Source organism: Bacillus sp. CCB-MMP212, from assembly GCF_022748145.1.
GTDB lineage: Bacteria > Bacillota > Bacilli > Bacillales > Bacillaceae_G > Bacillus_A > Bacillus_A cereus.
Map to the genome: position 1 here is coordinate 57,672 of NZ_JALDQE010000007.1, position 57,671 is coordinate 115,342.

Consider the following 57,671-nt stretch of genomic DNA (forward strand, 5'->3'; position numbering starts at 1 on the left):
TGTTTTATTAGAAGACTAGTAAAATTATTAAAACGCAGTTTGAAATAATTGTTTAATAGCTTCTAAATATCGGTAAACACGACTAATCATTATAGAAAATTAGTTATTTGATAAGCTTAGAATTTATGTAATTATTTGAGGAGCTGTTTTTATGAGTGAAATTATTTCGGCCTTAGATCTCTTACATCCCAAGCAAATTCGCTTTCATGAATCATATGAACACAAAAGATTGGAACAAATTTGTCGTGTAATGGAAAGCGAAGGTGTTTTACGAAATCCGCCCTTAGTATCTGAGCTTAGTGATGGTAATTATCTGTTACTTGATGGTGCCCATCGTATGAAGGCTATGATGGCATTAGGTTGTAAACGCGTTGCTGTACAGGTAGTACCTGATGAAAAAATAAAAATTCGTGCTTGGAATCATTTATTACCAATGGGGGAATGGGTAAATAATTTAAAGAAAGAACCTACAATAATTTGGTCAGGTAAGAGTATTGCTAATAAACGTTTGCTTGCAAAAATTACAGAAGCAAATAAACAAGAACATTTTTTATATGCAAGGGATTTACATAGCGATTTATTTACCCATTTAGAGATATGGCATCGTATTGTCGGCTTATATCAACATGAGTATACGGTACGCCGTCATTCAAATGATACTGAGGTCTGGCCTCATTCAAATGAAATATTGATGAGTTATCCAGAATACTCGTTGATGGAACTGAAAAAGGTAATTGAAGCAAAGTTTTTAATGCCAGCGGGAGTTACTCGTACGACGCTTAGTGGTCGGTTATTGAATTTACGTATACCACTTCATATATTGCGTACGGAAGTATATCCTGCTGGTGAATGGGAAACGTTATGTGGAAATTGGTCAAAATGTTTACGCCTTTATGACGAGCCAATATATGTTTATGATGCATAATATATTGTTTAGTGATTATGATGTATATTTTTTATTTATTTTTAAAAATTTCATTATATGATTTATGTTAATTCCAAAATATTTTTATTATGCTATAAAAACTGTTTGAATTAGTATTTAAGACTAATCTAAGAGAGGTTTGTTATCGGATGGGGTAAATATTACCAAAAAAGATAAAGTGGAGATCTCTAAAAAATTAAAAACTTTCTTGGGTGATCAATATTCACTTGAATTAGGAGATTACATAAGCTTTGAGATACTTGAATTTATAATAAAAGAATTAAATCCACATTTTAATCTAGCTACAAAAAATAGGTTGGAAATTCTCTTGAAAAATATAGAGAAAGAGATATATAGTGAATTAGTTTCACATGAAAATAACAAAGTATAGGCAATATTATATGTATTTAAATGTAGAATAGTATAAACCTATATCTACATAATGTATTGCTATTAATTTGGTAGAATAGCGAGGAACAAGAGAATTGATGATATACAATTTTTAAAAGAGATGGAATTGAGAAGTGAACATACTTACAATTTCATCTTTTTATTTTTGACAAGCTTTTTGCAATTCAAGCTTGATACTAGATCCTGACAAAGCCTTTTAGGCAGGGGGGATTTTGTAAGAGAAATTAAACATATTAAAGTTATTTTATAATTGAAATTTTTTGGTGAGATCTTATACAATTAAAGTAAAGGAGTTCATTATCTCCTTTTATGGTAAAATATTCTTTATAATTATATTCTATAAATCTAATTTTTTTCATAAGTGTAATTACAATTCTTAATCGTTATTTAGGTCTTAGAAGAATTATTTAAATTAATAATCAGCATCGATTATAACAAATTTATAAAATAAAAAAATATCAGTTAAGAAAATAGGGTTAAAATTTTAACGCTATAATAAGCACGTTTCTTTTTATTATATCAATATAGTTAGATATCCTATTATTTTATTTTTTTGTAAATATGTCTTTTTTTTATTAACATTTAATGGTATATTATTTTCAGACAATGTTGTGGTAGATTATTGAATTTATAACAACATTTTCAAAAAATAAGAAGGTAGGTATTGGAATGGAGAATGAAAAATATTTACAAGTTGTAGAAGATGAAGAGCTTGAACAATTAGTTGGTGGTATAGGACCTGGTTATATTGAAACTTTAACTAAAGATTGTCCAAGAGTGACACCTCAAATATGCGTACCAATTAATGGAATCTGGACTTGTAAAAGATGCTACTAATAGTTAAAGAGAGTAAGGCAAAAGGCCTTACTCTCTTTAATGATAATGAATTTCTAACTATTTCTCCTACCTATAAAAAGAAGAGGTTATTATGAAAAATAATTCACGTGGAATTTTAAATACAATAGATAATGTGTCCTCTTTAGTAACAAAAGAAGACCTAGAAAAAAATTTTATTATCTTTTTAGAGGATTTTTCATGTAACGATGTTATTAAGAATGATGAAAACTATAACTTTCAAAAAATTATACAAACATATGTAGCATTCTTTAAAAATATGATAATAAATAAAATTGATTTTTTGGGTAATGTTGAGAGGATTTCTGAATCGATAATGTTAGATTTAGAAAAAAGATTATATCAAGTATTAAGACCATCCTTAATTGTATACATAAATAAACTTAGAGTAGAAAAAGCTTTAATAGGAATGGATATCAATGAAGAATATAAGTATTTTACGAGGAATTTCTTTCATTTTAAAAAAATTCATGTGAATTTCTTTAAAATGTTACCTTTACTAAATGAAAAAATTTTTACAATAATTGAAAATGAAATAAATTATTTGATGTGGTTACAAGGAGCTCTTAAAAAAGATCAAAAAGAAATTCATAAAATGTCGGGTTTTAATATTATGCATCTGGAAAAAGTTATTAACCTAGGTGACTATCATAATAATGGAAAGCGAACAATCCTTTTAGAAGATAAATTTAATCATAAGGTAATTTTAAAACCAGTTGATTTGAAAAATTCTATTTTATATCACAGTTTAATTAATCAACTGAATAAGGACTTAAATACAGATATCTTTATTCCACAAGTAGTTAATAAAAAAAATTATGGATATATGGAATTTATTAATCATGAATCATGTGAATCTAATGAGCAAATTAAAGACTATTATTATAATTTAGGTGTCGTGCTTTCTGTAATATATCTGATTAATGGAAGTGACATACATAATGAAAATATTATAGCTCAAGGATCCTCACCAGTCATAATTGATTTTGAGACATTAGGAAGTACATTAAATCCAAGTATCGCTGAAGAAAACAGTAGTTTTATATTATCTAATTCAGTATTAAATTCTAGAATGCTACCTATAAGGTTTAGTGGAGGTAGAGAGGTAATAAGGGATTACAGTGCAATTGGGAGAGTAATGAAGACTTTGGTAAAAACAATTAAAATAAAAAATGAATTTACATCCAATCCAATTGAAATAAGAGAAGAGACAATAGTAGAAGATACGGTTCAGAATTTACCGTTTTTTAACAATGATATATACGAGTATGATAATTATATTAATGATATTATTAAAGGTTTTGAAGATGCATATAATTCAGTTTTAAAAAATAAAGAGGAATATATGTATATTTTAAAAAACAGTATTTCTAAATGGAATTATCGAAAAGTATATCGAAATACAAAAGTCTATACTCTTTTATTAGATAGACTAAATGTTCCGGATTTATTAGAGAATAAATTAAAGACTATAAAATATTTACGGAATATTCTCGAAAAAAACACATACTTGGCTACTAGGAAAGATATTATTCAAAAAGAGATAGAGGCACTATTATCCTATGATGTTCCATATTTCTTTAATAAGTATGAATGGGGGGCTTGCGAGAGTTTATCAAGTAATGAAATAGATTTAGAAATGAAATTCGAAAAAATTTCATATGCTGACTTTTTATTACAAAGAAAAATTATAGAAATATCCCTTTCCAATCAAAATGATAATCTAAATAAGCTGAATACAGTAAAGGAAACAATTAATTTTCAGACTAAATTACCTACAAATAAAATAAAGGAAGCAATTACAGGGAAAATTCTGGATGGTAGCTATATATCAAAAGGCGGTGATCTAGATTTTATTGGACTAAAAACAAATTGGCAAGGGGAGCTCGAGATAAACCATTTGAATAATGGAATATATGATGGATTATTGGGAATAAGTTCATTATTGAGAAATAATGCTGATCCTAATTACATTGAATTTATAAATAAACTCGAACAAAAAGCCTTGTTAGAAATTCTAACCAAAAATAAAAATAATTATGGTTTTGTAAATGGTGTTAATGCTATTGTTTCTTACTATTTAACAAATTTACCGCATATAACCTCTCTCAATGAAAAGGTGATATTGCAAATATTTATGAATATCAACTCTGATATCGAAAAAGGTGAATATAACGATAAGCATTTTGATATATTAGGTGGTTCAGCTGGTCTAGTTTTAACTGCAGTTAAGTTCTATCAAGTTAATCCTAAGTATAAAATATTGCTTGAAGTGGCTGAAAATCTCGGCGACTACATTGTCAATAATATGCAAACACATAATGAATTTGTATATTGGAAAGCTCACGATACTCTAAATTTAGAAGATTCATTAAAGGGATTTGTTCATGGATTATCAGGTCAACTTCTCGCATTTTATAAGTTAAAGGACATATTAAAAACCAATAAGTACGATAGAGTAATACATGGTATACATAAAAGTGAGAAAATGAGTACGAGTAAATATGAGTATACAGATAGCTGGTGTAAAGGGTTTAGTGGAATGGGAATATCAAGAATTAAAATTTTAGAATCATATCAAAATGAAGATATACAATCAGATTTAATCTTTTTTAAAAATCAAATTTTAAGTACATTACATGAAAACAGTGATTATTGTTTATGTCATGGTTTAATGGGGAAATTAGACTTTTTATTGGAGTTAGAAAATAGAGGTATGCTAGAGCGAAATGAAAAACAAATTGTTATGAAAATAACAAATAACTTTTTGAATAATTTTGATATAGAAGATTTTAATCCTCATAAAATTTCATTATTTACAGGTTTAGGAAGTATTTTGTATTTTTTACAAAGGTTAGAGAATAATAAACTAAATAGCATTTTATACTTTAATGCCTAGAATAGGTGATAAATATGTTAAGAAAGAAAATTAAGTTTATACCGCAAATGACATCTTTTGATTGTGGGCCCAGTTGTCTAGCAATGATTATGCATTATTACGGTTTAGCAGTACAAGCTTCGGAAATTAGAAACAGTAAAATTATTAATAAAAAATCGTCATGGAGTTTGTTGGACATAAAAAAAGTTAGTGAATCGTATGGACTCTGTGCAACTGCATATAGGATAGAAAATATAACTGATTTACAAAGGATACAAAAGCCGATGATAGCATTTTGGGGCTTTAATCATTTTGTAATTATTGAAAGGGTTAAAGAAAAGAAATTTTATATTGTAGATCCTAAGGCAGGGCCAATGGTAATCGATATAAGAAGTTTTGAAGAGATGTTTTGTAACTATATTTTAGTAATAGAAAACAAAGAAGATATACAGCCAAATATTAAAAAGCGTGAAAAACATATACTACTTAGATATATAGATCATTTTGTATCCCCTAGTCAGATTATTTTACTAGCACTATTAGCATTGTTAGCACAAATCTCAATTTTTGCTTTCCCTTTTATTTTGAAAAAGTTTATGGATATTTTGAATGCTTCAAAGGAAGTGGATGTAAAATACCTTTTAATTATTTTGGGGAGTTTAATAGTTGTTATAGGGATAAAATCTATAACTTCAATTATAAAAGTAAAATTTCAAAAAGAAATTGATAGAAAAAGTACAACAAAAGTTTTTGAGCATATGTTTAATATCCCCATAGAAAAGATTACTACACGTCACGCAGGGGATTTAAATGGAAGAATCATGAGTCTAGAGTCAATACGAGGATATATTTTAGAAGATCTAATTGAAATGATTATATCAATAGTAGTTATCATTCCATTATTGATCTATCTATTATATACTGAGACTTTTTATACTTTAATATTGATGTTTTTTATTGCTAGTTCCCTATTCATCAATATTTCCTTAGGAAAATTTATATATAATGCTAATTTAGTCGAAACGTATTATCTAGGAGAACATAGAGGGAAAATTAATGAATCATTAAAAGCGATGTATTATGTAAAGGCCACGGGGATTTTTTCTAGAATTAAATCTGTATGGAAAAAAGATTATAATAAATATCTAGATACGGTACAGAAAAGAGTGCTAAAACAAAATGCTTTAGAATCATTTAATAGCTCCCTATCAACAATATTTATTATCATAATGCTTGCTGTAGGATTTTATAATTTTAGTAAGGGGGAAGGGGATTTAAGTAATATTTTCTTCTTTATTGCCATATCTAGTATTATATTTTCTCCGGTTTCAACGATTATAGGATCAATTTTAAATTGGAATTCAGTTAAACCTCTTTTATTAAGAACTTTAGACATCTTGGAAGAAGAGTTGGAAAAAAATAGATCGGATACCGAAGTAGACATTCTTAGAGGATCAATTCAATTCGATAATATTTCGTTTAGTTTTGATGATAAAAAAATAATAGAAAACTTAAGTTTAAACATTAAAAATAATGAAAGTATTGCTATTGTTGGAGAAAGTGGCAGCGGTAAATCCACTTTGGCTAACTTATTATTAAAATTACATACTCCCGATAAGGGTAATATATTAATAGACGATAGAGATATTAAAGATTGGAACAGTGAGGAACTAAGAAAAAAGGTAGGACTAATGACCCAGGATGGAGTTCTATTTAGAGGAAGTCTATTTGAGAATTTATCTTACTTTGATTTAAATTATGATCCTTTAAAAATCCAGAATGCTATAGATAAATTGAATTTAAGTAATTATATTCAATTTCAAAGTGTAACTGATATTTTTATATCTGAGGGAGGAACAAATTTCTCCGGTGGTCAAAGACAAAGGTTAGCAATGTTACGCCTGTTCATGAAAGAATATCCGATTCTTATTTTAGATGAACCAACTAACCATTTAGATAGAGAAACGGCAAATACTGTTATTGAAAATATATTTTCCCTATCATCCACTAAGATTATTATCACTCATGACGAAAGTATTTTAGAGCGTGTAGATAGAGTTTATGAGCTTACTGATAAAAAATTAAAACAACGAGAAATATTTTCGAAATCCAAGTTACAAACATTAGGTAAAGGATAAATAGAGTATCTAATACGTCGAGGATTTATTAAATACCTACTTTTATTTTGGAATGAGGAAGTGAGGAACAAAATGAAATTAGCAATTCAAACTAAAAATTTAACAAAGTCTTTTGACAATCAATCTATTGTAAGAGATTTAAGCTTATCTGTTCCTGAAGGAAGTTTATATGCTTTTATTGGACCCAATGGTGCAGGGAAAACTACAACAATGCGAATGTTATTAGGATTAATTCCATTAGATAAAGGAACGATATTATTTAATAACAAAGATATCAAAGAATGGAAAGAAAAATTATTTGAAAATGTGGGTTGTTTTATTGATTCACCTACCTATTATCCTAATTTAACAGCATATGAAAATTTAGCTTATGTACAAAAAATGATTAATAAACCTTTAGAAGAAATAGATAGAGTATTAAAAACTACAGGAATATATAAAGCAAAGGATAAAAAAGTGAAAGATTTTTCTTTAGGAATGAAACAAAGGCTAGGTATTTCCTTTGCTATTCTTAATAATCCTAAAATACTAATTCTGGACGAGCCGACAAATGGATTAGACCCAGAGGGAGTACATGAGATTAGACGCTTGTTACTTCATTTAGTAAAAAATGAGGGGAAGACTATATTTATCTCTAGTCATAATTTAGCTGAAATTGAAATGATAGCAGATCACATAGCATTATTACATAAGGGGAGCTTACTCTATGAAGGGAAGTTAAACAGTATTATTACTTCTGGAGAATATATTGTTCATGTTAATGATACTGCTACCACCGAAAGAGTTTTAAATACAGAGGGTATACCTTATAGCATAGAAAAAGAAGGGGTATTCAAAATAAAAATAAATCAATATAGTGTTCCTAGTTTAACAAGAATATTAATTAAAAATGATATAGATATTTTTGAAGTTAGCCCTAAAAAGCCGACATTAGAGGAAGTATTTTTATCTTTAACTAAACAAAAGGAGTTACTATAATAATGCAATTTATCTTTAAAAGTGTAAATAGTGAGATGAGGAAAATTGGTGGGAGAAAATTATTATTATTTTCTTTGTTTTTTTCATTGTTATCAAGCTTTTTGTGTATAAGTTATTTTATTTTTAACAAGAATAATCCTGATATGTTTCAAGCTACAAATCTTATAGCAATTACAGTAAACTTTAATACACTAACGTTAAGCATTTTTTCTGCTTGTATGTGGTATTTTATTATTTCTTCTGAAAATAAATATGGTACTTGGGCTATTATTTATACAAATCCAATTTCAAAATTTAAGTTATTGGTAGCTAAAAATCTATTGTTTATACTGTTCTATTTGATCTTTAATATTTTAAATTTTTCAGTTGTAGGTATCTATATTTTTATAAATGGATATGAAATACCCATTTATTATTTTTTAAGAATGTTTATACTTTGTACCATTCTATCTTTAGTAATACCATATTCTCAATTACTTTTTCATTTAATTATAAAAAAGGGAATTTTTGCAGCATCCTTGTCAGTTATTTGGATTTTTTTCATCGTAACATATGGATTATTCCCTTTAATATTTACAAAGACATTTCCAATATTTTATGCATTGAATATAGTAAGTGATGTAATGATTAAAGAAACGACTATTTTATTATATCTTGCAAGTTCTTCAATATATATTTTGGGAATTATGTTATTGACTGTGAATTTTAAATATTATACATATGAATAATAAAGGGTGAAATAATTGGGTATTTTAGGTGAATATAAAAAAAGTCTTCATAATGGATTGTATATCCTGTTACTAGTATTTTTGTTGATACCAATAAGTTTTCAAGTTTTTTTAACTGTATTGTCTCAAGTAAAAGATGGCGTTGACATGCATATAGCGATTCTAAGTCTTTTTTGTAGATTATTTTTACCAATTGCGATAGGTCTATTAGTGTCATTTTCTTTTGTAAACGAATTCAGAAGAAAAGGATATATGTCTGCTATTTATCATGGAATCACTTTAAAAACTATATTAAGTAATAAGTTTTTGTTTTGCTTAATAATTACTTTTGGTTATTTAATATGTGCTTTAGTTATAACTAGTATACCTATTGTATTAACGGTTGATAATCTTGGGACTGTTTATCAAAGATTAATTTTTTCTATACTTTTTATGGTGATTAGCTCTTTAACTATTGTGAATCTACATTTTTTAATAAATATAATATTTTATAAAATCCCGTTACTTTCATTATTAGTAGGGGTTATAGGCGGGTTGGGTAGCTTTTTTATCTCTCATACAAACTATTGGATACTATTTCCTTGGTCATATCCAATTATGAGTCTATATATCGATAGCATTGAACCAAAACAGTTGTATATTATTCTTATTGTATATCTATTATCATTACTAAGTTGTATATTTATTATTAAAAAATCAATGCAATGGAATTAAAGTTAAAATAAGAAGAGTAGTATTATTAATAATAAAGCGTGTTGTAGTTGCTATAAGCTGAATCTCGATACGTTAAGTAGAGGAATAAGACATGTCGATCAAGTACTATTGAATCAAAAGAAGCTAAAATATGAAGAACGTAACTTATGGCTGATAGAATATCTATTAAAAAATTCACCATATGAAAAAAGGTAGCTGTACAAAAGTGCAGCTACCTTTTTTTACAAAAACATCCGAATACAAGAACAATCTTAGTGTAAACTTGTGCTTAATGGTACTTGAGAATAAATTGTGAAACTGTTACCATAAGTACCGTGTTTAGAAAATGAGAAAGAAATTGAACCGTTCCTACTTTTGTGGTAGCCTCAGATGTATCTGCTCTTAGAAGTACGTTTGAAAAGCTAGCTTGGCTAAAAGAATTACGTCCAGTATCATCAACGCCCTGAACCATTTTTACTGGTTCGTATTGAGAAAATGAGCCATATACAGGCTGATTTGCAAATCTAGGGATTCCATTTATATACATAGTAACCGTACCATTGACGTTATTAATTATTTTAAGGTTTATTCGATCACCATCTTTAATTGATGTATCATATTGTGTGTTCCAATACTTATTGTTTTGATCTGATTCATTATATCCTGAATTAAGAAATACTTTATATCCACTTGGTGTTTTTGAAATACCACCTTCAACTTTAGATGCTCCAATACCTAAATACCAATTCACATATCCATTCTTAACAACAAATTATTTTGGTAGATTTATATCAGCTGCAATTCCAGTATAACTACTATTTGTAACACTTTTTACAGCACCTTCTGTAGCTGCAAAACTTGTAGTTGAAAACATTGATAGAGAAATTAGAAGTAAACCGACTAGATACATCATTTTTTTCTTATTTTTCCTTAATACTTGATTCATTTTTAAATCCCCCTTATTCTTAATTATTAAATTGTATTGAAAGTTGGCCAACTAACTACGACTTACAAACCAAAGATACATTAGGTTTAATTTAATGTATATATTTTCCTGTCATAATTCATTGGAATGTCAAATAAATTAGATGATTCGTATTTATAAATATAGGGGGAGTTGACAGTATGAAGTGCTATGTCTATTTAAAATTAAGAATGCTTTGTTAAAAATAAGATTAAAGCTTACAAATTTGTTGGGTATAATATGTATTACGATTTATTTAGGAGAGATAAATATAGAAGGAATACAGGGGATTTTTCAAAAGATATATCTCAAATTCTGAGAAATAAAATACAAACAAATGAAATAAATGGATTTTTTGTGTTAAAGAATTTATTGCAATAGTTCGTAGGTGAAGGGAAATATATGATTTAAAAGGCGTGGAATTCCTATATAAAAAGAAGAAAGGGGATCCAGCTATGGAAAAGATAAGATCAAAGTTAAATAATGCAACTATTGAAGGGGTTATAGAGACATTAAAAGATGAAAATGAATGTTTACGTATGGAAATTGATTATTTAAAAAAGTTAAAGGCCTTCCTTCAAAAAGAGAAGAAATTACAGAACAAGACTAAGTGGAAGTTCTAGTCTATCATTCTACGTACAATTATAGTAACGAGAATAGTCCGAAACAAATCTGTTTCGGTAGTCAATTTGTTTTAAAACAGACCGTCTGTAATAGGCGGTCTGTTGTTTGTTATGGTCGGCGACTGCTATTCTTTTACTCATCTCATATTATATTTAGTTTAAGAATTGAGAATAGAAGAATAGGATTAGAAAAATTAATGTTTTGCCAAATAATTTATTGAATAGACTTAAAGGGATAAACAGCTCTCCTATGGTAAGGCTTTTGAGTTTATTCCTGTTTGGTTTTTTTAACAACTCTTTAAATGTTTGAAAGTTTATTTTATTAACGAAAGACCAATTTGGCACAGCTTTTGTATCTGAATCTATTTTGAAAATGATATGAATACTATGTGGGTGAAAGCCGCCTATACTTAAAATAAGCATAAATCCTAAAATAATGAACCAAGTCATTTTCTAGCGCCTCCTTGCAGTATTTAATATTAAGATATTATTAACGTTGAGGAAGTGTGCTATTGTCCTTGAAAAATATTGAGAAATTGTTGAGGAAACGTTGAGAATGTTTCAATACAATTAATCGTAGCGTAGTTAACTGTGCTTGTCCTGTTTTTTTGTAAAAAAGGTAAAGAGAACAGTTGCGTAGACTGTTCTCTTAAGGAGCGGAAGTGCTGAACATTTTTTAATGACAATGATTCAAGCTTTCCAATTATAGTGTGTGCAAATAGTTACAATTCATACAATAAGGCAGCTGTAAATTATTCATACATTAAAATTACTTTATTATAGATTGAGTGTATTACAAAGTACAAAGAGCACTTGTCAAAAGTGCTCTTTGTAAGGCGTACATTGGGACTTGAAAGAGGCATCATTGACAATCCAAAAGGAGATATCTATATACAACATATGAAGATGATTTGAAAGGGTGACAATAAAAACAAAAAGAGCAGTACGGAGGTACTAATTGCTCAGCTTCAGGGGAATTGGAGAGGGGGAATTTATATATAAATAAAGAATTTTAATATTAAGATTTTTAACAATTTCATAACAACTATTCCATAAATGTTAATATTATCTATTAATGGGAGTGTTTTTGTGTTATAATTCACTAGGTGAACTATTGTTGTTCCTTTCATCTTTTGATGGATGTATGCCCTTCCTTAATTGTAAATATGTTCGATTTTATTGGTGAAGAGGGAAGAAATCCCTCTTCTTTTTTTGTCTCTTGTAAAGTTCAAAGGTGTCTTTTATCCATAAAAAGGGGAGTAATATGAAATTGACATCAATCTATGTTGTAACTATAATAGTTACAGTTGGTTTCGTAAACTAACTCAAATTTCTATGTTATTGATAGTATATTTTCATTCCTTTTTAAGTGTGACAGTTAGCAACTAACTACTATAATCCAATAGAGGATTATATTCTATCTCGTATTTAAAGAGTAGATAAGTTGAACCATCCAAATTCAAGGTACCCAAATACTAAAAAAACTCCATTTCTCAACTTATCCTTTTTGGAATCCTCAGTATTAAAAATTGTAAACATCTATGAAAAGTTAATAAGATTGCTGTATGTAGAAAGAAATCTTTTAAAAAGGTCATAATATGGATAATAGGTAGCACATATTTTAATTAGTAGGACTTGTGCCACTATCAAGCCATTTTTTAATAAAAGTATAGAAAAAATCAAGAAGGTGAGTCCATTGCGTAAACATGTATATGTGCAATTTTATGTATTGATATTGGCTTTAATAACTTATATAAGCTTTTGCTTTATATTTTTATTTGTTTTTCCGAATCATTATTTCATATCAGATTTTAATATCCGGCTATCATCTTTAGTCGTTGAAACTACTGTATTTATCTCATTGCTGTATTCTATATTATCCCAAAAAATTAAGTTAGGAGTATTCTGGGTTTGCATTACTATTGCAATAGGGTGTTTTTTGGTAGGGAATTTCATATCCGCTTTTCAAGTACTTAATGTAGAATTACCAATACAAAATTTTAATATTTCTGATGTGTTTCTACTGTTTTTCTTATTTTTCTTTCTCTTTGCTTTCTTTTATAAAATCATGATGGAATGTAACAAATGGGAGAAAGCATATTTACTTTGTGATTTATGTATTGTTGTTACTGCTATTTTTACATTAGAGTGGTATTTATTTAATAAACCTTCTGCAAATATCTTATTCTTATCAATTGGAGATGTTTTTCTTTCATTTATTTTTCCAATTATAGATTTATTGCTTCTATTGCTAGGAGTTACCCTAATCTTTCGACCCGCTATTTTCAATGCAAAAAGTAAATTGTTTATTTTTATCCTAGTATTAACTGGATTGGCTATTACGGACTACTTGTATTTTTACTTACAAGAAGATTTGTCAGACCGTTCAGTTATATTATTAAGGTGCTTGTATAGAGTTTTCCTATTATTTATCGCTATTGCTGCTACAATTCCAAAGAATACTTCTTCTAAAAGAAATTATTTTATTGTCAATCCAACATTTGGAGAGAAACTTCTTGTCATATTTCCTTATCTTGCAGTTGCAGTCTTAATTGGCTTTACTTTGAAAGAGCAAACTTCTTCAGCTACATTGATTACGGGGAATTGTATTGCTTTTGTATTTGTACTGATTCGTCATACAATTGTACGAATGCAAAACAAAGATTTAAACGAGACCTTAAAAGTGTTTAATAATCAATTAGAGCAAACAGTATCTCAAAGAACAAAGGATTTAATAAACAAATCTAATGATTTGGTAAAAAATCAAGAGAGATTTAAGTCTTTATATGAGTATCATCCAGATCCTATATTAACAATTGATTCAAATGGTATCGTATTAAATATAAACCAGTCTGGAAGTATGTTATTAGGCGAAGACAGTGCTGCATTAATAGGACAAGAGTGCTTCTCTATTTTTTTAGATGAAGATAAATCTGAATTGGAGGCGGCTATAAAGAAGGGGAAACGATGTAGTTCGTCTTCGTTACAGTTACGTGTAAAAAATAACAATGTGAAGGACATACATTTTTGGTATGTCACAATTGTTCCTATTATGATAGAAGGACAAACTTTTGGAAGTTATGTAATGGTAAAAGACATAACGAGGATGAAGCAGCAACAGGATGAGATAAATTATCTAGCATTCCATGATACGGTGACGGAGATTGGAAATCGAACATTCTTCCAACAAGAATTAGATAGATCCATTAAGCATGCACAAAAATCACAGGATAAGTTTGGACTCCTATATATTGATTTAAACCGCTTTAAGACTATTAATGATACACTGGGGCATTCGATTGGTGACAGGGTTTTAAAAGAAGTTGCCAAACGTTTTAGGACATGTCTGTCACCGACTATTCCTCTAGCAAGAATAGGTGGAGATGAGTTTGCAATCATTGTCCATAACCAAACAGAGCAACAGCTATTGGAGTTATGTGAAACTCTATTTCGTATAACTGAAGAACCATTTTTAGTTAATCAACATAGTTTTTACTTAACTCTTAGTATAGGAATAGCAGTGTATCCGTTTGGAGGAATAAATACTACTACACTTTTACAACATGCTGATATTGCTATGTATAGTGCAAAAGAAAAAGGTAACAATGCTGTTTGCATATATGACGAGACATTATCAAAAAAAATAACAAGACGATTGCGATTAGAACAGGATTTACCGAATGCATTAGAAAATAATGAGTTATTTTTATTATATCAACCACAAATTGATAGTAAGACGGGTATCGTTATTGGTGCAGAGGCTTTAATACGTTGGCAACATCCAGAGCTAGGGCTAATTTCACCTTTTGAGTTTATACCTATCGCGGAAGAAACTTCGCAGATTATTTCAATTGGGAAATGGACGTTACAGGAAGCGTGTCGACAACTGAAAGAATGGCATTCAGCGGGCTGTGTAAATCTAAAGATGGGGATAAACTTATCAGCTATAGAGTTTGAACAGAAAGGTTTTGTTCAAACAATCATATCTACCATAGAAGAGGTAGGAGTACCCGCCAATTCGATTGATTTGGAATTAACAGAGCGAATAGCAATGGTAGATGAAAAAGAAACCTTATCGAAGTTAAAAGCATTGAAATCATATGGTGTACATTTATCAATTGACGATTTTGGTACAGGATATTCCTCATTAGCGTATCTTCCTTTGTATCCAATTGATACCTTGAAAATTCCAAGAGAATTTGTTAACAGGATCGGAACTTCTACGGATGGAAATGAAATTATACAAACCATTATTTCACTAGCACATACTTTAAACATGAAAGTGATCGCAGAAGGGGTAGAAACGAAGGAACAATTAACAGTGTTACAGCGTAATGCATGTTATCTAATTCAGGGGTATTACTACAGTAAACCTGTAAATGAAGATGAATTTATCGATTTTTTAAGTACAATGCGATTTAAGTAAAAAATCTTTATATGTTATGAGATAAAGTGAAAAGACGTTCTACCTATATGGAGTAGAACGTCTTTCTTATGTTTGTTTTCAATTGAAGAATTATTTCTTTTGTTGAATGAATTCTTTGAGTTAGAAGGTTAGCTAGAACTTGTTCAAGAAACTGTACTGTGGAAGCATTAAACCGTTGATTAAGTCCTTCAGGACTGATAGGAATACCTGTAGATAATTCAAGGGAGCTACATACTTGTGTGAGCGATGTACTTGCTATCAGTATGTACAAGATTAGGAGATTACTTGTAAGAGTCCTTGGATGACTGCAACCGTGCTGTGTTATACTTCTAAAGTGCTGACGTTTCATGTAGGATTTATAGATGTCGGTTTGACATATGAAATGTAAAATCAATCCGTTATTTTGAAGGTTCAGACTACCATTATTTAAACTAACATTCACACTAAAAGAAGTACAAGGAGGAAGGTATATCTATTAAAACAGTGAGGTATACCAAATTAGAAATGAACATTAAATTTAATAAAAAAGTAGTAGCATTCACGGCAGGATTAACGGTATTATCTTCACCATTGGTATCGTTTGCAGAGGAACAACAATTAGTAAACAATAAGCAACCTACAAACGTTCAGGAACAAAGTAAAACAACATCAGATGAACAAGCTTTAAAAAGTATTGAAGCTAGTTTTGAAGGGGTAGATGGACGTGGTGGAGGTACTGTCGACAATAAGAAAGTAGATAGTCTTCAACGTTCAGAAGGTATTCATGAAGAAACGGGTACACTAACTGTTCCTAACAATTCAAACAGAACAAAACGTAGTCTGTCTCCCATATCACCTAGCACCTCTAGTACAATAAATGGTGTTCCATTCACTGAATGGATTGTTCCAGCAGGTAACGATAATATTCGTCCTCAAAACTATATGAATCCAAAGTACATTACAATTCATGAGACTGATAATACAAGTGTAGGAGCAGGTGCTAGAAACCACGCCCAATACCTATATAACCAAGCAGTAGGCAACACAGACCGAGCTGCATCGTGGCATTTTACAGTAGACGATAAAGAGATTTATCAACATCTACCATTAAACGAGAACGGATGGCACGCAGGAGACGGTGATGGTCCAGGTAATAGAGAATCTATTGCAATTGAAATCGCAGTTAACAGTGACGGTAACTATAGTAAAGCGGTAGATAATGCTAAGAAACTTGTAGCTTATTTAATGAAAGAAACTGGTGTACCGTTAAATAACATTGTAAAACACCAAAAATGGAGTGGTAAAATCTGTCCTGCTAATATGATTAATAATGGACAATGGGATGCATTCGTAAATGGTGTTGGTGGGTATTATAATAATCTTTATCAACCAAAAGATGACATTACTGGAGGTTGGTATGAAGAAGCTATACGAGAGTTAAATAGAAGGGGTATTATGATAGGGGAAGGAAACGGAGTTTTCGCACCTAATAGAGCGATAACAAGAGCCGAATTTGCTCAACTAATCTCTAAATCTCTAAACCTGCCAGCTGGAGATACTTCATTTAAAGACCTAAACGATGCAAACTCAACTTTACGAGATGGTATTAAACGTGCTGCAAGTGCAGGTATCATTCAAGGTAGAGGAGATGGTTATTTTGACCCAAACACACCTATTACAAGAGAAGAATCAGCAATTATTGTAAACAAGGCTTTACAGTATAAAGGTATATGGGGACCAGTTGTAAACCTACCATTCTCAGACAAAGACCAAATTATTTATAAAGAAGACGTACAAAGACTGTATGGCCTAGGTATTGTAAGAGGTAAGGGTGACAATCAATACGACCCTAAAGGAACAACAACTCGTGGTGAAACAGCAACATTCATTCTAAATATGCTACAAGTAATTGAAAATGGTAGTGTTGAAAAGGTAATTGGAACGGCTCAAATTAATGGTATTGGCGTAAATGTTCGAAGCGGATCGGGTACAAACTATTCTATTGTTAGAAAGACAAGTAAAGGCGAAAAAGTTACAGTATATGAAGAAGAGAACGGCTGGCTAAGAATTGGAACAGGGCAGTGGATTTATTATGACTCTAGTTATATCGACTATAACAGATTATAAAAGACTTAATAGTTAAAAGAACAAGTCATATTTGGATATATAACTTACTCTCAGGTTGTGAAGAAGACTTTCTCCACAACCTGTTTTTGTGTCTGGCCCCTCTATTACCTATCAATATTGATAAAAAGGGGAGAAGGAGAGATTCATTATGGTGCTGGTATTGGGAAATCATCGTAATTAGCGTGTACGCAATTAAAGGCTAAGGTTTTTCTGATAATTAAGTGAAGGTCACTATACGTACCCATCCAGCTCATATTTTGAAATATTTTAAAACGAAAAAATGAGCTGGATGGGTAAAAGTTAGCACAAAATTTCGTTCTGAGGGTACTATAAAACCTTCGCTTGATAGAAAAGAGATAACATTAACTTTGTTGCCTAGAATTGCTCGTGCTAGATGTGGGTAGATTCAAAATTTATAGGCTTTATTAATCATCATTTGATTCACCTTCATTTTGATAGGTGTTTCCTTGGTTAAAATGATAAAAAATGCAAAAAGAACTTGTAGGCATCACTACAAGTTCTTTTTTAGATAATATAAAAAGGTGAAACAAACTATCTCATTACTCGTAACAGGGAAACTATCTTACTTAAGGCTTGGTTTCATTATATAACAAATATTAACATGCAGCGTTTTAATGTGTGAAAATTACGTGAATTAGCAAACGAAATTTCATCTCTATTCGTTAAGAATTCCACTTATTCGTTTTTTAACACCTTTAAATCAACGTTGAATAGATTAACAATATTTGCTAAAATAATATTATAATAATTAAATATACAGTAATTTATATAATAGAAAGATAAAAAATTTACATATCACTAATTGAACGCTTAGCCGTTGATTAATGGAGTAAGGTAAATAACGAAGTACATTTAATATACAATTCTTTCCGCAGCATAAGATACGTAATTAAGACATTTGATAGAAATAGAGTGCGAATAATGAGAAAGATGCTGACTTGTGGGTTACATTAATCAACTTGAAATGTTATAGGGGTGTACAAGTACTACAGCCAAAAAGTGATCTGTAATGAATATCGAAGAGGCTGACGCAAAGTTATATGTGAGTCTATGTGCGAAGGGAAAGGATAACGTTTATAGGAGGAAGCATGAGGGGGCAATTTAATATATGTAACGGGGGAATAATATTATGAAATTTAATACGAAATTATTAAAGAAATTACTTGTATTAAGTGCAACGTCTGTATCAATTTTCAGTGCCTGCTCTGCAAAGGAAGATGGGGATTACAAGCCATATAAGGAACAAGACTCTATAGAAGTCGCAAAGGTCGAAGAGGAGAAGTCTAATCCCCCTAAGATTGTAGAGAAGAAGTCCACTCTGCCTAAGGTCAAAGAGGATACAGAAGAACCTAAGAAGAAAAAAAAGGTACAACAAGTGGAGGAATCTAAGAATAAAGATAAGGAAATTAATGACAAATATCCGCATTATAAAGATGTACATGAGGACGCATCAACAGTATCACTAGAACAGTATAATCAAATCAAGGTTGGAATGTCTGCGGACAAAGTCATAGAGATAGCAGGAAAGCCTGGATCCAGCGAAACAGTTAAATTGTTCTCTATCTACATATATTTAGGTCACGGTGGACACGGTTCGATGACAATAAAGTTTGATTCTAATAGAAATGTAACGAACAAAGAGCAAGATGGTCTTAGTAATATTGCAGTTAAAGATGAGAAGGCTAGCAAAGAACATGAAGACCCTAATCCTGAATCTGTTAAGAAATCTAGTGCTATAATTCCAAACGATTTTTGCGGACATGGACATGACGAAACGAAGGAGCTAGCGCACGACTGTGAAAAAATTACTGATAAGAAGGCATATAGAAGATATCAACTACAACAAAAGAGAGAAGAGCGAAAAAGACAAATTAGGGGCGAAGAACAGGAATTAATTGATTACGATCAGGGGGATGCAGCTTACAAAGAGCAGCAGCGTATATACGAAGAAATACAACGTAGAACAGAAGAAAGGGAATCGATTGACTACGATTACGATCAAGTTAGAGCTGTTAACAAAGAAAGGCAGCGTATGTACGAAGAAATACAAGAGTGAGATGAAGAAAAAGAGTGTAAAGTGTAAACTAAAAAGCTAAATGGTACGAGGAGTATATTTCATAGATAGGAATTTGAATTATTGAAAAATCAAAATATGGAAGAGTAAAACTTCACTGGTGATTACTATTAATATTATAATATTTGATCTTGGAATTAACTTATTAGATAATGCTATTGATTGTATAACATCTGACAAATGACTAAAGATAATAAAAAAATTCTTGATACAAAAATCTAAATTGTATAATATATAGGTATATTGTTATTTGTTGAATTCCGTTTATTCCCACGCCTTATGTGTTGTGGTTGAGTTGCAGAAGCAAGTTGTGTTCTTGTTTCAATTTTGAAAGGGCTTCTTTGAGCCGATTAGTGCATATATAGCTTATTTTGTTATGCACATTTTTAATCGACTTGAAGAAGTCCTTTTTATGTTGTTTTCAAGTTGCAGGTGGGATTATTTATGATTCATAACAAAATAAAATAATGTTTGAATAGTATTAGTTGATCTAAAAGAGTAATCTAAAGAGCCGGATGATATATTGATTGATATAGATAAGTTATTAGAGAGTACAAATGAAGAACTACGATATAAATCATGTGATGGTAGTTTATACAGGGGAAAAGGAAGAACTAAGTGATATGAATACTTGGAGCTTCCTTTTTTATTGCAATTAGAAATCTGGTAGTTGATTATGCATATAAAAATGATTTAGCGGAAAAATTTTATTTAATTTCAATACATAGAAGAAAAAGGAAGAAACAAATTCGTAAAGGGCTAGTTTAAGTACGATTCATTTGAATAATTGAGAGGGGAAATGTATTGGTGAAACGTCTTGTTTCTTGCTGACCAAAGGAATGCAGGATGATTAGTAAGGAGTAAGAGCGTATTACTACTCTCACAAAGGAAATTACATTAGAAAAGGGTCTGTCAGTGTTTACAATTTATTTGTTACATCGGTCTAAAAGAATTTGGATGGAGAAGTAAATGCTAAGTGAGAACATGAATGACATTTCTAGAACTTGAACAATTGTGCTTTTTTTTAATAGTGAAAATCAGAAGTAGAAGAGGCACAAGCGTTAAAGTGGACTGCAAAAGTGACAGAAAGAGAACAAGGATTAACATTATTTATAAAGATATCTAATAAGAAGTGCTATCGGATTTATACAGAAGGAGGGATAATACCAGAAAATATATGAATGTATATAAAATTTGAGGTGAATCCACCTAATTTCTATACATTAGTTGAATCAAATAATAGATGACTAGGGAGTGTATAACATCCATTTCCCAGTTAAATTTTCTTAGATAAATAGCATGAAATACAGTATGTTCTCACTCATTTGTATAAGGATAAAATAGCCTTTTATTTTTATGCAAATGAGTGAAACAGAACGATTCACCATATAAGAATATTCGACTATAATGAAACACTGTACGTCATTGTAATATTAAGATGTTTTAAGATTAAAGTGATTATTAGTCATAAAATATGAGTTTCGAGACCTCAGCAAAATATTGCAATGCTTTATATACATGAGATTGTAAAAATTATTTTATTAAAATTACTGGAGGCTGATGAAATATGATAATAGATCATATAAGCAACAATGTAGTAAAAAAATTGGAACAAACGGTGCGCTATGAAAAGAAACAGGTACAGGTATTACGTGTAAGTAAAAGTAGTTCTAATATGCACGCTTACATGATTTTCCCAGAATTCTCAGAGGTTAAAATTTCAAATACTGAACTCGATGAATATATAGAAAATCTATCAACAAGTCTGAAATATGTCATTGATCGCAAGTTAAATCAACAAGAAATTGAAAAACAAAATCATTCTTTCATTATGACGTGCGCAGTTGAGGAAGATGGTGTTATAGATGATGAAACGATTCATTTTAATACGACGTATGTTAAGCCACCTACACTTGCGAGTAAGGTATTTAAGCTAGTGTGTGGTTTAGAAAATCGTTTGAATAGCTTAAAAGAGTTACATATAACAGTATTAAATAATAATATTAATCGAATTGAAATAGAGTTTTATAATGAAAATGAAACATATGTAGCAGTAGAAAAAGAAGAAATTGCAAATGCGATTATGGGGGCATATACAAAAGCCAATATCTATTATTCCGCAGATCTCCGTTATGTTGCAGAAGGAAATGAAATCAAATTAAAGAGCATTAAGCCAAAATTAGCGGGTGATGTGTTGTGAAGCGAGAAAAAGGGATGATTGGAGTTTTATGTACATTTGTTTTTATGATCCTAGTACTCATACCTTTACATACAGCTCATGCATCTGTAAAAGTGGATTTTAATGAATTGAAAGGAAATGATGTTTCTTCATCTTTTAACGAAGGATTAAACAATCGAACAAAAACGACAGAGAAAGACGATTCATTTGGGTCATCAATTATACAAAAAGTTGAGGGTATGTATGCACCAGCTTTTAAAGTAGGGGTAAATATCTTTTCTATCTCTTTCATATTAGGTGTTATTGTCATGGTTATGGCGTTAATTACAAAGAATGGTCAATGGATGAAATGGGCAACAGGGAGTATGATTTTCTCGTTCGTTAGTATGATGGCAATGAGATTAAGTGTATATTTCTTATTTAGTTCGGATGTATTTTCGTTTATGAACATTTTTACGGATTTTTTAGACCTGTTTAAAGCAACAGCACTTATTTTTACACCCTTTATGTTAATTGCAGGAATTCGTTTACGAAGAATTCATGAGAGTACAAAACAACCTGAGTATTATCGTTGGTCTAATCGCGTTATAACGGGATCTTGTTTACTATGTATGTTAGCCGTACTGGCTCCATGGTTATTTACGAATATGTAAAGAAATATATATATAGATGCAAAAGGTACTGAATGTTCATTCAGTACCTTTTATCTACCCATCTGATTTTTCCTTTGTATTCTGCAAATATCTCCTCTGATATAGGGGATAATTCGTTCGATTTTTAATCGTTTTTTTGTTGTAAAGGATTTTCATTTGTAGAATGAACACTCCTTGTAGTAGTGCTGGTATGCCTACAAAACAGACGAGGAAGATAGAAACTAAAATAATATTTTACTTAGAAAAGTATTTCACCTGTTTAAAAATGCCTTAATTTATTTTGAAAGGATTGCTTGTTTTGAAAAGAAATCAAGAATATGCCGCTTTACGAAATTCTATCTTGATAGGTTGGCTGCTCACAATTATCGCTATGGGCCTATCTATCTTTTTTTCTTCTATTGTATATTTACTAATTGGATGTTTCATTTTGTCATTAAAATATGGATTAATGGGCACTATAAAAAATGTAGAAAAGCGTTTGCCAACCTGGGCTAATTTTGGAGTAATTGAAAAGCCAGTGAATCGGAGGGTGACAAGACCGTTTCAATTTCGGGGCGGACTCATTGTTTCATTAGCATTAGGATTCATAGAGATGGTGATAAAAGGTTTATGTATCTCATATTATATTTTAGGATTAGAAACTCATGTATATCGTTTAATGCGTAGAAATACAAGAGTGTGAAAAGGAGGCTTATATTATGAAAGTATTAATATTTGAATTAATTCTAATTGTGCTTCTGATACCGATAAATATTATGGTAAAAAAACATGCGCCAAAATGGAAAGGGAAAGCCGGAGAAAAGATGATAAAACGTAAATTAAGCAAATTAGATCACGAAAGGTATCGGGTGTTACATGATGTGACGGTTCATACAGAGTATGGTGATACAACTCAAATTGACCATATTGTAATCGCAGAAACAGGTATATTTGTTATAGAGACGAAGAACTATGAGGGCTGGATCTATGGAAGTGAGAAGGCAGCAAGATGGACACAAGGTATTTTTAGAAAGAAACACTCTTTTCAAAATCCATTTCGACAAAACTATAAACACATGAAAGCAATTGAATGGGTGATGGAACAGCAGCTGCCGTGTATTTCTATTGCAGTGTTTCATCCAAAATGCAGCCTAAAAAGAGTAAATGTTCATTCTAAAGATAAACATGTCCTATATTATAACGATCTAAAAAAATGTATCGAATCCTATATTGATGTGAAATTAACAAAAGGCGAGGTCGAGCATATTTACCAAACTATTTTGCAAGCAAATATTACTGATAAAAATACTGAAAATAAACAAGTGAAGTATTTACAGAATAAGTTCGCTAAACAATAAGAAACGGAGAAAGGAACAATGTTATATATAATAGGATTTTTGGTAATCATCGTGGTAGTTATTCGTCTTAACGTGAAGTATTACCAGTTAAAAGGTAACCCAAAAGATTTTGTGATGAAAAAGAAGGATTAAGGATATATTTTAGAGATAGAGGTAATAGAATACGTATATTATTTTGGTCGTTACCAAAAGGCCATAAGAATCGTTTTACGACCGATAAATACATACATTATTATATTTATATTAATTGATTTGAATGATAAAATAGATAAATAAAAATAAACAGGAGGTTTAGTTGTGAAAGAAGTGTTAGATGTTGAAACGTATTTAAAGAAAATGAAGAATCAGAAAATAAATTATGACAAATTATTAAGAAAAATGATTAAAGATTGGGAAGCAAGGAATGAAAGACCAAAAGTGTTACTTCATTCATGCTGTGCCCCTTGTAGTACTGCTTCTTTAGAATTTCTTGCAAAACATGCAGATATTACAATTTTTTTCTCGAATTCAAATATCCATCCGAAAAGTGAATACATGAGACGCTCTAATGAACAAAAGATTTTTGTAGAAAAGTTCAATGATCGCACTGGGCACACAGTAGGATTTATTGAAGATGACTATCGTTCAAATGTATTTTTTAAAATGGTAAAAGAACAAGGTTTGGCGGAAGAGCCAGAAGGTGGGCTTCGTTGTTCAGCTTGTTTTGATATGAGATTGGATCGTTCAGCTGAGGTAGCACAAGAAAAAGGATTTGATTACTTCAGTAGTGCGATTACTCTTTCTAAAAATAAAAATAGTCAATTAATAAATGAACTTGGAATCGGTGTGCAACAAAATTATGATTCGCGTTATTTACCAAGTGATTTCAAAAAAAGTAATGGATATCAACGTTCAATTGAAATGTGTAATGAATATGATGTTTTCCGTCAGTGTTATTGTGGATGTTCATTTGCAGCAAAGAAACAAGGTATAGATTTACGAACGGTGAACAAAGATGCAATAAATTATCTAAAAGAAAATAATCTTAGTTTGAAAAAAGAGATTTAATGGAGAAAAATTTGCTTTAAAATTAACCTGTGATCTACAAAAGAAACGCAATATGTTTCTAAATGATAAACGTAAAAAGCTAAAATAGTTCTGGAATAACTCCTTACTAGTTAAAGTTCTAGAGAAGAAAAAAACAGTAAGGAGTGTTTTTTTCTTCTCGCATTGCCCCTGCCTCTCGGGAAGTCATTGCTCCTTGTCCTGCTCTTACATCATTTTGAATTTCTTGTTTCACTTTTTGTGCATCTGTTTCAGCAAAATCTGTTTTCATAACAGAACCAGGACTTTTTATAGATTTTTTACGATCTTGCATAAAAACCCTCCTCGATTTAACATTTAACAATCTTATTATTTACAAAAATACACTCGGTATACTCCGAGTAGTATAATGTTTATTGAAGAAAAAATTGATTACTATAAGGTGATAGAGGAACATAGGGTATAACAATCTTGCATTAACATCTCTCTGAAAAGTTTAGAGAAATATAAAGGAAGAATAGTGTTTTTTTATTTTGGATACAATAGTCTAATTATGCAAATAACCACTTGTTAAGGTTATTAGTAAAAGTGGGATCCAAGAATGACTAAATAGGGCATCTATTATATGAAAGTTTTAATGGGATTGAGTTTTATGTTTGGTTGTATTTTCATTACATCAGGAAATGCTGAAGCTGCATCGGGAAGATGGTATAAAGTTACAGCTGCAGGTAACAATTGTAAAGCTAGGGTAAATACTGATCAAACTGAATATAAGTCCAATAATAAAACCGTAGGCATGCAATTAGAGGCAGAAGGAAATTGTAGTAACATGTATTATGATGCGGCTTTATCAGATAGAGGCCTAGAGTCTGTAGCACATGATACAACTGTTGGAAGTTTTTCTTCGAAAATTCCAATAAAATAACTAAAAATAGGTAATGTTCGCGATATAGTTCAATTATACAAAGATGCCGCTCATACATAGCCTATAGGAAAACTAATTTTAAATAATATTATAATTTATCCTAGTTAACCTATAAATTGGCTACTTGGAAATTGAAAATAGATAACTATATAATCAAAACAAAGGAATACCTTATAATAAAGGATACCTTTGTTTTGATTATAATATTAAATTTAATAGGGCTTCTTTACCCATCGGCATTTAACTAAAGCGAAATTGTAAACCTAAAATAAAATAACATTATCCTTTTCTATAATTCTACAGAAAGAAAAGTGTATTTTTTACAAAATGTATGTGATATCACGAATAATTAAAAAGTTATTCAATAAAAAAGCTAACTGCCGCATTTAAACATATTGAAAATAACTAATTTAGTTATATATTAATCAACCACGTCCAGCTTGGAAAGATGGATATAGCGACATACCACCATCAGCAAACAGTGTAATACCTGTTACATAGCTCGCTTGTGAAGAAGCGAGCCATGCTGCTACCGCTGCAATTTCTTTCGGTTCTCCAATATATCCCATAGGAACCATACTTTCAACATCGGCACGTTTTTCTGGATCCGCAAATTTTTCAGCATTAATCGGCGTATTCATAGCACCAGGCCCAATATTATTTACACGGATTCCTTTTGGTGCATATTCTAGTGCTAATGTTTCTGTCATTAGCTTAACGCCACCTTTACTTGCTGCATAGTGTACAAATAATGGCCATGGAATTTGCTCGTGAACGCTTGACATATTAATAACACTACCTTTAATATCATGCTCAACAAAATATTTAATTGCTTCCCGGCTCCCTAAGAAAGCCCCTGTTAAATTCGTAGCAATTACCTTATTCCAATCACTTAATGACATTTCATGTGAAGGTACTGAATTTTCAATACCCGCATTATTAATCATGACATCCAGTGTACCAAATTCTTTCACAGCAGATTGAACGAGATTAGTAACATCTGATTCAACTGTTACATCTCCTTTTATCGCAATCGCTTCTCCACCTGCTTGTTTAACTACTTGTACTACTTCATTTGCTTCTGATTCGTTTGAATAGTAATTAATTACAACTTTGGCTTGTTCTTCTCCAAAACGAATTGCCATCGCTCTTCCTAATCCTGTGGATGCACCTGTAATAACAACAACTTTCCCTTTTAAATCTGTATACATAATTTTTTCCTCCTTTTTATCCTTTAGCAATTCCTAACATAATGCCAGCTGCAATAATGAAGATAATTCCAATGACAATCGCAATAAATTGTCGTTTTGTTTTCTTTTCACCTAATATAAAAATTCCACCTAAAGTTGAGATCACGATCCCCATTTGGGAAAGGGAAAAACTTGTTGCCACCCCTACACGCGGCTGGGAAATAAATAAAAACATATTTCCTGCTGCCCAAATTAAACCAGGAATAATATTGCGAATCGCATATTTATTAAATGGTTGATGCTTAAAGGTTAGTAGAATTCCACCTAACACCATACCAATGGCTTGTGGTAATAGCGCTGACCATCCGTCTATACTGAATAGGCGGATAATTATCACATATACTAAGTAACCAAGAGTTGAAATTAATAAAATCACAATCCCTTTTTTGAAATTCCCTGTTTGTTCATCGTTTTTTTCTTCTTTGCTTTGGAGAGATGTGAGAACGATTCCAATTAAGATACAAAGCAGTGCCAGAACACCTAATACAACAGATGTTGTTGTTGACCATTCATGAAATACAATGACCCCAAATAAAGTAGTCGAAACTAATTGCATCCCTGTTGAAATAGGCATTGTTTTAGAAACCCCAATTAAATCAATACTTTTTAATTGATTGGCTTGTCCTAATGTCCAAAATAGGCCTGATATAATCCCGATAATTATCACCATGGGCGTCAAAACGGGTTTTATAAAAATATAAACCCCAATAGAAAAAACAAGAGCGCCAAGGGTAGTTCCAAGTATTTGACTGTAAGGACCGCCTCCTAGTTTAACGTTGAAGAGTACAATACTTCCCCAAAATAAGGCTGGTAAAATCGCTAATAAAATATCCATTTTTTCTAACCTTCCTAAAATATATTTATTAAGTTGTATGCTTGTCCGAGACAGTATCTTTGTGTGGAGGGAATTATTTTAGAATAAGAGACGTTTTTCTACCTGTAATATTTGTTTACCCAAAATAAAAGAAAAATAACATTATGTTGAAAAAGAAAATAACTAGCACGAAATAAAAAAGGTTATTAGAAAAGAATATGACCAATACAATTTCAAGTTTTGAAAATAGGAATAAAGGAGAAAAACTTGATGCAAAATTAAGCTATGTTATACAAAAACAACGCATTATGTTTATACATAAGAAAAAGAAATAATATCACAATTCTCATTAATTTCATATATAAAATTAATGAGAATTGTGATATGATGAAAGTAACAAAATACTTCTAAAACTATCTTGCAAAAGGACACACCTACGCATACATATGCGATAGGTGTGTCCTTTTTTATTTGTTTTTAAGATTTCAAGACTCAAAAGGGGGATGTATATTGTGTACCAGTAATATAGCATCTACTAATGTTTCTTTTGAAAAATTGAAAAGTCAGGAAGAGAATGAAAAAAACATAGTGTCAATATGTCCGAATTGTAAGAAACGCTCATTTAGAGCACTTTATAATGATTATCCAAAATGGATAGAGTTTTGCCTATGTTGTAATTATCGAGAAGTAAATACAATAGAGAGTCCGTTTGTTTATTAGATGTAGCTATTTACGTATTTTGATTAGGAGGAAGAAATTCCGATATGAAAATATGAATTAAGGCTATTTGTATAACATCATTTGTATTTCAAATGACAGCATGTAGTAATTCGACGCAAACAAAAAATGATTCGAGACCTGCCCAAGCAGTACAAACCGGAATATAACAGCACGTAGAAGGGAAAGGTGATTATAAGGGGAAATTAAAAGACTTAGAGACCGTTAAAGGGAAGGTATTACATATAAAAGACGGAGATACAATAGACGTAAACGTAAAGGGGCAGAAACAGACGGTAAGGTTACTGTTATTAGATATCTCTGAGTCTGTATCTCAAAAAATTCCACCAAAAAAGATGGGAAAAGAAGCATCTTCCTTTTTAAAGAAACAGCTAGAAGGGAAAAGTGTAACATTTGTTTATGATCGGGGACCGAAAGAAGACAAATACCATAGGAAATTGGCTTATGTATTTTGCGATGGAATACACATCTACGAATTAATGGTCAAGTCGGGTTATGGGATTATAGCCTATATTTCTAGACCTAATATTACATTTCTATATGAAATGAAAGAAGCAGAAAACGAAGCAAAAGAATCAAAGGTTGGCGTATGGAGCATTAAAGTCTTTGTAGATGAAAAGAACCGGCATTATAACCGTAATGATGCAGATTAACACCCTAACCCATTGCAATACAAATATTTGTGCAAAATGGAGGTTTTTTGAATGAATGAAAACAAAAGAAATATGCTCTTATCCTTTATCATTTCAATTTTATTTATTTTCGCGAGTCTATTGCCAGTTAGTAATAATGAATATGTGTATGTTATCTCAAAAATTGGTGCTGCAGCTGGTGTAATAAATATTGTGATGATGAGCGTTTTCTTGTATTTTCAAAGCAAAAAAACGGGACATTTATTAAATTAGTGAATTAAAACTTATTAGTTTTCCTTACTTATATCTTTTTAAGCTTGGTAAGGAAAACCGTAAAGGAGTGTGAAAGGTGAGTCAAGTACCTGGTTTTTTGAAGTTTGTTTTAGCGAAAGAAAGACGGTATGTATATTTAGTTGTAGCAGAAAAGAAAAACAAAAAAGTACATACACACATGGTATATGGATTTGGTCCGCTTGAAAAATCATTAGAAACCATGTACGAAATGCGTGATGATTTTGAAAATCTTTTTCCTCTAGAATTAAAAGAGAGGGGATACGACTGGGAAGATATTAATGATTGGATACTTTCTATTGAAACTGGGTACTCGAAACACGGAAATAAACTAGTCATATATTAGCAAATGTTTTGCATTAAAAAAACAGGTGAGGCGAAAATAAGATGTCGATCATTCAAAAGTATCACATTGCAATTGCTTGGACGATAGCTACTAGTGCAATGCTCATAAGTTTGATTTTTAGTGAGTGGATGAAGCTGCCTCCATGTAATTTGTGCTGGTATCAAAGGATGGCCATGTATCCATTAGTGTTAATATTGGGGATAGGGATATATAGAAAAGATTCGCACGTAAGCACGTATGCATTTCCATTTGCGTGTATTGGTTTAATGTTATCTGTATATCAAATTACAATTCAAGCGTTTCCTAATAGTGAGATGCAGATTTGTTCAGTAGGAGTTTCTTGCACAAAAGATTACTTGAATTTATTCGGTTTCATCTCGATACCTATGCTATCTTTTGTTGGATTTTTAGCTATCATAATACTTCTATATATTAAACCTGAGAGAGACAAAAGATTAAACAATACAGTGATTATGAACAATATGTTCGAATAAACACAAAATACCTATAAATAGATAAAAAATAAAAAGAGTTAAAAAAGGAGAAATAAAAAATGACAACAATGCAAGTAAGTAATGAAATGTACAAAATTCCAGAGGCGGATATAGAACTATTAAAAATCATGGCCCATCCAGTTAGATTACAAATTGTGAAAGAGTTAGAACGCCACAAAATTTGTAATGTAACACAGTTAACAGAGCTATTAGATGTGCCTCAATCTACCGTATCTCAGCATTTATCTAAAATGCGTGGGAAAATTCTTCGCTCAGAAAGAAGGGGATTAGAGATGTATTATCATATTGTGAATTCTAAGGCATGTCAGATTGTCGGAGTATTAGGTCTTTAAATTTAACTTGAAATAGGATGATAGTAAGAGTGTTGTTAAATATAGCTGCAAAAGCTGATGTACTGCAGAATAATAAATTCACAAGCGTAAAGTCTAGTTCTTCTAATAATGGAGGAGCTGACTGCGGTGAAAAATTGATATAGGGGTTACTAAAAAAGAGTGCAGTACATGTCTGCATTCTTTTTCTTTGTGCCATAGCTACAGTAGATAAAGTATTTTGTTTTGCATGACTCTGAATAGGGAATACCGTGTTTTGCTAAGCGAAAACGATATTTTTTACTTTTTAAGCAAAGAAAATGTTTAGTTTACTGATTTGTATGGTTTGGATTAAAGTTTAGAATATTCTGTGTCAATATTATCAATTTACTATAGTTTTCAATTGTGTAAAGATAGAATTGATTATAATTTTCCGTAAATATTAGATTGAAAACTATTATAAGGGGAATTTGAGTATTTATAGCTTGTTTATAAACGATGATTGGGGATACAGACAATTGGGTGATCAAGTACTGGTAGAATTTATCAAACGAAATGAGGTGACTTTAACTTGAGAGAAATTGCGAAAAAAGTACAAATGATACGTTTACAGGAGGAGCATTCCGGGCGTAAGGCAGACGCAGAACAGTATTCTGCCAAGCGATGTAAAATAGAAAGAGAGAGTATTAAATTAGAAAAACATAGAGTTAAAAAAAGAACTCAAAAATTTCAAACGTCAGAAGAAAAATGGGACATAAAATGTAAAAAAGCAGTACAATTATTTAATCAAGGAGAGGAATATCCAACTATTGCAAAAAATCTGAGGTGCAATGTGAGTAGTTTGTATAGAGAACTTAAGAAACGGGGCACATTACAAACACCAAAGCAGGTAGCAGTATCTAAATCATTAAAATCACCCATAACATCAACACGAACAAAAAAAACAAATTTTGAGAGATATAAAGAATTTTATATGTACAAATAGAAGAATTCATGGCTATAAATCTATACTTAATTCTTTAGTGTTAAAAAGCTCAGATTATAAAAGGTACAATGAAAAAATGCATGTTTAGCAGCAAATCTTCTTTCAGTATTGATAGAGCATCTTTTTATTTTTTAGGATATTTTTACATCTAACAAATATTGAAGGCTATTACCTGTTGGTTAGATCAAAAAAATATTTATAAAACTAAATCCTTACTTATATTTGTTGAGTAGTTGGTTAAGAAGAGGTTTTTTTGCAAATGTTAAAATAAGAATACTTTGTCCAAAGCAAAAGAATCCCCATGTCATAAAGGATTCTTTTAGGAGAGTTAGAGAGATGTTGTCACTTGACTCATATTGATTTTACGATAAAAAGAAAGAATATTCAATTTTATTATATATTTCTCAATATATTTCTTTTATTTTTATATTATAATTAATTCTTTTTATTGATGTATATCTTTCTGTGGTGAATCCTTTTAATAAGGATTCCTTTTTTAGTGCCTCATATATTAATAATGAGCCACTAGAGTTTAAGATAGTTTATACAACAACTATTGAAATTGCTTGATTATAAGGGAATTGTTGATTTCTATTGCTGGGGGGATCAGCCCTGAAAATTTATCTACAGTAATAATGATTCCAGGTATTCTAACTCAGTTGATTAGAAAATTTGTTATTCCTTTTGTGTCTCTATTAATTTTTTATAAAATGTTTTCTTGTGTATACATCAATATTCTCTTACTTTTTTAAAAATTTTAATCTTTTTAAGTTTCTCTTATAGATGTAATAGGTTTGGTGTAATTATGATGTTTTTAAATATAGTAGATTTTAAAAATGTTATAAGTGGGATTCTTATAAAAAAAGCCCTCACAATGAAGTGAAGACCTTTATTCATTAAATATCCGTCAGTATGGCTATGAGTGTATTGTGCGATTTTATGCTCGTTCAATTAAGACCTTAACCACCATGATTTCCGTGTGCATATTGAATAACATCAATAGCTTTATGTGTTTCTGTAGGGGATTGGGCACCAAAGATTAAAGTAAAAATAGTAATTACACCAACTAAACCGAGAATTGTCTTTTTCATTTTAATGCCTCCTTCTCAATAACTTTTTTTCCTGCTTGAGAACATGAATAGAAATAATGACTTGCTTTAATATGGTTATTCTCTTTATAAAATGCAGTAGCAAGATATTCTTCGTATTCCTTAATGAATTCGAAAAGTTCTTGCTCTTTAAAATATGATACGCCTTTTAACACTGTCATTTCAAGTGCTTCGGCAGGAAAACCTCCATTCATTGCATCTAATATTTTAAAATGGTGTAGATACTCTATATTTTCAATCTCTTGACAAACGGAATATCCTTTTGCTATGAGATCTTTGGCAACGGAGTGATTTCCTTCCTTCATGTGTTCCCTTGCCTCAATAAAAAGAGCCTTATAATTGTTAGGCATTTTTTGATTTACTTCTGAAAGATATCTAATGGCTAATGGCGAAAGATTTTGAGTAGCATACATTAACCCTAAATTTTGACGCACCATTAAAATAAATTGTTTTTCGTCTATTTTTTGGAACATATCCATTGCTTTCGTGAAATATTCTTCAGCGAGTTCCCATTCTCTCAAATGAGTACAAGCTAAGCCTATAAGATTATCACAGAATGCTACATTGATCTCATACCCAGCATGTTGAGCAAAGATTTCTCTTGCCTCTGATACTTTTTTATAAGATAATAGCCCTTGATATATGTCATAATGGAAAGCTCCAACTTTATAATAAAATTCCGCTTTTTCCAATTCATCAGGAATGCAGTCTAAAAGTTTTTCTGCTTTTTCATAACTCTCCTTTGCGATTTGATATTCGCCAATAGTAGAGGCATGAATCCCTTTGAAAAAGTGATAATAATAAGCTAAGAAATTATCTGTAGGCATATCAAAAACCTCAACTTTGTCAAAGCTGCTTTTTGAAACGCTTAAATTATCAATTACAAATTGGTATCTAAAATCTAGTAGTGAGTAGTAGAGTAATAAATCTTGATCCTCTTCAATATTATGCATCTTAGAATCAATTATTTCTTTTAATTGATGTGCATTACCTATACGCCTTGAGCGGATTTCAACATACCAATCGTTTAATAGCTTTGTAATTTCATTATTCCCCTTAGCTGAAACCATCATTATATATTCCCCCATCCTATAAAAGTCTACTAATGTTATATATTACCATTATAGCAAAGTATCCAGTTCGTTTAATTGTATTATATTTATTTTTCAATAAAATTTAGAAAAATAAGTTAATGATGATAACCAAATTATATTTGATTTATAGTTCTCTCATTAACAATTCACGCAAACGTGATGTGATTGAAGTGAGTCGGAAAATATCATGTTTGCATGAAAGGGGAATGAATAAATATGAAAGCCTCTCTCTACTATAGTGGCAGCTTATTGAAGTCTTAGGTTTATAATTAATAGACAGTTTTAGTTAAGGAAATTTAAAATCCCTGTCTTTAAAGACAGGGATTAAAAAAAGGGATGACAGTTAACAACTGAAGATACCATTATATTACCATTATTGGAATTTTTATTCCATGTTTTCATGTTGAGAAATAAATAATATATGATGTAAAAGGTGAGATGAGTAGAGGGTTCTTATAGGTTTAGCAATATGAGAAAGTAAATATTTCAATTAAACTTTTCTTGAAACGAGGAGTGGAAGTATTGTTTTTGCTTAGAAAGCATTATTCAAAGTTATGTAGAAATTATAATTTGAATAAAAAGAGTCTGGTTAAAAAATTATAAGACACCAATTCATTGGAACGGTAAAAAACTGTTTTCGGAATAGGTGTCTTTTTGTATTGAGTAGAATGTATTTTCTCAACAGGAAAAATTGTAATTATCTATAAGTATTACTTATAAGGATAATAGGAAAGTAGAAATTAATAATAAAGGAGAATGCGAAATGTTAACATTAATATCTAATAATGATCTAGCTAAAATCCGTGAAGAAGATGTAGATGTATTGAAGGTAATGGCGCATCCGGTTCGATTAAAAATCATAAGTGAATTAATACATCATAAAATGTGCAATGTTACACAGTTAACAGAAATATTAAAACTTCCACAATCCACTGTTTCACAACACTTAGCAAAGTTAAGAGGAATTGTACTCCGTGCAGAAAGAAAAGGACTAGAGATGCATTATTATATTGATAATACTAAAGCTCGTCAGATTGTAGAAATTTTAGGGCTATAGGTAAATTATAAGTAAAAGTTTCCTATTATAGGGGAAACTTTTTTCTATGTTGATCAAAGTATAATCATTTGAAGAATGAAATTTGGAAAGGGTGAATTTCAGAATATTATATTGAAGTGTAAGTTTTTAATTCAAGCTATGGAACATATAATTTTTAAGTAAGAAAGGATGGTAGTTGAAGAAAGTCCAATAACTGTCACAATTTCTTTGTAAGCTTAATAAATTATTATGTAATAATTTATTTATATAGTTATTTCAATGTTATAAAGATAAATGAATAGTTGAGTATGAAGTTATGTATATTTAGCTTTCATTTACATTCATGCTCTTAATAAAGTGAAGAAATTAGTAAGGGGGACTATTAAAATGAACAAAAAATTCTTTAAGCAGTTAAAAAAATGGCTACAAATAAAAAAGGATTAAGTGCCGCTGCTGTAGCAGTAGGAATTATGGGTACAACTTTAATTCCTCAAAATGCCTATGCACATGGGTTCGTTGAAAAGCCAGGTAGCCGTGCTGCTTTATGCAGTCAAAATTATGGGGCGTTGAATTCAAATTGTGGAAATATAATGTATGAACCGCAAAGCTTAGAAGCACCTAAAGGATTCCCGCAAGGCGGGCCAGCTGATGGGAAAATTGCTTCAGCGGGAGGTCTATTTGGTGGAATTCTTGATCAACAAACAGCTGATCGATGGTTTAAGAATACTATTAAGGGCGGGGAGAATACATTCACTTGGAAATATACCGCTCCTCATTCAACAAGTCAGTGGCACTATTACATTACAAAAAAAGGATGGAATCCAAATAAACCTTTAACAAGAATGGATTTTGAACCAATAGGAACTGTAAAACACGATGGTTCTGCAGCATCTAATAATCTATCACATAAAATCAATGTACCAACTGATCGCAGTGGATATCATGTCATATTAGCAGTTTGGGATGTAGCTGATACTGTAAATGCTTTCTATAATGTGATCGATGTGAATCTAATAAATAATGAAAAACCAGATACAGAAGCACCAACTCAGCCTAAAGGATTACACAGTATGGGAACCACTACGAATAGTATCGACTTAATGTGGAGTCCGTCTGAAGATAACATAGATGTGAATCATTATATTGTCTACAGAGAAGATGGAGGTGTTATGAAAGAAATAGGCACTGCTAATACAACTTCATTTACGGATAAAGATTTACGAGCGAATACAATATATAAGTATGTAGTTTCTGCTGTTGATACAGCTGGCAATGAATCAATGAAAAGTGATGCCTTAACAATTGCTCATTTTAACGAATTTACCGAAAGAATTCGCCTTCCTTAACCGTGTGAAGAGCGATAATACAGCGGTAGGTTATAGCCAAAAGCTTATGAGTATTGGTGGAAGAACACAAATCTTTTGAAAGTGAGTCTAGTATAATTAATTTCTAAACTCACATCTTTTTATGAAAATAAAGATGTGAATTCTGTTTATTCTTATTTGCTTTGTATGAATTATAAGGTATACTAAAAGTAGGTGCAAAAATGCACTATTTGAAAAAGAGTGCAAGACAAAAAGGAATCCGTAAAGGATTCCTTTTTTGTTTTTCAGCAAATAAAGCAACTTTCTAATTAACTCTTTCTTTTTATAAATATGTTTTTGAATTGATAAATGTTTAAGTGCAATAGATTTGAGAAAAAAGTAACAGAATAATAGAGTATTTGTTGATAAATCATCTCAAATATTACAAAGTTTTACAAATTTGGTATGATGTATATGAGTTTTATGTATATTAAGGGAGGAATGGGAATGAAAAGATTTATAACAAGTGCAAGAGGTAATACAATCTCAAAAAATTTAGTTTTAATGGTGTTGTCGATGGTTTTAATGATATTTATGATTACACCATCCAATGATGTATCTGCAGCCAACCTATCAAAAACAGCTACATTAAAAGGCGGGAATTTATTCAATGGAAGTTGGACAGTTGCTATACAGGCAGCAAATTTACAATATGTTTCTGCTGAGCCTTTGGGAAATGTAACAGCAAATCGTAATGCAGTTAATGAATGGGAGAAATTCGAATTAATTCCGACTGGAGAATTATATACGTACGCTTTAAAAGCCAAAAGTAATGGGAAGTATGTTTCGTTTGAGCCAAATGGTAGAGTAGTAGCAGATCGTACATCAATTGGGGCATGGGAAAAGTTTATCTTATATAATGGTGGAGACAATAGGATATATGTATTACAAGCACTCAGTAATGGCAGGTATATATCAGCAAGTGGTGGTAGAGAATTAACAGCTACTAGTTATGTAGCTGGAAGCTGGGAAAGGTTTGTTATTGTATACTTCTAAACTTTAAAGTGTTACATGTCTAAATGATAATGGCATGTTTAGTATGTATGAATTCCTAATACAATAAAGTGTTAAGTATTTAATACAAGTGTATATTAATGTGTAAAGGGCTGCAGGTAATTAGCAGTTCTTTTTTGCATGTTAAATAAGGATTTACTGAGATTAAAATGAGAAGAAAAAGAACCCTATAGGGTTCTTTTTCAAGGCATATTAACAGTAAGGAGAATCATGAAATGCTACTTCAAATCTTTATTAGGGGAAAGATTTTGAAAAAGCTTAACATACATCCATTTTTACATATATGTAATATATAGTAAATTGATAATATTTATACTTACTATTACTAATATTCAATTAACACATTTAACACTATTTATACAGTGTTAATGGCGCTTAGTACAGTATACATATAGAAATCTAATGGTAGATTTCATTTGTTAAAAAAGTAATAGATATATTATTTCAAATTAAACTATAAGCATATCGAAATAGATGAAAATGCTTGAGTACCGTGATTAAATTGCCTTTAAAGATGAGGTTTAGATTAGAGGGATAATTGGATCTTACTGAAAAGGAAAAATGTTGTTTACCTAAAGAAAAGACATCTTTTTGGTGTCTTTTCTTTAGGTAAACAATTCACATATTGCTGAATTAGATACGAAACCATAATTCGACTATGAAGTAAATTTCAGCATAATCTGAACAGAAAAAATGTAATAATACATTTTTATTTTTTAATTATTTTATGGAATATAAAGCAGCAACGTAAATAAAAAGGCATGCAGTCGTATCTGCAGCCCTTATTAGGAGGAATTCAAGACACCATTCAGACATGTATTGGTAAACAGGTTCAAAAATAGTATATGTGAAAAGAAAAATTCCTATACCAACAGTAGACAGAATCTTATCTTTTTTACATTTTCAAAAATGAAATTCCGTCCTTTTTGAAATCAGTACAGCACACACTTGGTTTGTAATGAATTTAGAAAAGTATACATAAAAATGGCAGACAACTATTTTGTTGCCTGCCGGTGCCAGTGGGTTGAATGAGTTAGTCAATTCAATAAATTGTGCTATCCCATTACCAGAAGAGTGAAGCCGCTAGTTCAAACGGCTTAGACATAGTTTGCCTAATAACGAAAAAATTATGAGTCGAGATTTTGTTTGCTCTATATGAAAAGATAAATAGATATTCATCAGACAAGGATAATTTAGCATACCTTGAATAGGGTGTAGGAACGAATTAAAGAAAAGGATATTTGTTTAGGAAGGGACTGACTCAGGAGTGGGACTTTCGTACAGGATTTGGGGAGCGATGATTGCCTTTGGCATTGCGACTAATATCGTTGCTTGTATGATGGCAGTATACATTCAAAAATATGAGCTAATGATAAATCATCTTACAAATATTTTATTTTTAATAATTATCTCTTTAACATTTATTAAGATGAAAATTAACAAATGGGTGGCTTTAGGATTTATATTTGTTGTAATAGAGAAAGGTATTAAGGCGGGATATGACTTCTACACACATGATTATTATGGTGTCAGTTGGAGTTTAGCTATCATTGTCTATTGCATATACGAGATGGAAAAGTATTATATTGAAATAAACGAATAGGCGCAACAAAAAGGTTTTAGTAGGTGGAATTCTTTTTAAAATACTATAAAAAAGACACTACAAGAGTGTCTTTTTTTTGAAAATACTCTATAATTAACTTTGGGGAAGGTAATGTTAGAGTATTCGTTTAGCATTATCTTTATATTTGATAAACCATGAAATCGAAAGATTTTGTGGTTTATTTTATGAACAATAGACATTTACAGTATTGGCAGTGAGCAATTGATCATTATAAGCATTAAGAGAGATGGGATTAAAAGTCTAACATCGAATAACGGTTCCGGAATATAGTGTTGCGAAATGATCTCCCATATCCCAAACGGTACTTGCCTGTATATAGCCCTTAAAGCCTTCTGAAGAATAATAAATCTCTTTTGGTATACTTTCTTTAGTTTGGAAATGTGCTTTAGAGTACTTTACATAATGATTTTTAATAACTTTTGATTCGGGAACAATAGTGTTTTTTTGTTCCAATGCTGGCCTAGCACTAGAAGGTGGTATGAATTTTACATGGTCTTGGTAATTAGGATTTAAGGTGTCAGCTTGTACACTGTGCGACGAAACAAAGGTACTTAAACTACTTCCCGCGATTAAAGTCGCAAATGCTAACTTTGAGAATTTTGTTAATCTACTCATTTTATAATCTCCTTTTTATTATTTTGTAAGGTATCTCCTTACACCTCACAGTCTATATCCACTACAAAAGGGTGTACATACATATTGATAGACAAAATTCTACAAAATACCTCATGTTTTTGGGGTTGTGTATAATAATCCAATGTTTAATAATTTATCAGAAGTAAAAAAATAGGTGTTATATAAAAGAAAATGAATAATTTATGCAGGGAATGTATATATAATTATTGTTTAAATATTCTAAAATGAGTTGATAAAGATGTGGAATTATTTTTTAGAAAATAAATGATTTCAAAGGATAAATTTGGAATTTCAATTCCCTTTTTAAGTTTATTTTTATTATATGATTTATACGTATGGATTATTAGAGTATCTAAAGAGTTTTTGTACAAACATTTAAAATATAAAAAAGTGAGAAAAATGATAAACATTCTTCTCACTTTCATCAATTAGGGTGGCATATAAATAAATATGCGTTTGGGTAGATTTTCGGATGAAAAATCCACATGTATAGTATAACAAAATAAGTAAAGCTTTTCGCATGTAATATTGCATATGAAAAATAGTAAAGTTTTAAATTTTAATATTAAAAACTCATATATACATGTTACAATGTAACTCTCTAATTTATTTTATTCTCCTATTTGGAATTTATGGTTTAGTGACTCAATTAAACAAAAGTGGTTGTAATAAGTAGATAAATCAATAAAGTGATACAGTTAGAATGGTTAAAAGGCAGTTAAATATAATTATTAAAAGAAAAGATTTACTTAGTTTTATTTAGTGAATTTATTATGGTAAGGATTTCATTCAAAAAATCCAATAATTATTTTTAAAATAAAGTATATGTTTCATCCAGTTTATTTGGAATAATTCGTAGTCTAATAATTGCTAAATCTACAAAAATAATATATTCAAAAGGAGGACAGATAAAACTCTGCCTGTGAAATTTAAATCACTAAATTATAAAGTTTGGATTATAGGATGTAATTACGGTTCCATAAATGAATGTGGAAAAAATAAAGGAGAAAAACTTAAATAAATATAAAAGTAGTGAAAATGAAAAGGAGAAGTAGCTAGTGTATAGTATAAAAGAAAGATTGGAACAAATAAAGCTTAAAACAAAGTTGTCTATGGCATTTATAGCAATATTAATTATACCAAGTCTTATCGTAGGAGTATCATCTTATAATAAAGCAAAAACAGATCTTAATGAAACAATTCTACAATCAGCAAAAGATAATATAAGTATATTAGATAAGATTGTTGATGATGAATTAGAAAATAAGCATATAGATGTCACTCATTTTGCAAAAGTACTTACACAAGGTGATTATAATCCTGAACAATCGCAAAATGTACAGAGTAAATTTGATCAATATATACAGTTACATCCAGAGATAGAAACGATTTATACGGCATCTAGTAACAACCAATTTATTCATGCACCTGTTGGCAAGATACCAGAAGGGTTTAATCCGTTAGAAAGTAGTTGGTATAAGGATGCAGTAAAAGCAAATGGAGAGATTATTGTTTCATCTCCCTATAAATCAAAGTCTACAGGAAATATGGTAATTGCAATTGCAAAGCAAAATGCAGATAAAAGTGGTGTCATTGGCGTAGATTTGAATATTACAGATATCGTAAAAACATCCAAAATGATAAAAATTGGAAAGCAAGGATTTGTATCTATAGTTAGTCAAGATAAAACTATAGTTGTTCATCCATCACTAAAGCCTGGAGAGAAATTAGAGAAAAGTTTAGCGGATGAATTGTACAAGAAAGAAGATGGAGTAATTACTTATAGCCTTAATGGTGAAGATCGAAACATAAGCTTTAAGACAAATAAAAAAACAGGTTGGAAGATAGCTGGGGTAATGCCTACGAAAGAAATTGAAGAAGCTACCAATCCTATTTTTTATAAAACGCTCACTATAATAGGGGCTTCATTATTGTTAGGTGGAATTGTAATTTTATTCATACTTAGATCCATTATTACTCCACTAAGACAATTAGTTATTTCAGCCCAAAGAATTAGTCAGGGAGATTTAACCGAGAAAATAGATATTCGTTCAAAGGATGAACTTGGTCAATTAGGTGGTAGTTTCAATAGAATGGCAGAGTCGTTACGTACTATCATTTCTCAAATTAACACATCTGCAGGCCATGTAGCTGCATCTTCTGAGGAATTAACTGCTAGTGTAGAGCAAGCAAGTGTTGCGACTGAACAAATTACAAAAGAGATGGAAGAAATTTCGAACAGTGCAGAGGTTCAAAATAATGAAGTTGAGTCTGGAGCTGAATTAATTGGTGAGGTAACAAGAAATATTCAATATGTAGCTGAGAATGCGTCTAAAGTATCGACTTCATCCATATACACAAAACAAAAAGCCAATGAAGGTGAACAATTAGTAGAACAAACTGTAACACAAATGCAGTCTATCCATCACTCGGTTTCTCAATCCGATCATGTAATAAAATTATTAGATAAAAAATCACAACAAATTGGCAGTATATTAGAAGCGATTCAAAATATTGCGGAACAAACAAATTTATTAGCATTAAATGCAGCGATTGAAGCAGCTAGAGCAGGAGAACAGGGGCGAGGGTTTGCAATTGTTGCCGATGAAGTTAGGAAGCTAGCAGAGCAATCATCCGAATCTTCAATGGAAATTGGAAGTTTAATTAAGGAAATACAAGCAGACGTACACGAGACTGTAAAAGCTATGAATGAAGTGGGAGTAGAAGTACAATCGGGAATTAAAGTTGCGAACGATACAAAACAAAGTTTTTATGAGATTTCAAAATCTGCAAATGATATTGTGGCAAAAGTGCATGGTATGGTGGAACTATCTAATAAAATGACTACTGATGCAATGAAAGTCGATACATCGATTGATCAAATAGCTATGGCTGTAAAAGAGAATTCTTCAAGTATGCAAACGATAGCTGGTTCATCTGAGGAACAACATGCTTCTATGGAAGAGATAAATTCTTCAGCAATACAATTAGCACAGATGGCGGAAGAACTTCAAGAGTTAATTGGTGGATTTAAGATTTAAGTTGAGATGATAGGAGAGAATGCTAGAATCTTGTTACAGAGTGGAAATGAAAAATCTTATAACATAGTAAATAAGTATAATATGTACTCTCTATGCGTATTGAACAGGCAGATAAGCCATTTAAAAACCCTCCATTTGGAGGGTTTTTAAATACATTTACATTAAATTTGTGGTGGTGCACCACCATAATCGCCAACACTATATGAAGGAGTAGGATAATGCCCATGAGTAGCAAGCTGATCTGTTTTAGAAAACTGAGAAATTCCCACCATTAACGTCCCAATGAAAGCAATGCCCGATAATAATAAACTGATTTTTTTCATTATTTTAATACTCCTTTTTCGATTAATTTTCGTCTTGCTTGATAACAAATATGGAAATAGTCACTTACTTTTTTGTGGTTCTCTAATTGTCTACATTTTGTGGCAAATAATTCAGCGTATTCGACAACATATTCCCATAACTCTTCTTTCTCAAAGTATAAGATTCCTTCTTGAATGATTTTTTCTAATTCTTCCAATGGAATGTTTTCGTTTAATCTTTTTAAAATAAAGAAGTGATGCATATATTCTTCATTATGGATTTCTCTACAGATTTTTAATCCATTAACAATGAGTTTGCTAGCCGTTGATTGTTCTCCTAATTTATAATGTTCCTTAGCTTGTAGGAAGATAGCCTTGAAGTGTGTAGGGATTTTCTCTGTTACTTCTGAAAGGTGACGAATAGCTAAAGTAGACATACTTTGATCAGAGTACAGCCACCCCATAGTACTTTTTACGTATAACAAAGAATCTTCTTCCTTATTCTTTTGTAGTAAATCAATTGCACTTTGTAAATATTCTTCAGCTTGTTCGTACTGTTTTAAATAGATGCAGCAACCACCTAACAAACTATTACAAAAGGCTGTTTTTACTTCATAGCCTTCATACTCTGAAAAGATTGCTCTCGATTTATTTGCGTATTCGATAGAAGCGAGCATGTTATAGGTATGATGATAAAAAGTAGCAATTCTATAGTAGAATTCAGCTTGTTCAAGTTCATCTGGTATGTCTACTAATATCTTTTCTGCCAGTTTATAATGTTCCTCTGCCTCAGTATAATTTGATATAAAAGTGGAATGAATGGATTTAAAAAAGTGATAATAGAAGCGTAGAAAATGGTCTGCAGGCATATCATAGTCGCTAATAGCATCAAAGCTATTTTGTTGAATACCTAGGCTATCTGTTAAGACATTGTAACGGAATTCAAGTAGTGAGTAATATAGTAACAAATTTTGATCTTGATGTTCTTGATTTGGCTCAGTGCTTAATTTACTGATTTTCTCATCAATTTTCTTTTTTAGATTAGTAGCTTTTATAACTTGTTGAGATAGCATAGATCGATACCAGTCGTTCAATAGAGCGGTTAACTGCTCATTTTCTTTTACTGAGACACTCATAATATACGCCCCCATCCTATAGAAATATCCTAATCCTATTTAATTGTAACTATCATAGCAAAATAGAAGGAAAAATGGAGTGATTTTACAATATTTTTCAAGAAAATTCATAAAAAATAATCAATTTATGTCGAATGTGCTTAGAATATAAGTAATCTCTATAAAAAAGCAAAAAGATGAAACAAACTATCTCATTACTCGTAACAGGGAAACGATCTTACTTAAGGTTTGGCCTCATTATATAACTATTATTAACATGTTGAGTTTTAATGTATGAAAATTATGTTAATTCGCAAACGGAATTTTATCTTTACTCCTAAAAAATGCAACTTATTCATTTTTTACCCCCCTTTTAAATCAACGTCGAAAAAATTAACAATATTTGCTAAAAAGAGAAAGAGATATTATTATAATTTAATATACAGCTATTAATGTAATAAAAAGATGAAAAATTTTACATATTAATAATTAAAAGCTTAGCCGAAGATTACTGGAGTAAGTTAAATAACGAAGTGGCTTATGCAAAGTTATATGAGAATGTATATGTGAAGGGAAAGGATAACGTTTATAGGAGGATGCATGAGGGTTCAATTCAATATATGTAACGGAGGAATAATATCATGAAATTTAATACGAAATTATTAAAGAAATTACTTTTATTAAGCGCAACGTCTTTATCAATTTTCAGTGCCTGCTCTGCAAAGGAAGATGGGGATTACAAGCCATATAAGAAACAAGACTCTATAGAAGTTGCAAAGGGAGAGGAGGAGAAGTCCAATCCGCCTAAGATCGAAGAGGGTACGGAAGAACATAAGAAGAAAAAAAGGTACAACAAGTGGAGGAATCAAAGAATAAAGATGAGGAAATTAATGACAAATATCCGCATTATAAAGATGTACATGAGGACGCATCAACAGTATCACTAGAACAGTATAATCAAATCAAGGTTGGAATGTCTGCGGACAAAGTCATAGAGATAGCAGGAAAGCCTGGATCCAGCGAAACAACTAAATTGTTCTCTATCTACATATATTTAGGTCACGGTGGACACGGTTCGATGACTATAAAGTTTGATTCTAATAGAAATGTAACGAACAAAGAGCAAGATGGTCTTAGCAATACTGCAGTTAAAGATGAGAAGGCTAGCAAAGAACATGAGGACCCTAATCCTGAATCTGTTAAGAAATCTAGTGCTATAATTCCAAACGATTTTTGCGGACATGGACATGACGAAACGAAGGAGCTAGCGCACGACTGTGAAAAAATTACTGATAAAAAGGCATATAGAAGATATCAACTACAACAAAAGAGAGAAGAGCGAAAAAGACAAATTAGGGGCGAAGAACAGGAATTAATTGATTACGATCAGGGGGATGCAGCTTACAAGGAGCAGCAGCGTATGTACGAAGAAATACAACGTAGAACAGAAGAAAGGGAATCGATTGACTACGATTACGATCAAGTTAGAGCTGTTAACAAAGAAAGGCAGCGAATGTATGAAGAAATACAAGAGTGAGATGAAGAAAAAGAGTTTAATAAAGACATAGGGTGTTTTTAAAGATGAGAAAAGTGTTGGAGAACGCCGATTAATTACGATTTGTTAGTTCAGGAAATATGGCAAGGCTGTGAACGTTTTTTTGGCCAGTAGTATGCCGCTTGTTTTGGAGTTATTGTGATGTATTTGTATTGTGAGTAGCGGTGGAAAACATAACTGATAAGGATTACTTTCTTTTTTATCTAAACGTTTCTTAATGAGGGCAATTGAACTACCCCCACTTTCACTTCGCTTAGAAGTGAAAGTGGGGGTAGTTCAATTATAAAATTCCTGTCATTCTTCTCTGTATTTTTCAGCTAAGCGAGAGGGATATGATGTGATAGGAGGACCGATCTTAAAGTGGGATAAATTGCTCTTTGAAATTGGTATACAGTTCTTTAATAAGTAAAGTTTTTGTAAAATGTCTTTATCTATTGGATGAAGCATGTGATTTGTCATAATAAAATAATTGTGATGATAAATAAATACTTTTCCTTCAGGGAGGATTGTTTGATTGGATAGATTCGGATGAATAGGTGGTCCATCCGAAAAATGATCTAAACTATTTTGTGAAACATTAATGATTTCTTGAACTGTAAATTTAAACTTGCGAAATGCTATCGTGTTAATGAAAGGACGTTTTTGATTATTTTCTATATAAAATAACTCTTTTTTTTCGTTTTGTACAACCCGTAGATTTGGAATTGAATCTGTAAGGGTTATGGGAGGACCATCTGTATATTTGTAGATAAATGGATCGGGAATTAAGACAATTTCATTTTGATTATATTTGAAGTAAGAAAGCATGTCTTTCGAAATAAGTCTGCGTTTAAAGTTATCAATTAAAAATACTTCACCGTGTGAATTACTAAACAAAATGCCATTTAAATCTTTAGAAGGGAGGTTAGCATATAGGTTTTGGAAAGAGAATGGTGTTTTAAAAGTAATATCAAGCACTTTGTTAATGGGATAAAAAGGTTGGAATGTATTTAGGCGTTTCCAAAACATCGCATCTCCAACAAACCAATATAAAGGATTTGTATCCCAATATCCACGGTACTTTTCATAGACTTTTACTAATATTCTTTTAGTATGCATAACTGAACAGTGATCTACAACGTTAGCAGCTGTATATAAAATTTTCGAAGCTTCTCTCACAAATTCATTTGTAGGTTGTAAGTTATAATCAACATGTTTTACGTATTGGGAAGAGTACACTACATCAATTTCAGGATGTTTTTCTAAGAAAGATAACATTTCAGCTAATCTGTTTGGAAGGTATATAGTATCATCGGTTAGGTAGCAAATATAATCCCCACATGTTAATGGAAGTGCCTCATTGATAAGTGTTGCATATCTTGTAGTTTTATATCGTTCACCATCTTGTATAAAACTATTCTTATAAGTAATTCGAGGGTCCTCTAGATAATTTTTTATGACATTTATAGTTTCTGGACAGGAATTATCATCCATAATAAAAAGTTCCCATTCTTTATAAGTTTGCTTTAGAACACTTTCAATAACTTGATTAATTAATGACGGCTTATTATAGCTAGTAAGGATAATTGATATTTTGGGTTGCAAAGTCTTCACCTCTATTAAGAATATTGAATGTGTTTTTTCTAGTGAAATATAATAATTAAAGCCTTATCAACACTTTCTTTTTTATTTTAAGTAGTTTATTACTTTTTCATAGATATGGTATGGACTATAGTGGAGAAAAAAGGATATAGGTGAATATAAATACCGCTATTAATTTTTTACAGATAAAGAAATCTTTTTTAAAATTATCGGAACGGTTTGTCCTTTCTATTTATATAATAACGTAACTGTTTTTGTATTTGTTGATAAGGAGGAGAGGAATATTTGCCTAAAATTTCAGTTATAATGACAAGTTACAATAAGCCTGCGTTTGTTGAAAAATCGATATTAAGTGTATTAAACCAAACTTTTCAAGATTTCGAGCTTTTTATAATGGATGATGATTCAGATGAAATAACCCAGAAGGTGATTCAACCATTTATAAATAAGGAAAATGTACATTTTTATAAAAGTAATGTAGCTCATATTTCTGAAAGGACAAAAAAAGTCAGATATGCGGCTTTAATTAATGAAGCACTTAAGCATGCTAAAGGGGAATATATAACTTATATTACAGATGATAATCAATATGAAGAAGAACGCCTGAAAAAGATGTCTAGTTATCTTGATGAGAATGAAGATGTTCAAATTATTTACTCTGCATCAAAAACGATTCATATAGATGAATCAGATATGCCTATTAAAACGGTTGAAAGACCTGCCAAAAAAATTACAAATAATGCTCCATGTACCATTGATCATTGTTCTATTATGCATAGAGCATCAGTTTTACCAATTCTTGAAAAAAGATGGAATTCTTACTGGGATGAAGATCCTCAATTTTACCGGATAGGAGATGCACGCTTCTTTTGGAGATTAAATCATTATTGGGATTTTTATCCCTTAGATGAAATTTTAGATATCAATTATATTACTCCTCATTCAATACATGCACAGTTATTTGCAGAAGAAAAAAATGAATTTGTGCAATTATTACCACCACAAAGAACATGCAAAGAATTAAGAGAAGATCTAAGAAGAAAAAGAGGGTGAAAAATTGAGTGACATTTATTTAAAAAATTACTGGCTATTAAATTTAGATTATATAAATATTTTTTCAGAGTTAAAGCATTATAACATTCCTTTGCCATTACTGAGTAATTTTTATCAATATTTAGATGAAGATATAAAAAATAAAATGAAAGATGATAATTTTTACAAGCAATTGTCAATTGAACCAATAGCGGAAAAACAGTTACAGTTGGAGTTTGAAAAAATAATTTCTGCATTTCAATCAAAAATAAAAAGAAAAAATAAAGATGGAACAATCCTGCTAAATTCAGATTATCTCCGTTTTTCAGTAAGTAATTTTACCCACTTTCATCCAAATCAAACTAAGATATTAACAAGATCAAAAAAGCCAGAACTTTATGGTCTTCCTACAGTTTGTGCACCAGATTATATAAATAAATCCCCTAATAACGCAAATGTTTATATAGAAAAAGCTAAAGAAATCTTTTTAAGGTTTAATAAACACCCACTACTATCAAACACGTTTTTTCAAAAAAAATTACTCAGCGACCTTCCTATCATGATTGAGAAGCTTAACATGGCTCATTTTATTTTTAAAGAACAAGATATTTCTGGTGTGGTTGTTGGTACTACGGAAGACATAACAAGTAGAGCACTTACTTTTCTTTCTGGTAGTGAGGGTATACCAAGTTTATGTCTGCAACATGGTGCAATAATGGGAGAAGAAGCATACTTTCCGGTTTTCGCAACAAAACAGGTCGTATATGGGAAATATGAAGAAGCTTGGTACCTTCAAAAAGGGGTCAGTGAATCTCAAATTGAAATACTAGGGCACCCTAGATATGACGAAATCTTTGATAGGGTATATATGGATAAAAAGAATTTATTTAATAAATTAAAAATAGACCCCTCTACAAAAGTAGTTTTTATTGCAACCCAGCCATTTAAAACTTTATTTTATACTGAACTGACAGAAAAGTTAGTGAAAGAAAAAAATATTACGGTTATTATAAAGCCTCATCCTTGGGAAAAAGGGCGTAACTTAGTGGGAGAATATATTAAGTTAAGTAACTTATATCCTAATGTTAAATATATAACAAATGAAGTGAACATGTATGATGTTATTTTACATGCAAATCTTGTGGTTATCTCAAATTCAACAGTAGGATTAGAGGCAATGTTATTAGACATACCTGTAGTTGTTTATAAATCTTTATTAGAGGAAAGGGATTATAAATATTACGATACGCTAGATTGGCTTGTAAACCATTCTATGGAGGATGTGACTAGTACGATTAAAAAGGTTCTACATGATCCTTTACCATCTAATTTAGCAAAAGAATTAAGAAAAAAATTTATTAATGAAAACTATCCGCAAGAAGCATGTACAAAAAGATTAATAAATTTAATTCAAGGTGAAAAAGAATAAACTCCTCACCATTTATAAATATTTGAAGTAAAAGATTATATCCTCAGTTTTCAATGATTAATATGTATCTTAAACTTGCAATGGAAACGTGTGTTTTAATATCCGATAAACCAATTTATCTCTCAACAAATGGCTTGCTAATGGAACTACACACAAATTGAAGAGAGGTTTTTCTTGGCTAAAATTAATTTTTTAATATGAGGAGGTATATATTTTCATGTTTTTTAAAGATAAAAACGTTTTAATTATTGGTGGAACAGGAACAATTGGAAAAAGCATTCTTTCTAATGTTCTACAGGAAAAGCCAAAAGTGGTAAGGGTTCTTAGTAGAAGTGAATATAATCAATTTTTATTACAAGAAGAATTTAGGGATAAAAATCAAAATATTCGTTATTTAATTGGGGATATTCGTAATTATGATCGAGTATTTAGTGCGATGGAAAATATTGATTATGTATTTCATGTGGCCGCGATGAAGCATGTGTCTTTTTGTGAATATAATCCGTTTGAAGCAGTTTTGACCAATATTTTTGGAACACAAAATGTAATAAAAGCCGCAATTGCTCAGAAAGTAAAAAAGGTAGTTTTTACAAGTTCTGATAAAGCGATTTCACCAACAAATAATTACGGTGCAACAAAGTTGACTGCTGAAAGATTGATTACATCAGCGGAATATTCAAAAGGTTCAAGTGAAACGATATTTGCAAGTGTTCGTTTCGGAAATGTGATGGGGTCAAGAGGATCTGTCATTCCTTTATTTGAAAATCAAATTAAAGAAAACCAAAAAATAACTGTAACGGATCTTAGTATGAGTAGATTTATGATGACACTGAATCAAGCAACTATGTTAACAATTGAAGCAATGAAAATAGCAAAGGGTGGTGAAACTTTTATATTAAAAATGCCAGTTATTTCATTAAAAGATTTAAGTGAAGTGATGATAGAAGAAGTTACAAAGTTATATGGGTTGCCTAAGGAGAATATAAAAATTGAAGAAATTGGATTAAAACCTGGTGAAAAAATGTATGAAGAACTTATGACACATGATGAGTCTTTACAGGCTTTTGAATTACCAGATATGTTTATCATTCCTAGCCCATTAAAAAAGGGTACACAATATGAAAATGCAGAAAGGGCGAAAGCAGGATTTTACCGTTCTGATCATCAAAATGCGATTTCAAAAGAAGAGCTTAGAAATTTAATATTAAACCAGCAACTATTAACAGGAGGGGAGAAACTATGAAAATATTAGTAACTGGTGGTGCAGGTTTTATTGGTAGGTGGGTTGTAAAGAGATTATTGCAGGATAAGCATGAACTATGGATATTAGACAACTTAGCAAATTCAACTACTGCAAATATCACCGAGTTTGCACACGATCTAAATTTAAAGCAATGCATTCAAGGAGATATTAAAGATAAAAAATTAGTTGCTGAATTATTTAAAAATAATTCATTTGATCTTTGTTATCATTTAGCAGCGAGTATCAATGTTCAAGATAGTATAGATGATGCTAGATCAACTTTTGAAAATGATACAATAGGTACTTTTAATTTGTTAGAACAATGTCTTAAGTATGACGTCAAAATGGTCTTTATGAGTACTTGTATGGTATATGATAAAGCTACTAATATACAAGGAATATCAGAATTAGACCCGATTAAACCAGCTTCTCCATATGCTGGATCAAAAATTGCTGCTGAAAACATGGTTTTATCTTACTATTATGCTTATAAGCTACCTGTAGTGGTTATTCGCCCATTTAATACGTATGGTCCATTCCAGAAAACAGGTGGGGAAGGTGGGGTTGTTGCCATTTTTATAAATAATAAATTAGATAATGTACCATTGAATATATATGGGGATGGAAAACAAACGAGAGATCTTTTATACGTTGAAGATTGTGCAGATTTTGTTGTGGCAGCAGGATACTCTGCAAAAGCAAATGGTCATATTATCAACGCTGGAACAGGACAAGATATATCCATTAATAAATTAGCAGAATTGATTTCGGGAAAAAAAGTAAGTATTCAACACGTAACTCATATCCATCCGCAAAGTGAAATCCAAAAATTATTATGTAACTATGAAAAAGCAAAAACAATATTAAACTGGGAACCGAAAGTTTCTTTAGAAGATGGAGTTATTAAAACAGAAGAGTGGATTAAATCTTTAAAAATTAACCCTAAGGCGAAAGAGTAATGGTAAGGGGGATTCTCGGTATTCATGGAGGAAAGCCTGTTAGAGAAACTTATTTACCATATGGTCAGCAACAAATTGATGAATATGACATTCAGGCTGTTGTAGACGTATTAAAAGGGGATTTTTTAACAACAGGACCTATGGTTCAACAATTTGAGGAGGCTATAGCAAAATATGTGGGAGCAAAATACGCTGTTTCCTTTTCAAATGGTACAGCTGCATTGCATGCTGCCTGCTATGCAGCTGGCATAACTGAGGGAGATGAAGTAATTACAACTCCAATGACATTTGTAGCAAGTGCAAATTGTATCTTATACCAGGGGGCAAAGCCGGTATTCGCCGATATTGACAATGAAACATATAACATTAGTCCTAAATCTATAGAGGAAAAGATTACAAACAAAACAAAAGCCATTATTCCCGTACACTTTACTGGACAGCCTGTAGAGTTAGAAGCAATACAAAAAATAGCAAAAAAAAATAATTTGATTATCATTGAAGATGCAGCCCACGCATTAGGAGCCACTTATAAAAATAAAAAGATTGGTTCAATTGGTGATATGACAATGTTTAGCTTTCATCCGGTGAAACATATTACTACCGGAGAGGGCGGAGTAATTACCACAAATAATCCTCTTTTTTATGAAAAACTTGTTCAATTCCGTACACATGGAATTGAAAGGAACCCCAAAAAACTTCTTGAAAATCATGGACCTTGGTATTATGAAATGCAATTCTTAGGTTACAACTATAGAATTACGGATATACAAGCTGCTCTTGGTTTATCACAGTTAAGTAAATTAGACTCTTTTATTAAGATTCGAAAGAAATTTGTAGACATCTATAGTAAAGAATTTAGTTGTTTATCTGAAATCATCATACCAAAGCAATTGCCTCAAACCAGTTCGAGCTGGCACCTTTATATTATTCGTTTAAATACTAAGTTATTAAAATGTAATCGAAAAGAATTTTACGAAGCGTTACAAAGAGAAAATATCGGTGTGAATGTGCACTATATACCCGTACATTTACAACCGTTTTATCAAAAATTAGGTTATGAAAAAGGTATTTGTCCGCAAGCAGAAAACGTATATGAGGAAATTATTACGCTGCCTCTATTTCCTAAAATGACAGAAGCTGATGTGTGGGATGTAATACAAGCTGTGAGAAAAGTTCTTTTGTTTTATAGTGTTGCTAAAAATTAAATGAAAGGGGGGTTAATAAAATTGCAAAATCAGAAATTCTTAAGAGCAGTTACAAAAGTTGACATTAAAAAAGGAGAGATTATTACAGCTAATAAAGTAACAATGAAGTTAAATGTTGTAGAAAATGCGCTGAACAAGCTTGAAGCAGAGGAATTATTACCTCAGGTAGCTGTATATAATTTGTCTGCAGGTACCCCATTAACAAAAGAGGTTATTGAACCTCCTAAGGTAGTAATAATTGTACTTTGCCGCTTAAAATCTACTAGGTTACCTTTAAAAGCCATATTGCCAATACACGGAGTTTCTTCCATTGAACGATGTCTTATAAATACATTAGCTATTCCAGGAAAACATCAGGTCATACTTGCTACTTCAGATATTGCACAAGATGACCCTTTGGAAAAATTTAATTTAGATGGAAAGGTTAAGATTTTTAGAGGTGATCCAGAAAATACCGCTGATCGCATGTTCCAAGCTGCAAAACAAGAAAATGCAAACATTGTCATGCGGATTACAGGAGATTGCCCAGCTGTGTCACCGGAAATTAATACTTTTTTGCTAGATGAACATTTGAAAAGTGGTGCAGATTATACACAGGCAGAGTTAAGTACGTTACCTGTCGGAACAGCAGGCGATATTTTTACATTAGAGGCAATTGAACGATTACTACAAACCCCAAAACCTTTAACCTATGCAGAATACCTTCCATTTTATTTTATTAATAATCCACATTTATTTCGTATCAATATAGTGAAACTTCCTCCACCATTTTGTTACCCTACTTGGAGGTTAACATTAGATGAACAACCGGATTTAGATATGTTCAATGAACTTTATAAAGGTCTGAATGTAAAATCTAAACCTTTATTTTTTCATCAAATAAAAGATTACATCCTTCGAAGTCCTGAACTTATTGAAATGAATAATCATGTGAAATTGAAATGGGCAAATCAACAATCATTAGTAGATGAGCTAAATAGAGAAACGAAATTATAAGTTAATAAGTTATAGTGCTTTTAGTGAGGAGGGAGTATCTTGCTTGAGAAAAAAATTGCCTTTCGCGCCGACGCATCTATTGAAATAGGGACCGGTCATATTATGCGTTGTTTAACACTGGCCCAAGAATTGCGAAATAAAGGTGCTCAAGTATATTTCATTTGTCGTAAGCTGCAAGGTGATTTGCATCAACATATTTTAAATAAAGGATTTCATGTGTTTGTATTAGATGGAGATGGTGAAAATACGAATTTCTTAAATGCAAAAAACGGGAGGTATTTAAATTGGCTAAAATATCATTGGTTTGTTGATGCGCAGCAGACCAATGATATTTTGTCGCAACTTCCCAAGTGTGATTGGTTAATTGTTGATCATTATGGATTAGATAATAAGTGGGAGTCTGCTTTAAGAAAAAGTGTAAGAAAAATTATGGTAATCGATGATCTTGCAAATCGAATGCATGACTGTGATTTGTTACTAGACCAAAATTTATATGATAACCTTAATGGTCGCTATAAAGATTTAATACCAGAGCACTCATTAGTAAAATTGGGGCCTAAATATGCTATATTACGACCAGAGTTTCATGCAGCTAAGAAGATTTCACGAAAAAGAACAGGAAAAATTGAGAGGATTTTTATTTTTTTTGGTGGTCATGATGTAACAAATGAGACATTAAAAACGTTAAGAGCTTTACAAAATATAAATAAAGATAACTTAAAAATAGACGTTGTGGTAGGTAGCCAAAATCCTCATAAAGAGGATATTCAAACTTATTGTAAGAGTGTTACTAACGCTTCATATTATTGTCAAATAGAGAATATGGAAGAGCTTCTCGTACGAGCAGATTTAGGGATAGGAGCTGGGGGCACAACCACATGGGAACGATGCTTTCTTGGATTACCTTCTATAACAATTACAACTGCCCAAAATCAAATTGAAGTAACCAAGGCTGTAGCGAAGGTTGGAGCTACATGGAATATTGGCACAGCTGAAAGTGTTTCGGATAAAGCAATTACGAAATGTCTAAACAAACTTTTATCAGATTCTAAAATAGTGAAAGAAATGTCTAATAAAGCTCTTTCTATACAGTGTGCCAGTAATACAAATGAAATAGCAAAAATTATTTTAGGAGGATAGTATGTTAGATATTGGGGATTTTCAATTGGAAAAGTTAAAAAAGAAAGATTTAGAACTTATTTTAAAGTGGCGGAATACAAAAGAAATTCGCTCGGTTATGTATGAAAATCATCAAATAACAATAGATGAACATTTAAAGTGGTATGAAAAACTCGTAATGGATGATACAAAGGTTGCAAGATTATTAACATATAAAGAAAAACCAATTGGATTTGTTAATTTTACAAAAATAGATAAAATGGATCGAACTTGTTATTGGGGATTTTATATAGGTGAAAAGCAAAGTGTAAGAGGTGCCGGAACTGTATTAGGTTTATTAGCATTAGATTTTATTTTTGAAATCAAAGACATACACAAAGTATGTGCAGAAATAATAGAATCAAACCGCATTAGTTTAAATTTCCATCAGAAACTTGGTTTCCAAGAAGAGGGAAGATATGAAGATTATATTTATAGGGACAATGATTATGTTGATGTCATTACAATGACTTTGTCCCGTGAACAATGGGAGGAAAGAAGAGAATCTATAAAAAAAGAGCTTGAAGGTGACAAAAATGAGTAATGTATATATCGGAGGTAGAGAGATTGGCAATAGTTTGCCACCATTTATTATTGCAGAAATGTCAGGAAATCATAATCAATCATTAGATAGGGCGTTGAAAATTGTAGAGGCAGCTGCGGAGGCCGGGGCACAAGGATTTAAAATTCAAACATATACACCAGATACAATGACTTTAAATATAGAAAATGGTGATTTTTTAATTCATGATACGAAAAGTTTATGGAAAGGCAAATCACTTTATCATTTATACAAAGAAGCATATACACCATGGGAGTGGCATAAACCAATTTTTGATCGCTGTATAGAGTTAGGAATGATACCATTTAGTACGCCTTTTGATGAAACAGCTGTAGACTTTCTAGAGACATTAAATGTTTCATGTTATAAAATTGCATCTTTTGAAAATACTGATATTCCCCTCATACGTAAAGTAGCCGCAACAGGAAAACCAATAATCATTTCGACAGGTATGGCTTCAATTGCTGAACTAGATGAAACAGTAAGGGCTGCGAGAGAAGAAGGGTGTAAAGAACTAATTCTATTAAAATGTACAAGTACGTATCCTGCATCTCCAAAATCTACAAATATAGTTACTATACCTCATATGAAAGAGTTATTTAACTGTCAGGTGGGCTTATCCGATCATACACTGGGAGTAGGTGTATCTGTAGCAAGTGTTGCCTTGGGAGCTACAGTAATTGAGAAACATTTAACGCTCTCAAGGTCGGATGGAGGAGTTGATGCTAAATTTTCAATGGAACCAGCTGAATTTAAATTATTAGTAAGCGAAACTGAAAAAGCATGGGAATCTTTGGGGAATGTATATTATGGACCTACTGATATAGAAAAAGATTCTTTAAAATTTAGAAGATCATTATATGTAGTAGAAAACATAAAAGAAGGAGAAGTCTTTACAAATGAAAATGTTAAAGCTATTAGACCAGGGAATGGCTTATTACCAAAACACTTATCCAAATTTATCGGAAAGAAAGCGAGTAAGGATATTATAAAAGGAACACCTATTTCGTGGGATTTAATTTAATAGATTATAATAAAATGCTAAAAAGAATTCATTTTTAGGAGATGCAAACTCAGTACAATCAATTAAATCAAAATTTTGATAAGTAGAAACAATTATTAATTTCTATTTATTAATCGTTATCTTTTGCCTTTTTAAGAATTCTATCATTTCTTCAGGTACAGGAATTGTGCGTTTTGACCAATTCATCTCCATGTTGGCAAGATAAAGATGTTGCTGGCACTGTAAGTGTAGGTAAGGAGTTTATTTTATGGATACAAAATAACAAAAGAAAAACACATACTATGTAACAGCAAATATAGCCAATGAGTATGTGAAATGATGTTTAAATCCATCTCTTTTAGTGGGGATGGATCTTTATTTGTGTAGCTAGATAATAAATTTCTCAATATATGATCTTTTTTTAGGATGTATATTTAAGTAAAAAGTTAAGGTGTAAAGGAGAAAGGAAGAGGAAATATGGAAATTAAATCACAAGAGTTAATAGCAACGGTAATACCTCGTGAAACTTTTAGTACTCAGAAACTTCCTCCTGGAACAAAGTTTATAAAGTGGGAAGTAGAAAATGATGATAATGCAGAGCATATTAGTTTTGATGTTATGAAAAATGTAACAAAAGGGGTGGGAACTACGATATTCAAAGATGTATTAAGTGGAAATCGAACAAATTTGATAAAAAATAACAGTCTTTGTATTGCAAGCCCTAATGGTTCTAATCTTCCTTTTCATGTAAGGGTATATGCTATTGTAATTTAAAGGAAAATAAAAAAGAAATTTCT

49 protein-coding genes and 5 pseudogenes (1 of these 54 only partly in view) are annotated in these 57,671 nt (G+C 31.0%); 42 read left to right on the forward strand and 12 right to left on the reverse strand.

Annotated elements, in window-relative coordinates; genetic code table 11:
• From sbnB to MRP26_RS20215, 9 genes are all read left to right on the forward strand, one after another.
• Positions 1-19, forward strand: the final stretch of a protein-coding gene (gene sbnB / locus MRP26_RS20175) for a 2,3-diaminopropionate biosynthesis protein SbnB (RefSeq protein ID WP_002164693.1). Its footprint begins 950 nt before the window's first position; 19 of the gene's 969 nt are visible here — the last part of the coding sequence; its start codon lies beyond the left edge, outside the window; it ends in the stop codon at positions 17-19.
• A gap of 132 nt (positions 20-151) precedes the next feature.
• Complete coding sequence (locus MRP26_RS20180) at positions 152-925, forward strand: ParB N-terminal domain-containing protein (RefSeq protein ID WP_088346273.1); 774 nt, start codon at positions 152-154, stop codon at positions 923-925.
• A 139-nt stretch (positions 926-1,064) separates the two neighbouring features.
• On the forward strand, positions 1,065-1,316 hold the full coding sequence (locus MRP26_RS20185; protein ID WP_000947505.1) for a DUF2164 family protein: 252 nt from the start codon (positions 1,065-1,067) through the stop codon (positions 1,314-1,316).
• A gap of 689 nt (positions 1,317-2,005) precedes the next feature.
• Positions 2,006-2,173 carry a type A2 lanthipeptide gene (locus tag MRP26_RS20190; protein WP_000426726.1) on the forward strand — a complete coding sequence of 56 codons (168 nt, stop codon included), beginning with the start codon at positions 2,006-2,008 and terminating at the stop codon, positions 2,171-2,173.
• Between the two features lie 91 nt (positions 2,174-2,264).
• A complete protein-coding gene (gene lanM, locus MRP26_RS20195; RefSeq protein ID WP_000794849.1) occupies positions 2,265-5,090 on the forward strand; it encodes a type 2 lanthipeptide synthetase LanM in 2,826 nt (941 codons plus the stop codon).
• Between the two features lie 14 nt (positions 5,091-5,104).
• Entirely contained in the window at positions 5,105-7,207 is a 2,103-nt protein-coding gene (locus MRP26_RS20200; protein WP_242806735.1) for a peptidase domain-containing ABC transporter, read from the forward strand.
• Between the two features lie 72 nt (positions 7,208-7,279).
• Entirely contained in the window at positions 7,280-8,185 is a 906-nt protein-coding gene (locus MRP26_RS20205; RefSeq protein ID WP_242806737.1) for an ABC transporter ATP-binding protein, read from the forward strand.
• Between the two features lie 2 nt (positions 8,186-8,187).
• Positions 8,188-8,913 carry an ABC transporter permease gene (locus MRP26_RS20210; RefSeq protein WP_001159639.1) on the forward strand — a complete coding sequence of 242 codons (726 nt, stop codon included), beginning with the start codon at positions 8,188-8,190 and terminating at the stop codon, positions 8,911-8,913.
• A 15-nt stretch (positions 8,914-8,928) separates the two neighbouring features.
• Positions 8,929-9,627 (forward strand): ABC-2 family transporter permease, encoded by a 699-nt coding sequence (locus MRP26_RS20215; protein WP_000511804.1) that lies wholly within the window; start codon positions 8,929-8,931, stop codon positions 9,625-9,627.
• 251 nt (positions 9,628-9,878) lie between these two features.
• Here the strand turns inward: MRP26_RS20215 and MRP26_RS20220 are convergent.
• Positions 9,879-10,552: pseudogene (locus MRP26_RS20220) on the reverse strand (hypothetical protein).
• Positions 10,553-11,025: 473 nt separating this feature from the next.
• Here MRP26_RS20220 and MRP26_RS20225 point away from each other — a divergent pair.
• Positions 11,026-11,193: a hypothetical protein gene (locus MRP26_RS20225; RefSeq protein WP_162900608.1), complete on the forward strand. Its 168-nt coding sequence runs from the start codon at positions 11,026-11,028 to the stop codon at positions 11,191-11,193.
• 153 nt (positions 11,194-11,346) lie between these two features.
• Here the strand turns inward: MRP26_RS20225 and MRP26_RS20230 are convergent, their stop codons facing one another.
• A complete protein-coding gene (locus MRP26_RS20230) occupies positions 11,347-11,643 on the reverse strand; it encodes a hypothetical protein (RefSeq protein ID WP_242806739.1) in 297 nt (98 codons plus the stop codon).
• 1,246 nt (positions 11,644-12,889) lie between these two features.
• Here MRP26_RS20230 and MRP26_RS20235 point away from each other — a divergent pair.
• On the forward strand, positions 12,890-15,619 hold the full coding sequence (locus tag MRP26_RS20235) for a sensor domain-containing protein (RefSeq protein ID WP_242806741.1): 2,730 nt from the start codon (positions 12,890-12,892) through the stop codon (positions 15,617-15,619).
• Positions 15,620-15,716: 97 nt separating this feature from the next.
• On the opposite strand, the pseudogene MRP26_RS20240 reads toward MRP26_RS20235, so the two are convergent.
• Positions 15,717-15,878, reverse strand: a pseudogene (locus MRP26_RS20240) (IS4 family transposase); the annotation flags it as partial.
• A 245-nt stretch (positions 15,879-16,123) separates the two neighbouring features.
• Here MRP26_RS20240 and MRP26_RS20245 point away from each other — a divergent pair.
• From MRP26_RS20245 to MRP26_RS20275, 7 genes are all read left to right on the forward strand, one after another.
• Positions 16,124-17,725 (forward strand): S-layer homology domain-containing protein, encoded by a 1,602-nt coding sequence (locus MRP26_RS20245; protein WP_242806743.1) that lies wholly within the window; start codon positions 16,124-16,126, stop codon positions 17,723-17,725.
• Between the two features lie 1,150 nt (positions 17,726-18,875).
• Positions 18,876-19,802 carry an outer membrane protein assembly factor BamE domain-containing protein gene (bamE, locus tag MRP26_RS20250; protein ID WP_242806745.1) on the forward strand — a complete coding sequence of 309 codons (927 nt, stop codon included), beginning with the start codon at positions 18,876-18,878 and terminating at the stop codon, positions 19,800-19,802.
• Between the two features lie 1,585 nt (positions 19,803-21,387).
• Positions 21,388-22,020 (forward strand): hypothetical protein, encoded by a 633-nt coding sequence (locus MRP26_RS20255; RefSeq protein WP_197241761.1) that lies wholly within the window; start codon positions 21,388-21,390, stop codon positions 22,018-22,020.
• A complete protein-coding gene (locus tag MRP26_RS20260; protein WP_141553191.1) occupies positions 22,017-22,652 on the forward strand; it encodes a hypothetical protein in 636 nt (211 codons plus the stop codon). The genes MRP26_RS20255 and MRP26_RS20260 overlap by 4 nt, the downstream gene beginning before the upstream one ends.
• 298 nt (positions 22,653-22,950) lie before the next feature.
• Entirely contained in the window at positions 22,951-23,334 is a 384-nt protein-coding gene (locus tag MRP26_RS20265; RefSeq protein ID WP_000828156.1) for a hypothetical protein, read from the forward strand.
• Positions 23,335-23,350: 16 nt separating this feature from the next.
• Positions 23,351-23,989, forward strand: coding sequence for a nuclease-related domain-containing protein (locus MRP26_RS20270; RefSeq protein WP_242806746.1), 639 nt, complete (start codon positions 23,351-23,353; stop codon positions 23,987-23,989).
• 306 nt (positions 23,990-24,295) lie between these two features.
• Positions 24,296-25,036, forward strand: coding sequence for an epoxyqueuosine reductase QueH (locus tag MRP26_RS20275; RefSeq protein WP_372584143.1), 741 nt, complete (start codon positions 24,296-24,298; stop codon positions 25,034-25,036).
• 118 nt (positions 25,037-25,154) lie between these two features.
• Here MRP26_RS20275 and MRP26_RS20280 read toward each other — a convergent pair whose 3' ends face one another.
• The gene (locus MRP26_RS20280) at positions 25,155-25,346 is read right to left on the reverse strand and encodes a hypothetical protein (RefSeq protein WP_242806747.1); all 192 of its coding nucleotides are present in this window, start codon (positions 25,344-25,346) and stop codon (positions 25,155-25,157) included.
• A 318-nt stretch (positions 25,347-25,664) separates the two neighbouring features.
• On the opposite strand from MRP26_RS20280, the gene MRP26_RS20285 reads away from it, so the two are divergent.
• Positions 25,665-25,937 carry a hypothetical protein gene (locus tag MRP26_RS20285; RefSeq protein ID WP_242278876.1) on the forward strand — a complete coding sequence of 91 codons (273 nt, stop codon included), beginning with the start codon at positions 25,665-25,667 and terminating at the stop codon, positions 25,935-25,937.
• Between the two features lie 425 nt (positions 25,938-26,362).
• Here the strand turns inward: MRP26_RS20285 and gdh are convergent, their stop codons facing one another.
• Both gdh and MRP26_RS20295 read right to left on the reverse strand, forming a co-directional pair.
• On the reverse strand, positions 26,363-27,148 hold the full coding sequence (gene gdh / locus MRP26_RS20290) for a glucose 1-dehydrogenase (RefSeq protein ID WP_197241765.1): 786 nt from the start codon (positions 27,146-27,148) through the stop codon (positions 26,363-26,365).
• A 16-nt stretch (positions 27,149-27,164) separates the two neighbouring features.
• On the reverse strand, positions 27,165-28,022 hold the full coding sequence (locus tag MRP26_RS20295) for a GRP family sugar transporter (protein ID WP_197241767.1): 858 nt from the start codon (positions 28,020-28,022) through the stop codon (positions 27,165-27,167).
• 489 nt (positions 28,023-28,511) lie between these two features.
• Between MRP26_RS20295 and MRP26_RS30945 the strand changes: the two genes are divergently transcribed.
• The 7 genes and pseudogenes from MRP26_RS30945 to MRP26_RS20325 all read left to right on the forward strand — a co-directional run bounded on the left by MRP26_RS30945 (position 28,512) and on the right by MRP26_RS20325 (position 31,816).
• Complete coding sequence (locus MRP26_RS30945) at positions 28,512-28,721, forward strand: hypothetical protein (protein ID WP_074625805.1); 210 nt, start codon at positions 28,512-28,514, stop codon at positions 28,719-28,721.
• Between the two features lie 92 nt (positions 28,722-28,813).
• Positions 28,814-29,392, forward strand: a pseudogene (locus tag MRP26_RS20300) (thermonuclease family protein).
• A gap of 51 nt (positions 29,393-29,443) precedes the next feature.
• Positions 29,444-29,644, forward strand: a complete 201-nt coding sequence (locus tag MRP26_RS20305; protein ID WP_061663135.1) for a hypothetical protein — start codon at positions 29,444-29,446, stop codon at positions 29,642-29,644.
• A gap of 76 nt (positions 29,645-29,720) precedes the next feature.
• The gene (locus MRP26_RS20310; protein WP_242806748.1) at positions 29,721-30,008 is read left to right on the forward strand and encodes a hypothetical protein; all 288 of its coding nucleotides are present in this window, start codon (positions 29,721-29,723) and stop codon (positions 30,006-30,008) included.
• 41 nt (positions 30,009-30,049) lie between these two features.
• Positions 30,050-30,502 carry a disulfide oxidoreductase gene (locus MRP26_RS20315; protein WP_242806749.1) on the forward strand — a complete coding sequence of 151 codons (453 nt, stop codon included), beginning with the start codon at positions 30,050-30,052 and terminating at the stop codon, positions 30,500-30,502.
• A gap of 59 nt (positions 30,503-30,561) precedes the next feature.
• Positions 30,562-30,855, forward strand: a complete 294-nt coding sequence (locus MRP26_RS20320) for an ArsR/SmtB family transcription factor (RefSeq protein WP_080495034.1) — start codon at positions 30,562-30,564, stop codon at positions 30,853-30,855.
• Positions 30,856-31,402: 547 nt separating this feature from the next.
• Entirely contained in the window at positions 31,403-31,816 is a 414-nt protein-coding gene (locus MRP26_RS20325) for a hypothetical protein (protein WP_197241772.1), read from the forward strand.
• A 959-nt stretch (positions 31,817-32,775) separates the two neighbouring features.
• Here MRP26_RS20325 and MRP26_RS20330 read toward each other — a convergent pair.
• Both MRP26_RS20330 and MRP26_RS20335 read right to left on the reverse strand, forming a co-directional pair.
• On the reverse strand, positions 32,776-32,907 hold the full coding sequence (locus MRP26_RS20330) for a Phr family secreted Rap phosphatase inhibitor (RefSeq protein WP_197241774.1): 132 nt from the start codon (positions 32,905-32,907) through the stop codon (positions 32,776-32,778).
• Positions 32,904-33,998 (reverse strand): response regulator aspartate phosphatase, encoded by a 1,095-nt coding sequence (locus tag MRP26_RS20335; protein WP_242806750.1) that lies wholly within the window; start codon positions 33,996-33,998, stop codon positions 32,904-32,906. The genes MRP26_RS20330 and MRP26_RS20335 overlap by 4 nt, the downstream gene beginning before the upstream one ends.
• 784 nt (positions 33,999-34,782) lie before the next feature.
• Between MRP26_RS20335 and MRP26_RS20340 the strand changes: the two genes are divergently transcribed.
• The 4 genes and pseudogenes from MRP26_RS20340 to MRP26_RS20355 all read left to right on the forward strand — a co-directional run bounded on the left by MRP26_RS20340 (position 34,783) and on the right by MRP26_RS20355 (position 39,036).
• The gene (locus tag MRP26_RS20340) at positions 34,783-35,076 is read left to right on the forward strand and encodes an ArsR/SmtB family transcription factor (protein ID WP_242806751.1); all 294 of its coding nucleotides are present in this window, start codon (positions 34,783-34,785) and stop codon (positions 35,074-35,076) included.
• Between the two features lie 366 nt (positions 35,077-35,442).
• Positions 35,443-36,359: pseudogene (locus tag MRP26_RS20345) on the forward strand (lytic polysaccharide monooxygenase auxiliary activity family 9 protein); the annotation flags it as partial.
• A 507-nt stretch (positions 36,360-36,866) separates the two neighbouring features.
• Positions 36,867-37,415, forward strand: a complete 549-nt coding sequence (locus tag MRP26_RS20350; protein WP_242806752.1) for a fascin domain-containing protein — start codon at positions 36,867-36,869, stop codon at positions 37,413-37,415.
• A 1,285-nt stretch (positions 37,416-38,700) separates the two neighbouring features.
• Positions 38,701-39,036 carry a hypothetical protein gene (locus tag MRP26_RS20355; RefSeq protein ID WP_149287582.1) on the forward strand — a complete coding sequence of 112 codons (336 nt, stop codon included), beginning with the start codon at positions 38,701-38,703 and terminating at the stop codon, positions 39,034-39,036.
• 261 nt (positions 39,037-39,297) lie between these two features.
• Here the strand turns inward: MRP26_RS20355 and MRP26_RS20360 are convergent, their stop codons facing one another.
• Positions 39,298-39,672 (reverse strand): hypothetical protein, encoded by a 375-nt coding sequence (locus tag MRP26_RS20360; RefSeq protein WP_197241959.1) that lies wholly within the window; start codon positions 39,670-39,672, stop codon positions 39,298-39,300.
• Between the two features lie 1,079 nt (positions 39,673-40,751).
• Here MRP26_RS20360 and MRP26_RS20365 point away from each other — a divergent pair.
• The gene (locus MRP26_RS20365) at positions 40,752-42,734 is read left to right on the forward strand and encodes a methyl-accepting chemotaxis protein (RefSeq protein WP_242806754.1); all 1,983 of its coding nucleotides are present in this window, start codon (positions 40,752-40,754) and stop codon (positions 42,732-42,734) included.
• A 161-nt stretch (positions 42,735-42,895) separates the two neighbouring features.
• On the opposite strand, the gene MRP26_RS20370 is transcribed toward MRP26_RS20365, so the two are convergent.
• Both MRP26_RS20370 and MRP26_RS20375 read right to left on the reverse strand, forming a co-directional pair.
• Complete coding sequence (locus MRP26_RS20370; RefSeq protein ID WP_000724104.1) at positions 42,896-43,057, reverse strand: Phr family secreted Rap phosphatase inhibitor; 162 nt, start codon at positions 43,055-43,057, stop codon at positions 42,896-42,898.
• Positions 43,057-44,172, reverse strand: a complete 1,116-nt coding sequence (locus MRP26_RS20375; RefSeq protein WP_242806755.1) for a response regulator aspartate phosphatase — start codon at positions 44,170-44,172, stop codon at positions 43,057-43,059. The genes MRP26_RS20370 and MRP26_RS20375 overlap by 1 nt, the downstream gene beginning before the upstream one ends.
• Positions 44,173-44,792: 620 nt before the next feature.
• On the opposite strand from MRP26_RS20375, the pseudogene bamE (MRP26_RS30950) reads away from it, so the two are divergent.
• A pseudogene (gene bamE, locus MRP26_RS30950) lies at positions 44,793-45,688 on the forward strand (outer membrane protein assembly factor BamE domain-containing protein).
• A gap of 312 nt (positions 45,689-46,000) precedes the next feature.
• On the opposite strand, the gene MRP26_RS20385 reads toward bamE (MRP26_RS30950), so the two are convergent.
• Positions 46,001-47,290: a glycosyltransferase family 2 protein gene (locus tag MRP26_RS20385; RefSeq protein WP_064532257.1), complete on the reverse strand. Its 1,290-nt coding sequence runs from the start codon at positions 47,288-47,290 to the stop codon at positions 46,001-46,003.
• 282 nt (positions 47,291-47,572) lie between these two features.
• On the opposite strand from MRP26_RS20385, the gene MRP26_RS20390 reads away from it, so the two are divergent.
• From MRP26_RS20390 to MRP26_RS20435, 10 genes are all read left to right on the forward strand, one after another.
• Positions 47,573-48,340 carry a glycosyltransferase family 2 protein gene (locus MRP26_RS20390; RefSeq protein ID WP_064532255.1) on the forward strand — a complete coding sequence of 256 codons (768 nt, stop codon included), beginning with the start codon at positions 47,573-47,575 and terminating at the stop codon, positions 48,338-48,340.
• A 4-nt stretch (positions 48,341-48,344) separates the two neighbouring features.
• Positions 48,345-49,748, forward strand: a complete 1,404-nt coding sequence (locus MRP26_RS20395) for a CDP-glycerol glycerophosphotransferase family protein (protein WP_242806759.1) — start codon at positions 48,345-48,347, stop codon at positions 49,746-49,748.
• 217 nt (positions 49,749-49,965) lie between these two features.
• Positions 49,966-50,991 carry an SDR family NAD(P)-dependent oxidoreductase gene (locus tag MRP26_RS20400; protein WP_064532251.1) on the forward strand — a complete coding sequence of 342 codons (1,026 nt, stop codon included), beginning with the start codon at positions 49,966-49,968 and terminating at the stop codon, positions 50,989-50,991.
• Entirely contained in the window at positions 50,988-51,950 is a 963-nt protein-coding gene (locus MRP26_RS20405) for a dTDP-glucose 4,6-dehydratase (RefSeq protein ID WP_242806761.1), read from the forward strand. Before MRP26_RS20400 ends, MRP26_RS20405 begins: the two co-directional genes overlap by 4 nt.
• Positions 51,950-53,155 carry a UDP-4-amino-4,6-dideoxy-N-acetyl-beta-L-altrosamine transaminase gene (gene pseC, locus MRP26_RS20410; RefSeq protein ID WP_242806763.1) on the forward strand — a complete coding sequence of 402 codons (1,206 nt, stop codon included), beginning with the start codon at positions 51,950-51,952 and terminating at the stop codon, positions 53,153-53,155. Before MRP26_RS20405 ends, pseC begins: the two co-directional genes overlap by 1 nt.
• Positions 53,156-54,151, forward strand: a complete 996-nt coding sequence (locus MRP26_RS20415; RefSeq protein WP_242806765.1) for a cytidylyltransferase domain-containing protein — start codon at positions 53,156-53,158, stop codon at positions 54,149-54,151. It begins immediately after the preceding gene.
• 39 nt (positions 54,152-54,190) lie between these two features.
• The gene (gene pseG / locus MRP26_RS20420; RefSeq protein WP_242806767.1) at positions 54,191-55,291 is read left to right on the forward strand and encodes a UDP-2,4-diacetamido-2,4,6-trideoxy-beta-L-altropyranose hydrolase; all 1,101 of its coding nucleotides are present in this window, start codon (positions 54,191-54,193) and stop codon (positions 55,289-55,291) included.
• Position 55,292: 1 nt separating this feature from the next.
• Positions 55,293-55,853, forward strand: a complete 561-nt coding sequence (pseH, locus tag MRP26_RS20425; protein ID WP_242806769.1) for a UDP-4-amino-4,6-dideoxy-N-acetyl-beta-L-altrosamine N-acetyltransferase — start codon at positions 55,293-55,295, stop codon at positions 55,851-55,853.
• Positions 55,846-56,895: a pseudaminic acid synthase gene (gene pseI / locus MRP26_RS20430; RefSeq protein ID WP_000073379.1), complete on the forward strand. Its 1,050-nt coding sequence runs from the start codon at positions 55,846-55,848 to the stop codon at positions 56,893-56,895. The genes pseH and pseI overlap by 8 nt, the downstream gene beginning before the upstream one ends.
• A gap of 456 nt (positions 56,896-57,351) precedes the next feature.
• Complete coding sequence (locus MRP26_RS20435) at positions 57,352-57,648, forward strand: hypothetical protein (RefSeq protein WP_000404020.1); 297 nt, start codon at positions 57,352-57,354, stop codon at positions 57,646-57,648.
• Positions 57,649-57,671 lie beyond the last annotated feature (23 nt).

Coding starts and splice junctions, on each gene's coding strand:
- MRP26_RS20230 (WP_242806739.1), bottom strand. CDS start 11,643: ATGACTTGGTTCATTATTTTAGGATTTATGCTTATTTTAAGTATAGGC.
- MRP26_RS20285 (WP_242278876.1), top strand. CDS start 25,665: ATGTTTGGTTGTATTTTCATTACATCAGGAAATGCTGAAGCTGCATCG.
- MRP26_RS20210 (WP_001159639.1), top strand. CDS start 8,188: ATGCAATTTATCTTTAAAAGTGTAAATAGTGAGATGAGGAAAATTGGT.
- MRP26_RS20205 (WP_242806737.1), top strand. CDS start 7,280: ATGAAATTAGCAATTCAAACTAAAAATTTAACAAAGTCTTTTGACAAT.
- MRP26_RS20400 (WP_064532251.1), top strand. CDS start 49,966: ATGTTTTTTAAAGATAAAAACGTTTTAATTATTGGTGGAACAGGAACA.
- MRP26_RS20320 (WP_080495034.1), top strand. CDS start 30,562: ATGACAACAATGCAAGTAAGTAATGAAATGTACAAAATTCCAGAGGCG.
- MRP26_RS20280 (WP_242806747.1), bottom strand. CDS start 25,346: ATGCAAGATCGTAAAAAATCTATAAAAAGTCCTGGTTCTGTTATGAAA.
- MRP26_RS20415 (WP_242806765.1), top strand. CDS start 53,156: ATGAAAGGGGGGTTAATAAAATTGCAAAATCAGAAATTCTTAAGAGCA.
- MRP26_RS20360 (WP_197241959.1), bottom strand. CDS start 39,672: ATGAGTAGATTAACAAAATTCTCAAAGTTAGCATTTGCGACTTTAATC.
- lanM (WP_000794849.1), top strand. CDS start 2,265: ATGAAAAATAATTCACGTGGAATTTTAAATACAATAGATAATGTGTCC.
- MRP26_RS20270 (WP_242806746.1), top strand. CDS start 23,351: ATGAAAGTATTAATATTTGAATTAATTCTAATTGTGCTTCTGATACCG.
- MRP26_RS20350 (WP_242806752.1), top strand. CDS start 36,867: ATGAAAAGATTTATAACAAGTGCAAGAGGTAATACAATCTCAAAAAAT.
- MRP26_RS20375 (WP_242806755.1), bottom strand. CDS start 44,172: ATGAGTGTCTCAGTAAAAGAAAATGAGCAGTTAACCGCTCTATTGAAC.
- MRP26_RS20180 (WP_088346273.1), top strand. CDS start 152: ATGAGTGAAATTATTTCGGCCTTAGATCTCTTACATCCCAAGCAAATT.
- MRP26_RS20335 (WP_242806750.1), bottom strand. CDS start 33,998: ATGATGGTTTCAGCTAAGGGGAATAATGAAATTACAAAGCTATTAAAC.
- MRP26_RS20305 (WP_061663135.1), top strand. CDS start 29,444: ATGAATGAAAACAAAAGAAATATGCTCTTATCCTTTATCATTTCAATT.
- pseC (WP_242806763.1), top strand. CDS start 51,950: ATGGTAAGGGGGATTCTCGGTATTCATGGAGGAAAGCCTGTTAGAGAA.
- MRP26_RS20435 (WP_000404020.1), top strand. CDS start 57,352: ATGGAAATTAAATCACAAGAGTTAATAGCAACGGTAATACCTCGTGAA.
- MRP26_RS20190 (WP_000426726.1), top strand. CDS start 2,006: ATGGAGAATGAAAAATATTTACAAGTTGTAGAAGATGAAGAGCTTGAA.
- MRP26_RS20370 (WP_000724104.1), bottom strand. CDS start 43,057: ATGAAAAAAATCAGTTTATTATTATCGGGCATTGCTTTCATTGGGACG.
- MRP26_RS20340 (WP_242806751.1), top strand. CDS start 34,783: ATGTTAACATTAATATCTAATAATGATCTAGCTAAAATCCGTGAAGAA.
- MRP26_RS20295 (WP_197241767.1), bottom strand. CDS start 28,022: ATGGATATTTTATTAGCGATTTTACCAGCCTTATTTTGGGGAAGTATT.
- MRP26_RS20330 (WP_197241774.1), bottom strand. CDS start 32,907: ATGAAAAAGACAATTCTCGGTTTAGTTGGTGTAATTACTATTTTTACT.
- pseH (WP_242806769.1), top strand. CDS start 55,293: ATGTTAGATATTGGGGATTTTCAATTGGAAAAGTTAAAAAAGAAAGAT.
- bamE (WP_242806745.1), top strand. CDS start 18,876: ATGAAATTTAATACGAAATTATTAAAGAAATTACTTGTATTAAGTGCA.
- gdh (WP_197241765.1), bottom strand. CDS start 27,148: ATGTATACAGATTTAAAAGGGAAAGTTGTTGTTATTACAGGTGCATCC.
- MRP26_RS20405 (WP_242806761.1), top strand. CDS start 50,988: ATGAAAATATTAGTAACTGGTGGTGCAGGTTTTATTGGTAGGTGGGTT.
- pseI (WP_000073379.1), top strand. CDS start 55,846: ATGAGTAATGTATATATCGGAGGTAGAGAGATTGGCAATAGTTTGCCA.
- MRP26_RS20225 (WP_162900608.1), top strand. CDS start 11,026: ATGGAAAAGATAAGATCAAAGTTAAATAATGCAACTATTGAAGGGGTT.
- MRP26_RS20315 (WP_242806749.1), top strand. CDS start 30,050: ATGTCGATCATTCAAAAGTATCACATTGCAATTGCTTGGACGATAGCT.
- MRP26_RS20200 (WP_242806735.1), top strand. CDS start 5,105: ATGTTAAGAAAGAAAATTAAGTTTATACCGCAAATGACATCTTTTGAT.
- MRP26_RS20245 (WP_242806743.1), top strand. CDS start 16,124: ATGAACATTAAATTTAATAAAAAAGTAGTAGCATTCACGGCAGGATTA.
- MRP26_RS20255 (WP_197241761.1), top strand. CDS start 21,388: ATGATAATAGATCATATAAGCAACAATGTAGTAAAAAAATTGGAACAA.